Genomic DNA, 57102 nt, shown 5'->3' with positions numbered 1-57102 from the left:
GCGCGCCAACTCGACCCTCAATCGACTGAATCAGAGCTCCACCTCACAGCCTGCGCCCCTCGTGCCGAACATCCCAAGATTGGGCAACCCGTTGCTGGGGCAAATGCTGGGTGCAAACGGCCATACCGCGCCGTTGGACGCTCCCCCCGCACTCACACCGCGCGCTGCGGCGCCTGGCAGCCGAATTCGCGTTGAAGCCGATGTGCGCAACAACGCCGTGCTGATTTACGACCTGCCTGAACGCCTGGCCATGTACCGCGAGCTGATCACCCAACTCGATGTCGCGCGCAAGCTGGTGGAAATCGACGCGATTATTCTCGATATCGAGCGCACGCAATTGCGAGAGTTCGGGGTGAACTGGGGCTTTCAGAACAGTCGGTTCCGCGGCGGCGTCAATATGGCTCCGGGCACTTCGTCGCAGCTGTCGATTGAAAACCGCGAGCGCTTCTACGCGGATATACGCGCGCTGGAAGCCAAAGGGTTGGCAAGCATGGTGTCCAACCCCTCCGTTCTCACGCTGGAAAACCAACCGGCGGTAATTGACTTCAATCGCACCCAATACCTGACACCGGGTCGAGAGAATGCCACCATTTTACCGGTCACTGTGGGCACCAGTTTCCAGGTTGTTCCCCGTGTCATCACCAGCCGTGGCGGTCACCAGATCCACCTGGCGGTGGATATTGAAGACGGTAATTTCGACGAAACCAACCCATCTCCCGGCAATCTGGATGTGCGCCGAGGCAAGGTCAGCACCCAGGCGGTCATGGAGGAAAAACGCTCGCTGGTGGTCGGAGGCTTCCACGTCAACGAAAGCAGCGACCAGCGCAACAAGGTGCCCTTGCTGGGCGATATTCCATTCATAGGCAAGGCGCTGTTTTCGTCGACCGAACGGCAGAACAACCGGCGTGAACGCTTGTTCATCCTCACTCCGCGCGTCATTGGTGATCAAGCAGACCCTTCACGCTACCTGCCCCAGGCGGACCAGGTCGAATTGCAAGCGGCCCTTGCACCTCTGGCCAGGCGCGATGCCCCTCACCCGCCCGTGATAAAGCGCAGCGATATCATCAGCACACTGGCGCATATGGTCAGTGGTGAAATCCCCAAGGGCTTCAAGTCTGCGCCAATGCCACTGGGGCTGAACACCTTGTGCAGCACCCGCGACATCCTGGCACTGAACACCGAACGCAGCCAGTGGTACACCGGCCCGGATTACAACGTGGCGGTGGTAGTGCTGAGCAACCAGTCCAAGCGCTATGCCCGTATTGACGAAAATGAATGCAGCACGCCGCAGACCCTGGCCGTGAGCGTGTGGCCGCGCGCCTGGCTGAAGCCGGGTGAAGAAGCCGAGGTATTTATCGCCATGCGCCCAGTGGTGAAGGATGAACACCTCAGCGTGCCCCGCCCCTCCTTGATCACTCCTGCTCCGAAGGCCACACCATGAAACATCGCCTATTGTGCGTCACCCTGATCGGCACGGCACTGCTCGTCGCCGGCTGCACGCCCACCTGCAGGGGCGACTCCTGCTCACGCCCTCAATCGAGCAAGGACAAGATGGTGATCTGGTGGCCACCTCAGATGCGCGCCGAACCTGGCCCCGCCGGGGAACGGGCGGACTACCAGACCATCTCGCTGGAACGGTGAGTCGCCAAGAAATGCCCGACACTCAGCGCCAGGTATTTCTGGACAACCTGGTGAGCGGCGCTGCCGCTCACCTGGCACTCGCTCCCGGTATCACGGCCTGTGCACTGCACGCCGGCAGGCGCTCGGGGCTGGCTTTGCAGGTGGCGCGTGAAGCGTTGCAGGCCGGGCAATTGCAGCGGATGCTGGAGCGGCGCTTTGAGCAGGCCGTCGTATTTGATGGCTGTTTTATCTACCTCGACGCCCAACACACCTTGGTAATCTGGCACGCACTGTCCGCACCGCGTAGCGCGCTCGACAGGATCCTCAGCCGGATGCTATCGCTGGCCAATCTCGAAGCCCTGGACACAAGCTCCGGTCGCTGATCAGCGCCGCTCCAACTCTGGCAACTCCAAGGTTTCACGTTTGGCTTCATCATCGAGTTCACGCAAGGTGCGGTAGATCAGCGCCACAGCCTGCAAGGTTTCACGGGGAATGCTTGCGCCCAACTCCTTTGTGTAGAGCAACCGGGCCAGCCATACACATTGGATGACCGGCACCTCGGCGGCCTTCGCCTGCGCAATTAATTGGCGGGCCACGGCATCCGTACCTTTGCTCACCAACAACGGCAGCGGCGTCTTGCCGGGGCGGTAATACAAGGCGACTGCAAAGTGGGTCGGGTTGACCACCAACATATCGGCCTCTTCCAGCTTGGGCAGCTTGACCTTCGGTTCTTCCTGGGCCAATTGCTGCGCCAATGCACGACGTTGGCCCTTCACATGGGGGTCGCCTTCCATGTCCTTGTACTCTTTGACAACCTCGACTTGCGTCATGCGCATGCGCTTGGCGAAGAAGTGCTTCTGCAATGTAAAGTCGAGAATTGCCAGTATCAGCAATAGCCCAAGACAGGCATGCAGCAGATAGCGGAACAATGCGATCAGTGCCAGGAGGTAACTTTGCAGATCGCTGTTGGCAAGGTTGATCAACGCCCCAAGAGAAGGCCAGACCACTACATACACGATCACACCCAAAAGCACGGCTTTGACGATGCTCATCAACAGCGTCATTAGCGACTGGGCAGAAAAAAATTGCTTGAATTGACTGATCGGGTTGAGGCGATTGAAATCGAGCTTCAGTGTTTCCGGGGCAAACAGCAGACCGAATTGCATCCAACTGCTGATCAGCTTGGTGGCAATCGCTACGCCGGCCATCAACAGGCCGAATGAGAAAAACACCACCAGGCCTTCAAACAGCACTTCTTCCAGCGCCCGCACAAAGGGCTGATCAAGACGTGAGATCGGCAACATCATCAATTGCTGGAAACGCTGCAAGCTGCTCTCGGCGGTGAATAAGGCAATTTCACTGATGGCGGCCAGCACCAGCAACTTGGCCACATCCTGACTTTGAGCAACTTGGCCTTTTTTACGCTGATCGCGCAATTTCTTGGCTGAAGCCGGGTGCTTTTTTTCCCCCGAATCACTCATGGCATTGAGGCCTTAAATAAAAGGCCCAGCGAGTGTTTCAGATCACCCAACTGGCTCATACGTCCAACGATCAGGTCCTGCAGCAGCGCAAAGTACAACAGCAGAATACCGATACCCGCCAGACACTTCACGGGAGGTGCCAGCGTACTCACCTGTAACTGCTGGCTGTAGACCCCCAGCAGCGCAATGCCGAACTCCAGCAACAGCAGCACCGCAATAAAGGGTGCTGCGTAGAGCATCATATGCATGAAGGTGTCCCCAAGCAGGCCGAGGAATACGCTCATGCCATTCGGTGCAGGGAGTGGAAACCACACGGTGGGTGGCCAGATCAGGTAACTGTCCCAGATCACCTGGGTCAATGCGCCTAAGCCCAACGTCACCATCAATAGAAAAATCGCCAATTGCTTGAACAGATGTCCAATCGGTGTGGCGTCCGGACCCAGTGAAGGATTGAGCTGACCACCCGCCAAGGCCCCGCGCTGGTTATCCAATAGCGCGCCCACCGCTTCGAACATCCAGAACGGCATCGCCAGCAGCACCCCCAGCAACAAACCCAGCGCTACCTCCTTGATTATCAGCGCCGCGAGTATCATCGCCGAGTAGTCCTGGCCCTCCAACATTGCGTGAATGCCCGGCGCCGGCATCAGCGCCATGACCATCACAAGGACGTGCCTGAGCATGCCGCGTATATGCTGGAAACAGAACGCAGCCACCAGGATGCAACAGGGGTAGATACGTGCCATGCCGATGACCAGGCTGGGCAGGTAGTCGAGATAGAGCAACACAGGCGGGACCTCAGTTCAGGGCCGAGCGGCCAATCATGTCGAAGGTCAAATTGATCAGTTGGATCAACTCCACGCCAATCCAGCGTCCCGTCAGGATCAATGTGATCCCTACCGCCACCAGCTTGATGCCAAACGGCAGCGTCTGGTCCTGGATCTGCATCAGTGCTTGCACCAGGGATGTCAGCACCCCCACCACCACAGCCACAATCAACGGTGGCGCCGACAGCACCACCACCAGCAACATGCCCTGCTTGAACAGCACGATCGGTTCCATACGCCACTCATAGATAGGAAAGGAACAAGCTGTCGAGCAACCGCGACCAGCCGGACACCAGCACGAACAACAGCAATTTGAGTGGCAGGGAAATGGTCATTGGCGAGACCATTTGCATGCCCAGTGCCAGCAGCAGGTTGGAGACAATCAGGTCGATCACGATGAAGGGAATGTAGATCAGGAAGCCGATCTCGAACCCTGCCTGCAGTTGCGACAGTACGAACGCCGGAATCAGCAGGATCAGGTCTTCGCGCTGCACCTCCCGCGCCATTTGCTCAGGCCACAGGCGCGTGGTGTTTTCCTGCAGATGCGTCAATACATCTGCATCCACATTGCGCAGCATAAATGCGCGCAACGGTTGGATGGCCTCACTGCCCGTCTGCAGAAACGTTTGCACGTTACTCATGTCCAGGGGTGAGACCTTGACGCTCTCGGCAATCTCATAGCCAACCGGCGCCATGATGAACAGCGTGGCCGCCAGCGCAATACCATTGATGGCCATGCTTGGCGGCACCTGCTGCACACCGATAGCGTTGCGGGTGATCATCAGCACAATGACGATCTTCAAAAACGATGTGCAGATGATCAGCAGCATGGGCATCAACGCCAATGCCCCCAGAAATACCGCCAGGATAAGGGGGTCTATCCCCTGAAGCGTCATGGGCCGAACATCACACGGGACAACTGCAACCCCAGGCGCCCGTCGACTTCCACCAACTGGCCAACGCCAATGGGCCGATCGCCGTAATACAGACCGGCCATACCGGGAGCATAACCAGCAATGCCCAGCACCGAGCCGGGCGCGAGGTTACGCAGTTCGCCCAAGGTCAGGTTCAGTGTTCCGCAGCGTACGTTCAGCGCCATGCTTAACTCATCGAACGGCTCATTGCCGAATACATCCATCACGGGCTCCTCTTCCTCATGTCCCGAGTGGTGGGGGGGTGCAAAATCTTCGTCCACAGACGTGTCCTCGATAGATGTAACAGTCAGACACAACTGCCTGGTGTCGTCGTCAATGCAGCCATGCAGCCGCTGCCTGCCAGCCTGTACATAACCGGTGCCCTGAGCTTGGAAAAAACTCTGCTCAAACACCAACACATCACCGGTGCGCAGGCTGCGTAGTTGTGCAATTGGTAACTTCATGCACCCGAGGGTGACGGCAATGGCCAGTTGAAAAGACGCCGGCATCGGCGCAGCAATGGCACGCCAAGGTCCGGCCTCACACAAGGCCAGAAAGCTTTCACAGTTCAGCCAAACGTAACCGCCGACCCGGGAGCCTCCCAGGGTCACGCTGAGCCGACAGCCAAACTCCGTGGGGCGATCCGTTTCCAGCAAGCGCACATAACCCAGCAACGACCGTATCTCGGGGCTCAGGTGGTACTGATACAACGCCCAGAACCAGGAATCCGGATCGTTGCCAAACTGGGCCAAGGTCATCGGGCACTCACTCATCAGGCTGAGCAACGGCCCTGCTTCATCGAGCGCCAGCACACCACACGCCGTCTCAAAGCACACAGGCTTGCCACCGCCAGCAGGCGCACGCCCCGGCTCAAGCCGCAACTCGCCGGCCTGCCCGGCAACCTGAAACGGCAGGCTTAGCCCGCGCCCCAATCGACGGCGGGCGGCAACCGTATCGCCATTCATCAAGGGAACTGTCAGTGCCGGCATCAGCATGCGCAACCGACGACAGGCAGACGCAGGCTCACCGCAAGGCCCAGCTCTCCTGCGAGGCGACCCTCACACTGCTGGCGTACGCCACTGAGCCAGCGCGCCGTAGCGTCCTGTTCCGCCTCCAACTCGATCGCCCAGCCCCCCTGCTCACGGCGCACGCTGGCGTTGATTCGCCCCAAGCGAGGCAAGTACAAAACCGCCTGCAACGGCCAATGCGAAGCGAGCTGCACACGAGGCGCCAGTTGCTCGGTCAGTGCCACGATCATTGCAATGTCAGACGACGCCTTCTTGCTGGACAAGGAAGCCCCCGCCCCAGAAGCATTACCGTCGTCGGTAAAGAGTTGGGCGAACACTCGCCCGAGTTCCAGAGGCACACCTCCTGTCGCGCGTGGCTCAACATCTTCGCGTGGCTCACGGGGACGTGGGCGCTCCGTGGGTTTATTTGAAACCTGGGTCATGTCGGTTCCTCAGCAAGTAAACGGGAAAATTCCTGAAGTTTTTCTACCTGCCGCAGGCACTCGGTGACCTGCTTCTGGGCGCTGCCAACGCGACTTTCTCTTTCACCCTGCTGGCTGCGTAACGCCTCCAACTGGCCCATGTCCCGTTGGGTGCTAGCAGAGAGGGATCGCTCCTTCGCACCCCACGATTTCAGAGCCTTCAGGCTCAGCACCTGACCCTGATGTTGACTGAACAATTGAGCACTCTTGCGGGCTTCCTCTTGCCGCGTTTGTTCAAGCGCATCCTGAGCCCGCTGGATATGTGCGAGCAGGGCCTGCTGGGCTCGCTTCGCCTCACGCAGGGCGCGCTCGGCCCGGTCAGCCCTATGCCTGCGCAGGCGCCGCAGCATTTCGACTTCACCAAGGTGCACATCAGAAGGGGACATGAGTGGTCAGATCCTTGAGTTGCTCCAGTGTCGTTTGCATGGGTGTCGGCTCACGCAGATCCTGGCGCAGGAAGCCATCGACCGCCTGACGACTGTCCACCGCCAAATCGGTCAAAGGATCGCTGCCTGGTTGGTACTCCCCCAATTTGAGCATCAGTTCGATCTGCTGGTACGCCGACAACAAACGACGCAATGCCGTACCCGCCTGGATATCCATGGGTTGCGCGACGTTGCTCAATATCCGCGAAAGACTTGCCAGTACATCCACCGCCGGGTAATGCCCACGCTCGGCTAATTTGCGCGACAGCACGATATGCCCGTCGAGTAGCGAGCGAACCTCATCAGCGACCGGATCATTCATCGAGTCCTGCTCAATCAGCACGGTATAGATCGCGGTAATCACGCCCTCACGGGTCAACCCGGCGCGCTCCACCAACCGTGGTAACAAGCTGTACACCGACGGCGGCAAACCTCCACGGCCCAAGGGCTCACCGGCAGCCAGGCCGATTTCGCGCTGCGCCCTGGCAAAACGAGTCAACGAATCAATCAGTAGCAATACCCGCTGCCCCTTGCGCCGAAACCCCTCGGCCAACGCCGTGGCCGTGAACGCGGCACGAGCGCGCTCCATGCTGGATCGGTCGGAGGTGGCGCACACCAGCACGGCTTTGGCACGTAGTTGCTCATCCAGTTCATGGTCGAGAAACTCGCGCAGCTCCCGCCCCCGCTCACCGATCAGGCCGAAGACGATGACATCGCACTCCACGTTACGGGCGATTTCGGCCAGCAAAGTGGTCTTGCCGCAGCCCGCACCAGCGAATAGACCGACACGCTGACCTTCGCCAAGCGTTAACAACCCATCAATCGAACGCACGCCGGTAGCCAGCGCCCGGCTGATCCTCGGTCGCTCGGTGGGCAATGGCGCTTCACACAACACCGCGCTGGTATCCGGTAAGTCAGTCTCGACAAACGCACTCACGCCCTGCCCTGTAATCGGCCGTCCGAACCCATCCAACACTTGGCCCAACAGTGCCTCGCTGACGCGCACACGGTGCGATACCCCAAGGCGCTCCACGCTGGCACCTACCCGTACGCCTTCCAAATTTCCCAGGGCACTGAGCACCGCGTCCTGCTGATCGAAACCAATGATTTCGGCGAGCATGGAGTCGCCTGGATTTTTTTCCACTTGGCACAAGTCACCGATGCGCGCGTGGGGCAGCCGACACTGCAGCAGCATGCCGTTGACGCGTTGGATTCGGCCACGCATCGTCACCGGAGCAAAGCTGATCAGTGATTGGGCCTGGCGCTGCTGCCAGGCGTGGAGACGTGCCTGCATATCTTCACTCACCAGCGCACCTCGTAACGCTGCTCGCCATCGAAAACCACCTTGCCGTTATCGATCTGCACCAGTCGCAACCCTTCCACTTCGTCCCCAAGAAACAGTCGAATGCCCTCTTCCAAGAGAACGTGACCGTTCGGCCCTCCGACGATCTGAACAATCCTGAATGGAAGTGCGTTATCACGCACACGCACACGGCTGATCACCGGCACCGAGCTGTCGAACTGCTCACCAAAACGGCTGAGCATGCGCGTCACCAGTTCCACTTCGTCTTGGGAGACATCGCCATTGAGCGCGACCTGGCCATTGATCACTTGCAAGCTGACGCGCTGACCCAACTCCCGCTCGCTGAGCATCTTCAGCAACTGCTGGCGCACCTCGAAGGGCGATGCCAATTCGTGCTTTTGAACCACAGGAGCCTTCAAGGACGCCTGTGCCTCGCGCTCCCCAGTGGAAACCATGCCAACCACAATGATGATGACCGCCAGCACTAACACCAGGCTGATCAAACGCTTTTGCTGCGAGTGGGAGATCGACGATAACTTCAGCTCCCACTCCGGCGCATTTTCGGTCGGTATCAGTGCCGGTTCAGGTGCTGCCACTGGTGCTGCTACCGGGGGCCAGGGCTGCTCGGCCAAGGTGACACACAGGCGCACGCCCCCCATTGAAAACGGTGAGTTCAGCTCCAGGTTCGCGATCTGAGCCAGTAGCTGCCCTTCAGGCCCCTGCAGCAACCCCGCTTCGGCCTGCACCAACCACTCGGCGTCCATAAACCGCAAGCGCGCATGCTGATCGACTACGCCCGGATCGTTTAAAACCAGGTCAGCGTCCGCATGGGAACCAATGCTCCACTGCTCCCCAAACAACGGCAACGCAGCGCCCTGGCGCAGCCCGTCAAGCACACGTAGCTCAAACATCTTCAAAACCTCCACGCTGGCCATGGCCAAGTACTCATGCCACCGCACCACGCATCAGTTCGTCCTGGCCCAGGTCGATGCGCCCCAGCACTTTGACCTTGGAGGTACTCCCTAACTCGGCAAACGACAGCACCGGGACATGGTTGAACTCTTCCAACAGCAAGGTCCGCAAGGGGCTGCGCAGGTCCTGCGCGACCAACATCACGCTCTTGCTCTTGGCCCTCAAACTAAAAGCTTGATTGAGCAGGTTGATCAACGCGGCGCTGTTGTCGTCGTCAAGCGCGAAAAACACCCCTGTCTGAGTCTGTCGCAATGCTTCACGCAGGATGTTTTCAGTGTGTGGTGACAGCAGCCAGGCATGCAGACCGTCGGCCTCGCTGTACTGGTGGAAGATCTGCGCCTTGAGTGCAATTCGCGCATAGTCAGCCAATGCTTCCGGCTCACGCTCATGCTGGCCGTACTCGATCAGCGATTCGACGATCAGTCGCACAGCCCGCAGCGGTACACCTTCGCTGGCGAGGCGTTGCAACACTGCCGAGAACCGTGACAGCGGCATGATTCGCTGCAGTTCCTGCACCAGTTCCGGCTGGTTGTGCTCCAGCCAACTGAGGATCGACTTGCTCTCCTGGATCCCCAGGAACTGAGGCCCACTGAGCATCATGGCCTGCTTCATGCGTTCAAGGATCAGGCTTGTCGCCGTGAAACGCTCCAATTGCGGATCATCAAGCAATGGATCATCCGGCTCCAGCCAGATCCATTCCTGCTCATCACGCTCAGCCAGCCCCCGTACTCCGTGCTCATGCTCACCCTTCAACGCGTTACGATCAACGGCAAGCAGGCTGACAACCGACGCCTTGACCATCGGCACTTCATGCACACAGAAACGCATCTCGTCGATGGCCAGCGAGTCATCGAGTTCGACTTCGAAGGGCGGCAGTGTCAGGCCGATATTGGCAACCAGAGCATTTCGAGACTGGCGGATCCCGTGAATCAGCTCCATCACCTCCGGCGTTCCACGCAAAACTGGCGGAAACTGCAACAGGTAGGGGCGCGACGGGTCGAACCCGCGCAAGTCCTCTTTTCCGTTCTCCTCAGGACGCACGGCTTCGCTGGTTTCGGACGCGGGTTGCGCTTGTCGTTGACGCTGGCGCATCAGGTAATACCCAAGGCTGCCGGTTATGAGCGAAATAAAGACAAATACCCCGGTAGGCATGCCGGGCACTATCGCAAACGCGAGCATCCCCACCGAAGCGATCATCCAGCTCTTGGGCTCGCTGGTCATTTGCCGGGCGATTTCAGCGCCCATGTTGCTGACGCCCTTGCGCCCCTCCGGTGCAACACGGGTGATGATCATGCCGGCAGTCAGGGAGATCAGCAGCGCCGGAATCTGCGCAATCAGGCCATCGCCGATGGTCAGGACCGAATACAACGCCATCGAATCAGCCGCACTCAAACCGTGCTGAAACATGCCCGTAGAGAAGCCGCCCAAGAGGTTGACCACAACGATGATTAACCCCGCGATGGCATCACCCTTGACGAACTTCATGGCCCCATCCATGGCGCCGAACAATTGGCTCTCACGGGACAACTGCTCCCGCTTGTCTCGTGCTTGCGCGCCGTCAATCAGACCGGCACGCAAGTCGCTGTCGATGGACATCTGCTTGCCCGGCATCGCATCCAGACTGAACCGCGCCGCAACCTCGGCAACCCGCTCCGAACCCTTGGTGATCACCAGGAAGTTGACCAGGGTAAGGATCAGGAAAATCACCATCCCCACCGCCAAGTTGCCTCCCACCACGAAATTGCCGAAGGCCTCGACAATGTCGCCGGCGTCTTGCTCCAGCAGGATCAAACGCGTGGTTGCAATCGACAGTGCCAATCGAAACATGGTGGTCAACAACAGGATCGACGGGAAGGACGAAAATGCCAGGGGGCCCGGCAGGTAGAGCGCAAGAACGATCAACAGGCACGATATGCAGATATTGAGGGCAATCAGAATGTCCACCAGCCAGGTGGGCAGCGGCACAATAAAGATAAATACGATGGCCATGACCACCACAGCGCCCAACACCTCGGCGCGCTGTGCCACTTTGAGCAATATACGGTTGACGGCTGACACAGCCGTCACGTCATGGGCCTCGGCTCACCGGCAAACCGTAAGGGGCCACGCACGGCTCGGTCCAACTCACCGATCAGCGTCAAAAGAATCTGCAGGGACTCCTGACGGACCCGCTTGTCGGGCCACAAGGCCAAGGGCAACTGCTGAAACAGCGGGTAGAGCGCATTGAGGGATGCCATTTGTCGGTCAACCGGACCGCCACCCAAATCGTTTCCCAACCGCAGCATTTCATCGACAGAGATACCGCCGCCGGCGTACCCCAGTATGCGTTGCAGCAAGCTCACGGCGTCATGCTCAATACTCAAACGCTGGATCAACGTGTGACAACCGGATAACACCGCGCTCAACTGCCCGCAGCTTTGCAGACCCAGCAGCAAAGTGCGCAACAAAGGTGTGGGCATTGACGACACCAGGGCCGCCAGGTCATCCGCCAAGGCCTTACGCATCGCGTTGAGCACGTCGCGAAACCGCTCGCCACCGTAATCACCCAGCAAAGCCTGCATCATGGTTGCCAAGGACTGGCGCGTGACCACACTGGCGTAGTAAAGCTCGCGCAGTTTCTGGCGCTCATGCGGGTCGGCCACAGCTGCCTGCAACGCCGTAGCAATGTTCAGGCCTGCCTGAATTTCCCCTTTGAACCGGAGTTGCAGCTGGGCAATGGCATCGCGTGCCAATGCAGCCTCGGACGGACGCACTTCGCTGTCTGCCTGGGCCGTCACGTAGTTGAGCACTACGAACGCACGCGCCGGGTCACCTCCCGCGAGGCTGACCAATTCCTCAGTACTGACGCTCTTGCGCAACTGCTCAATGATGCTTCGTGAAATGGAAGCCATGCTCTTCTGGGCCGGATGGCCCAACTGATTATAAAGCTGCACAAGCTGCTCAACCGGGGACACACGCAACCCCATCTTCCGCCCGCTCAGCGCCCGGCTATTGAGCTCCACCTCCTGATTGAAAATATGTCCCATCTCATCAACGCCCTTCGCGGGCACAGGCACTGAGGAGGGGCTGGTAACCGCTTGATCCAAGGGGCGGATTGTTTGCACATCGTTGTTGGATTCAACTTTCATGGGCACGCCAGTACAGGGAGAGAGTGTGTCCCTCTGTGGCAGTGCCTATGCATACGGTTCCATCGAAATCTGATCGCACACACCGTGTGAAAAAATTTGCACGAGCCTTCCGTGCTCCATGCAAAGTACTGCGTGAAATCGTCACGATTCAAAATATTTATATAAATAAATCAATAACTTACGATTTTTTTCTTTTGGCACAGGGAGTGCAAAAGGGTGCTGTCGACTCCCGCTCGACTGCGTCTACCCTAAGGAAAAAAATCATGAATATCCCTATCGGAGCTTTAGCTCAGCTCGTTGGCAGCTCACCTCAATTCATGCTTCACCTGACAGACGACCAGCAAAAAAAACTCAAACGTTTCATTCACAAGCGCGTACTCAATCCGGAAGATGCGGATGATCTTCTGCAACTCACGTACCTGGAAGCCTGGCGCAACCGCGAGCGATTCTGCGGGAATGCTTCGCTTAGCACCTGGATGTGCGGCATCGCACAGAACCTGATCCGCAATCACTTCAGGCGCATGTACGCCAAACCCGTACATTGCGAATTTGATGAGTCGTTGTGGCATGGCCACGAGGAAACCAACAACCTGGATTGGGAATTTGAGATCAACCGCCGCTTGGAGAACACGCTGAGCGCCATCGACCACTTGCCGACGGAAATGCGAAAGACGATGTACGCCTCGCTGGAAACCGACGGCAGTTACCAGGATACGGCCAACGTATTGGACATCCCTATCGGCACCGTTCGCTCCCGTCTGTCGCGTGCACGCGAACAGCTCAAGCGCGCCACCCACAACCCTTTTCAAGCTTAAATCTGGCTGACTAGCCAAACGTTGGGCGACAGGGATATTTGCCCAACCGAATCAGGCCTCTTGCATGCGCGCAAGAAAGAGCGCCAATCTCCCAAACAGCGCAAAGACCGAGCCCAGTGTGTAAACCCACTTGATGTCATGAGCATCCGCCCGGTGTCCCAGCAGCGCCGCCATCCCGGTAAAACCAAACATCCGCCCGAACAATCCCCCGGCAATCATCCGCACGTTGCCCAGCCCCATACCTGTGTAGACGCCGCCTACGGCCAGCCAACACGACCATTTTCGATAAACAATTGAAAGCGTAGAAAAATTCTTAATAAAAATGCTTGACGCATTCCCGTTCTGCGCGAATAATGCGCGCCACTTGGCTACATAGCTCAGTTGGTTAGAGCATAGCATTCATAATGCTGGGGTCCGGGGTTCAAGTCCCTGTGTAGCCACCAAGTACTAAAAACGGCTTACCGAAAGGTAGGCCGTTTTTTTATGCCTGTAGAAAAGTGCTGAGGCATACTCGCAACGGTCTACCTCCACAACGCGGCGCTGAACCCCACAGGACATCCCTTCATGAGCCTTGATGTGTTCGTAATCATCATGCTGGGCGCTGCGCTGCATGCCACGTGGAATGCAGTGGTCAAGGGGGGTGACGACAAGCTGTTGGCCACGTGCATGATCGCGTCCTTCGCTTCACTGATCGCGCTGGCGGTCATTCCGTTCCTGGCAGTGCCTGCGACGCAAAGCTGGCCCTTCATCGGCGCGTCGGTGATATTCCAGGTGCTGTATTTCGTACTGGTCGCCTCGACCTACCGCGTTGCCGACATGAGCCAGACCTACCCGATCATGCGGGGTACCGCGCCGTTGCTGGTGGCGACGGCGAGCTTAGGGCTGCTGTCCGAATCCTTGTCCGCATTTGCCTGGCTCGGCATTGCCGTGATCTGCATCGGTATTTTGAGCATGGCAGCAGCCCCTTCAGCCGGTCAGCGTAAAGGGATACTCCTTGCGCTGCTTAACGCGGCTGTCATCGCGGGCTACACCCTCATCGACGGAATAGGTGTGCGCAAATCCGGCGCCCCAGCGGCCTACACGTTGTGGATATTCCTGTTGACCGGCATCCCACTCGGCGCATGGGCATTGGCCCGCCGTCGACGCGAATTCAGCCTCTATCTGGCGCGTCACTGGCGCCCCGGCGTGATAGGTGGCTTCGGTACCGTCGCGTCCTATGGCCTGGCGCTGTGGGCTATGACCGCGGCCCCCATTGCCACGGTTGCGGCGCTCAGGGAGACCTCGATTCTGTTTGGCGTGGTGATCTCGGCGCTGGTGCTCAAAGAGCAGTTGACCCGCGCCCGCATCGTGGCCGCGTGCATCATTGCCGCCGGGGCGATGGTGTTGCGACTGGGCTGACGCGTCGACAAACAAATCTTCCATCACCCTATCAAATGAGACAGCTTCTCATTAGTATGCCCGCTATCCGCGCAATGCAGCATCAAGGTATCAGGGGCCATGGAGACAGGGACGCCAGGGGATCAGGAAAAACTCAGCGCCGTTTTCATCGGGCAGCGCAGTGCGTTAATCCGTATGCTGTCGCGCGTCGTCGGCTGTTCGAGCCAGGCGGAGGACTTGGCCCAGGAAACCTATCTGAAGGTAGCTAAGGCGCTGTACACCCGCCCGATCGAACACTTGAAGCCGTTTCTTTATCAAACTGCGCAGTATCTGGCCTTTGATCATTTGCGCAGTGTGCGCAGTAAAAGGCGCTACGAGTGCCACTTGGCCGAAAGCCTGGTTGTCGAGGTGCCCACAATGGCACCCGGACCGGAGAGCCAGGCTCAGGGCCAGCAGCAACTGCAGCGGTTTCAACAGGTGCTCGCTACCTTGCCCAAACGCCAGCAACAAATCCTGGTATTGCATCGACTGCACGACCTGTCCCAAGGCGAGATCGCCCAGCGCCTGCAGGTGTCGTTGAGTACGGTGGAAAAAGACCTGCGCCAAGCCCTCACTGCCTGCGTCAAGCAAACGACCTACCATGATTGACCGTCCCGTCATTCCCGAAGCAGTACGTGAGCAGGCGGCCGATTGGTTCGCCCTGCGCGATGAAAGTGCGCGCAACCTCATCACCCGTCAGCGCTTTGAGCAGTGGCGCGCGGCCGATCCCCTGCACGCCAACGCCTATGCCGAAGTGGAGACGCTGTGGGAAAACCGCGCCTTCGAACAAGCCTTGAAAGACCTCGCCGTCGACCTAGAGTTGCCCTCTTCCCCGGTAACCGCCAAGCCTCCCAAGACGCGTTTTGTGGCTGCCGCCGCTACCCTGTTGCTCGCACTGGGCATCGGTTGGATGGCCGACGTGCCGATGCGCCTGCAAGCCGATCACATGACCGACGTCGCGCAGCTGGAACGCTTTGACCTGGAAGATGGCTCTCACATCGTGCTGGGCAGCCACAGCGCAATCAGCACCACCTTCGACGGCGCCCAGCGGCGCATCAAGCTATTGCGTGGCGAGCTCTACGTCGAGGCCGCCCACGACTCTAAACGCCCACTGAGCATCGAGACCAACGAGGCCAGCGTGACCGTGGTCGGCACGCAATTCAGCGTCAGCCAGCGAGACTCGGGGGTCACTGTCGCCGTGCGCGAAGGCCAGGTGCGCTTCGCCAACCGCAAGGGCGAGCAGAGCCTGCTGCAGGCGGGTAACTCGCAACAGCTACGAGATGGTCAACTGCAACCGCTGTCCCTGGAAGGCAGTGAACGGCAGATGGCCTGGATCAACGGGCGACTGTCATTCCAGAACGCGCCATTGGTGCAGGTGCTGAAAGAGATCCAGCGTTACTACCCGGCGCCGATCCTGTTATTCAACGATGCCGCCGCCGGTGAGCGGGTCAGCGGGAATTACCAGTTGGACGATCCCCTGGCGATCGTACAGGCGTTGAGTAAAGTCACGTCCACCCACGCCCAGCGACTGCCCGGTGGCATCCTGGTGATTCGCTGACACAGAGCCCCCGATACCTTCGAAAAGTTTTACGGCTTTCGAAGGTTCAACCCGTCAAGAACTTTGCCTTTGCAAATCATTCCTATTTATAACGGGGCTCACATGCACTTTCCAACACTCAATCCGACCCATGCCCGCAGCATGCTCGCGCTCGCCATCTGCCTGGCGTGCAGCCCGGCGTTTGCGGTGGAGCCAGCAGGCCAGCCAGCCACTCGCGAAGCGGCGGACACCCGCAGCTTCGCGATAGCGCGTCAGTCACTGGTCAATGCCCTGGATCAATTGAGTGTGCAGAGCGGGCTGCAAATTGCCTACGCGGCGGACCTCGCTCAGGGCGTCGAATCGCCCGGCGTCAGCGGCCGCATGACCGCCCTGGAAGCGCTGGCCCAACTGCTCAAAGGCACGCCCCTGAGCTTCGAGCCCAACGGCCCCAACGCGGTGATACTGAACCGCACCGAACAACCCGGCGCGGCCTTGCAACTGGGCACCACCACGGTGATCAGCAACCAACTGGGCACCGTCACCGAAGGCACTGGCTCCTACACCCCGGGGACCATCGCCACGGCTACGCGCCTGGTACTGACGCCCCGGGAAACACCACAGTCCATCAGCGTCGTCACGCGCCAGCACATGGATGACTTCGCCCTCGACAGCGTTGACGACGTGATGCGCCACACGCCCGGTATCACCGTTTCGGCCTACGACACCGACCGCAGCAACTACTATTCGCGCGGTTTCTCGATCAACAATTTCCAGTACGACGGCATCCCCTCGGCCGTGCGCAACGTGGCCTATTCGGCTGGCAACACCCTGAGCGACATGGCGATCTATGACCGTGTCGAAGTACTCAAAGGCGCCTCTGGCCTGCTCAGCGGCGCCGGTTCCCTGGGCGGCACCATCAACCTGGTACGCAAGAAACCCACGTCGGAATTCCTCGGCCATATCACCACCGCGGCGGGCACCTGGGATCACTACCGCACGGAAGTGGACGTCAGCGGCCCACTGACCGAAACCGGTAATGTGCGCGGGCGGGCGGTAGCGGCATATCAGGACAACAAGTCCTGGATCGACCGCTACTCCAACAAAAGCTCAGTGTTCTACGGCATCCTCGAATTCGACCTGTCGCCCGACACCCTGCTCACCGTGGGCGCCGATTATCAGGACAGCAAACCCAAAGGTTCGACCTGGTCCGGCAGTTTCCCGCTGTTCAACTATTCGGGTGCGCTCAACGACGCCAAGCGGTCTTTCAGTAATGCCACCGACTGGAGCAGTTGGCAGCAATACACCCGCACGGTGTTCGCGAACCTGGAGCACGACCTCGGCGACGGCTGGGTCACCAAGCTGCAACTGGACCACAAGCTCAATGGCTACGATGCCCAGATGGGTGCGATCCAGTTCTACCAGCCGGCAGCGGATGGCACTGCCGACATTAACGCCCAGCGCTACAAAGGCGAGACCACCAGTGACTCCGCCGACCTGTACCTCAGCGGTCCGTTCAACTTCCTCGGTCGCGAACATGACCTGGTGGTCGGCGGCTCCATCAGCACCGCCCACTGGAAGGGCAAGGGCTACTGGGACGAAACCTTCCCCACGGCCAACCTGGTCGACTACTTCAACTGGCACGGCAACCTGGCCAAGCCGGACTGGGGCGTGGCCTCACAAGTCATCGACGACACCATTCGCCAGACCGGCATGTACGTCACCACCCGCTGGAACCTCACCGACGATCTGAAACTGTTGCTCGGCGGGCGCGTGGTCGACTACACCCTGACCGGCACCACTGACACCTACCGAGAGACCGGGCGTTTCATTCCCTATGCCGGGGCCATCTATGACCTCACGGACAACCTGTCGGCCTATGTCAGCTACACCGATGTGTTCATGCCCCAGGAAAGCTACAACCTCGACCGTAACCGCAAGCTGATCGACCCGGACGAAGGCGAGAACTACGAAGTGGGCCTCAAGGGCGAATTCCTCGACGGTCGCCTGAACGCCAGCCTGGCGTACTTCGAAGTCAAGGAAAGCAACCGCTCCCTGCCCGACGATGCATACAACAACCAGACCCCAACCCCGCCCAACTTTGCCTTCAAGGGCACCGACGCGACGACCAAGGGCTATGAGCTGGAGCTGTCCGGCGAAATCGCCCCCGGCTGGCAGTTGCAGGGCGGCTACACCCACAAAGTGGTGCGCGACGATGCCGGCAAAAAAATCTCGACTTTCGAGCCCGAGGACCAGGTGAGCATGTTCACCATCTACAAGCTCAAGGGCGATCTGGACAAAGTCAGCGTCGGCGGTGGCCTGCGCTGGCAGAACACGGTGTGGCAGGACATCTACAACGGTCCCAAAGGAACGACGGACGCGTTTTCCCAGGAGTCCTACTGGGTGGTGGACTTGATGACGCGCTACCAATTCACCAAAAACCTGTCGACGACGCTGAACCTGAATAACGTATTCGATAAGTACTACTACACCAACGTGGGTTTCTATAACTCCGCCATCTACGGCGCGCCGCGTCACTTCATGCTGACCACCCGCTGGGACTTCTGATCATCTGAGCCACACGGCCTACCCCAGGGTAGGCCGCTTTTGACGCCCTCCTTTGCCACTGTTAGTGTCCAGCCTCCCCACACACGGAGTGCTCACTGCGACGCACCTGTAAACCGCTGCCCCCAAGGACAACAGATCATTCTCAAAATGAACGGAGTTCAGCACGTGCTTTCGATTTCTCGCCGTCAGTTGTCGGTTATTGCCGCAGCCCTGGCCCTTGCGGCCTGTCACACCCCGGTCAACGAACAGCCGCCGGCACCGGAGCTGGGCTCGGGCTATCGCACCGATCTGATCACTCAACACGCCGAACGCCATATGGCCGCCGCCGCCAACCCGCTGGCCGCCGAAGCCGGGCGCGAGATGTTGCGCAAAGGCGGTTCGGCGATTGATGCAGCGATCGCCATGCAGGCGGTGTTGACCTTGGTGGAGCCGCAATCCTCCGGCATTGGCGGCGGCGCGTTCATCATGCTGTGGGACGGGAAAAAGGTGCACGCCTATGACGGTCGGGAAACGGCGCCGGCAGGCGCGACGGAGCGGTTGTTCCTGAACGCCGACGGCACACCGATGACCTTCACCGACGCGCAGATTGGCGGGCGCTCGGTGGGTACGCCCGGTGTGCTGCGTGCCCTGGAGATGGCCCATAAGAAGACCGGTCAACTGCGATGGGCCGAGCTGTTTGAGCCAGCGATTCGTTTGTCGGAACAGGGCTTCGCCATTTCACCACGCTTGCACAGCCTGATCGCGGCTGACCGATTTATTGCGCAATCGCCGGAGATGGCCGCCTACTTTCTGAATGCCGATGGCACACCCAAAGCCACCGGCACGCTGCTGAAAAACCCGGCGCTGGCCGCCGTGTTCAAGCGCATCGCCAACGAGGGCCCTGACGCGCTGTACCACGGGCCAATTGCCGATGAAATTGCGCGCAAAGTGCAGGGCAATCGCAATGCGGGCAGCCTCTCCCAGGCCGACCTGAAGGGTTACGCCGCCAAGGAGCGCGAACCGCTGTGCACCGACTACAAACGCTGGAAAATCTGTGGCATGCCGCCGCCGTCGTCAGGCGCGGTTGCGGTCGCGCAGATCCTTGGCACATTGCAGGCCCTGGAAGCCCGCGACCCGCGCCTGGCTATCGCACCGATGACACCGATAAAAAGCGCGTTGCCTGCCGGGTTTGAGCCGACGCCCGAGGCCGTGCACCTGATCGCCGAAGCCGGTCGCCTGGCCTTCGCCGACCGCGCGCTGTACCTGGCTGATTCAGACTTTACGCCGGTGCCGACCGCCGGCCTTGTCGCGCCCAACTACCTGGCCCAACGCGCCGCGCTGATCGGTGAGCGCAGCATGGGCATCGCCAAGCCAGGCCAACCTGCGGGCATACAAATGGCCTACGCGCCGGACCGTTCGCCACTGCGCATTTCCACCTCCCAAGTGGTGGCCGTGGACGACATGGGCGGCGCCGTGTCGATGACCACCACGGTGGAAGCCGCGTTTGGCTCCCATGTGATGGTCCAGGGCTTTTTGCTCAACAACCAGATGACCGACTTCTCATTCATCCCCGAAGAAAACGGTCAGCCGGTAGCCAACCGCGTACAACCCGGCAAACGCCCGCGCTCGGCTATGGCGCCGACCCTGGTGTTCGACCGCGAGAGCGGTGAGTTGCTGGCCACGGTCGGTTCGCCGGGCGGCTCCCAAATCATCGAGTACGTGAGCAAATCCCTGGTGGCCATGCTCGACTGGAACCTCGACCCGCAAGCCGCCATCAGCCTGCCCAACTTCGGCAGTCGCAATGGCGCTACCGAGTTGGAGGCCGGTTTGTTCAGCCCAGGGCTGAAGCAGGCGTTGAAGGACAAGGGCCATGCACTGAGCGAGATCGACATGACCAGCGGCATACAGGCCATCGTGCTCAAGCGGGACGCCCAGGGCAAGGTATCGCTGAGCGGTGGCGCCGACCCTCGACGCGAAGGCGAAGCGCTCGGCGACTGACTTTATTGAACGGAGGTGATCCCTTGCATCAGGCTGAAAATCTCGCTGCCATCCCTGGCATCGACCACGGTTTCTGTTCGATAGATGACCCACTGCGCCCGGATGACGTGTTCATCTGCAAGCAAGTGCACAGCGCCTCAGTGATTGAATGGCAGGCGGGCCAGGTACCCAACACGATCGAGGCCGATGGTGTGTTGACGCACCACACTCACCCGATCGCGGTGATCACAGCAGATTGCCTGCCCATTCTGTTCGCATCGAAAACGGGCGAACGGGTCGCCGCAGTACATGGCGGCTGGAAGGGGCTGCAACGCGGGATCATCGCCACCGTCATGCAGCGCTTTGCTGCCGAGGGGATACCAGCCAACCAGTTGCAAGTGGCTATCGGCCCTTCGATCAAGCCGTGCTGTTATGAGGTGAGCGAAGGGTTTATCGCCGAGTTCCAGATTGACCAGAGGCACCTGTGGCAACACGGCCTGGCACCGTGGAGCTTGGAGCAACCGGCACCACTGCGGTCACCGAAAATTAGCCCGCCCCATGCAAGGCAAGCAGGTAGCGCATGGTTTGACTTGAGCGGCTATGGGTTGTTGTTGCTGCAAGCGGCGGGTATCAAGCGAGAGCAGATCGACGTGAGCGAGGTATGCACTTACTGCACCTCGCCGACGTTTGCCAGCTATCGCAGGAGAACCCATCACCCGGCGGAAGCGAAGACGTTGATTTATTCGTGGATTGCTCGTAAACCCTGACGAACCTACGCCCCCTTGTGGCGAGCAGGCTCGCCACAGGTATTTACCCCATCCGTTAGCGGCTGATCTTCAACCCCTTACGCCCCGCATGCCGCTCCAGCGCCAGCTCAATCAACCGGCTCACCAACTCGCTGTAGCTCATTCCCGCCGCCTGCCATAACTTGGGGTACATGCTGATGCGGGTGAAGCCGGGCAGTGAGTTAATTTCGTTGATCAGCACTTCGCCGTCGTCGGTCAAGAACACATCGACCCGCGCCAACCCTGCGCAGCCCAGCACGTCAAACGCTTCAAGGGCCAAGCGGCGAATACGCTCACTGGCTTCATGGCTGATATCAGCCGGCACCACCACCTGGGCCGCCTGGCCGTCGATGTATTTGCTGTCGTAGGAGTAGAAGCCGCTGCTCACCACGATCTCGCCGCAGCCGCTTGCGACGGGGTTTTCGTTACCCAGCACCGCGCATTCTATTTCGCGGCCGCGCACGGCGGATTCCACCAGCACCTTTTGATCAAACCCCAGCGCCAGTTCAACGGCGGTGTGGTACTCGGCCTCGTTGCCAACCTTGCTCACACCCACCGAAGAGCCCTGGTTGGCCGGTTTGACGAACATCGGCAGGCCGAGTTTATTCACCGCAGTTTCAAAGGAAGTGCGCGCGGCGTTGCTGCGGGTCAGGGTAATGAACGGCGTCACGGCAATGCCTGCGTCGCGCAGCAAGCGCTTGCTGATGTCCTTGTCCATGCACACTGCCGAGCCGAGCACGTCGGAGCCGACGAAAGGCAAGTCAGCCATGCGCAGCAGGCCTTGCAGGCAGCCGTCTTCGCCGAGGGTGCCGTGGACGATGGGGAAGATCACGTCGATGTGTGCCAGCAGGCCGTTGCCGGAGGTTTCCACCACCTGCTGGCTGGCTTTGCCGGGCACCACCGCCAGTTCGCGGTTGGATTGGTTAAGAGCGATGAGTGCCGGGTTTTCCTGGTTGATCAGGAAGTTCGAGGTGTCGTTGAGGTGCCAGTGGCCGGCCTTGTCGATGCCGATCAGGACCGGCTCAAAGCGTGCACGGTCAAGCGCATCGACAATATTGCGCGCCGACTGCAACGAGACCTCGTGCTCAGCCGAACGACCACCAAAAATAATCCCCACCCGCACCTTGCTCATGACTCGCCTCACTGTTGAAAGTAAGGCTTCTTACCACGGGCGGTCAGCGATTCGCTACCAGATGTGCGCCGAACAACACGTAGCAACCACCGGCAAAACGATCGAGCCATTTGCGTGAGCGACTGTAGAGGTTGGCCATGCGCGCACTGGAAAACACCAACGCCACGCAGGAATACCAACTGAACGACAAGCTGGCCATGGTGATCACCGCCAGGGTCAGCAGCATCGGCGACGGAGACGGCGGCATGGTGGAGGCGAAGATGGTAGCGACGAACAACGCGGCCTTGGGGTTGGACAGGTTGCCCAACAACCCCAGGCGCCAAGCGGAAAACAGCGAACGTCGCGTGTCATCCGGCAATAGGCTCTGGCCCATCGCCGGTGCCGAGCGCTTGAACAGTTTCAGCCCCAGGTAAATCAGGTAGCAGCCGCCGATGATCTTGAACGCCAGGTACAACATGGGCGCAGCGGTAAACAGCGATTTGATGCCCAGGCCACCCGCCAGCCCCCACATGATCGTGCCGGTGGACACGCCCGCCGAAGCCACCACGCCATGGCGGCGCGAACAACTGGCAGCCAACTGTGCCGTGTTGAAGAAGTTGGGCCCAGGCGTGACCACCGCCACCGTCCACAGCAGGGCCAGCGAGACCAGGGGAGCCACGTAGGCGGGGTTGATAACTTCCATTGGGCAGCTCCATCAGCGCAGGGACGAGCAAGGAGCATAGACCTCGCCAATCGCCTGCACAATCGTACAAGACCCCGGCAGACAAGGGTTGCAGACTGGGTTAACGTATTTCCATATCTTCTTGTGACACGCCACCATGGGCAACCCCACCCACACTCTCGACTGGCTGCACCGCGCCCCGCATGCCAGCGGCCTGGATCGTATCGAGGCGTACTTTGCGGGCTTTGCGTTCGACCCCCATCGCCATGACACCTACGCCATCGGGCGTACCTTGTCTGGCGTGCAGAGTTTTCACTACCGCGGCGACATGATCCACAGCCTGCCCGGCACGACCATGGTGCTTCATCCCGACGAGACCCACGACGGCCAGGCCGGCAGCGACGAAGGCTTCAAGTACCGGATGATCTACGTGGAGCCGTCACTGATTCAGCAGATACTCGGCGGCAAGCCGCTGCCGTTTATCCCCAGTGGTTTATCCACTGACCCAAGGCTGTTCCGCGCCAGCGAAGTGCTGCTGCAGAACCTCGATCATCCGATTGACCCGTTGCAGGAACAGGACGCGATGTTCGACCTGGCCCATGCGCTCAACAATGCGTCGGGGGCGATCGTCAGCCGTAAGACCTTCGATTACGTAGCCGCCGAGCGCGCCCGGGAGTTTATCCACAGCACCCTGGGCCGCAGCATCACCCTGGACGAAATCGCTGATCACGCTGGCCGCGACCGCTGGGCATTGTCGCGGGATTTTCGCGTGCTGTTCGGCACCAGCCCCTACCGCTACCTGACGATGCGCCGGCTGGACCTAGTGCGCAGTCTGCTGGCGCAGGGACAGTCGCTGGTGGACGCCGCGCTGATCGCCGGCTTCACCGACCAGAGCCACATGACCCGGCAGTTTCGCAGCACCTACGGCATGCCGCCGTCCCGGTGGGTGAAGATGCTCGGGCGCTGAGTCAGCGTTTTAAACATGCACTCTAAATGGGGGCTTGCTGTGATGAGTTCGACATGGGATGGCGCTCTTTCAGCGCCAGCACCAACACCGCTCCCACCAGCGCAATCGCCGCACTCCACCACAACGCCAACTCGATCCCACCCGCATTGGCCACCGACACCAACACCGCCAACCCCAACGCGCCACCAATCTGCTGGCTGGTAGACGCCATCCCCGCCGCCACGCCCTGCTCCCCAGGACGGATGCCTAGCCCGGCTGCCACCCACATCGCCGTCCACGTCATGCCCTGGCCAATGCTCAGGATGAAAATCCCCGGCAGCAGCGACCAGAATCCCACCCCGGTGGGCAATGCCCAACACACCAGCGCAATCCCCACCGCGCCGGCCAATTGCCCGCTGACCAAGGTGTTGCGCAGCCCCAGCCGCGCCATCGAGCGTTCCGCTAGCCAGATGCCAAATGTGCACACCAAGGTTGCCGGCAAAAACGCCAAGCCCGCTTGCAACACGCTATAGCCGTAGACCTGCTGGTAATACAGCGCCAGGAAGTAGTACTGCACGCCAAAGCTGCTCATGAACACTGCCGTCAGTACCATGGCCATGCGCAATTCTCGATAAGCCAGCAAGCGCAGCGGCATCAGCGGATCGCGGCCGCGATGTTCAATCCAGGCGAACAGCCCCAGCAATGCCACAGCCAAGGCGATACAACCGAGGGTCGACGGTGCCGCCCAGCCCCACTCGGGGCCTTGCACCAGGGAAAACACCAGCAACGTACCGCCGACGGTCACGGTCAGCGCGCCGCTGATATCGAAATTACGGCCGTGGGCCCGCGCGCCATCGGCAGGAATCCAATAACGCGCCGCCCATGCACAACCTCCAGCCAACGGCACGTTGACCAGAAACACCGCCTCCCAACCCCACACCTGGGTCAGCACACCGCCGAGCAAGGCGCCGAGCGCCAACCCCGCGGCTGACGCTGCGCTCCATACCGCGAACGCACGGTTGCGTGCCGGACCTTCGGCGTAGTGGGTGTTAATCAACGCCAGGGTCGCCGGGAACAACAGCGCACCGCCCACGCCCTGCACTGCTCGCGCCAACACCAGTAACACCGCGCTGCCGCCGACCACTGCCGCCAGCGACGACAGCGCATACAGCGACTGGCCCACGCGATACAGGCGGCGCTTGCCCAACAAGTCAGTGGCACGGCCACCCAGCAACAAGAAACCGCCAAACGCTACGCTGTAGGCACTGACCACCCACTGCAATTGCTGGGCAGAGAAATCCAAGTGAGTGCCGATCTGCGGCAGTGCCACAAATACGATGGTGGCATCAAGGGCGATGATCAACTGAGCGGTGGCCAGTAACGCCAGCATCCAGCCTGAAGGTCGTGAGGGAGACATCACAGCGTCCTGTCCGAAAATGAAGTGCCGCCAGTGTCTTTTATGCGGGCCAAGTGATAAATAGCCCTACCACTCTTTCAGTAATGACTTTAATCATGGATCTGAATGCTGTTCGCCTGCTGGTCCGCGTGGCCGAAGCCCGCAGTTTTACCCGTGCGGCGGGTGATCTGGGGCTCACTCAGTCGGGCCTGTCCCGCGCCATCTCACGCCTGGAAAACGAATTGGGCGTGCGCCTGCTGCAACGTAATACGCGCAGCGTCAGCCTGACCCCCGATGGCCAGATGCTCTACGAGCGCAGCGCGCCGCTGCTGGCGGAACTGGCCGAAACCGAAAAGCTGATGCTCGACCGTCGCTGCAGCCCATCGGGCCTGTTGAAAATCAGTACACCTTCATTGTTCGGCCGCAAGGTGGTGATGCCGGTCATCGGCGAGTTGACCTTGCGTTACCCCGAGTTGCGCATCGAAGCCGTAATGACCGACCGCCTGGTGGATATCGTCGATGAAGGCTTCGACGCGTTGTTGCGCACCGGAGAAATCCAGGACCAACGCCTGATCGCCCGTAACCTGGCACCCCTGCGATGGATCACCGTTGCCGCACCCGCCTATCTGGCGCGCTTTGGTACTCCGCAGACAATTGATGAACTCAAGGACCACCACTGCCTCACCGTGCGCAACTTACGTACCGGCCGTATGGTGGATTGGCAATTCATGATCGACGGCAAAGTGCAGGACGTCAGTGTCGAGGGGCGGCTGATCTTTGATATCGGTGATGCGATGGTCGACGGCGCCGTGGGAGGCTTTGGCATTGCCCAGGTAATGGATTTCGCCGTGCGGGATGACCTGGCCACAGGACGCCTGGTGCCAGTATTGGAGACAGTCGCCGGGCGCAGCCGGGGCATCTCGTTGGTCTACCCGCCATCCCGGCAGTACTCGCCAAAATTGATGGCGTTTGCCGAGGCGCTGGCAAACGCACGCTGGTGAGGCTTAGAGCTGCCGCCCCACAATCGGCTGGCCGATGCTCAGGAAATTGCCGCCGGCTACATGGTGCAAAGTGCGCAACTCATCATGACCTTCAAAGTGCCAGTGGCCGTCACTGAACACCCGCTCGTCGGCATAGGCCGCGACCACTTCGCCGAGGAACAGGTCATAGGTCTGCTGGTTGTGGGGTTCGGGAAGCAGGCAACATTCCAGCCAGGCTACGCAGCCTTCCAGCAAGGGCGCATCGGTGTGTTCACCGCTGAAGGTTTGCAAGCCATACGTGGCGAACTTGTCGCGCTCGGTGCCGGTGGTATTGCCGACGGTCTGAACCAGATCGGCCTGGGCCGCGCAGGGCACCTGCAGCACGAACGTGCCGGCGCCCTCCAACAGCTGACGGGTCCAGGTGGCCTTGTCCAGCACCACAGCGACTTTCGGCGGTTCGAAGTCCAGCGGCATGGCCCAGGCCGCCGCCATGATATTGCGCTGGCCGCTGTGGGCCGCACTGACCAGCACGGTCGGGCCGTGGTTGAGCAAGCGATAGGCCTTGGACAGCGGAACGGGGCGGCAGTGGGCAGGGCTCATGGAGGATCGGCTCTTCTAAACGGAAAAACCTACGATACCTCAAGCATGAGCCCCACGGGTCAGGTCGACAGTTGGTTCGCGAATTGCCCCACAGCGCTGACCACCTTCTGTGCGCCGTCCTGGATCTCCACAATCACCGTGCCCGCTTCCGCCGCCAGGGCCAGACCTTGCTCGGCTTGCAGACGGCCGTCGGTCATCAGGGCTACCGCATCGCGGGCCATGTCCTGGTTCTGACGCACCACACCGACGATTTCCTCGGTGGCTTTGCTGGTACGCGACGCCAACTGGCGGACCTCATCGGCCACTACCGCAAAACCGCGGCCCTGCTCGCCGGCGCGCGCCGCCTCGATGGCCGCGTTGAGCGCCAGCAAGTTGGTCTGCTCGGCGATGCCGCTGATGGTCTTGACGATGGTGCCTATCACCTGGGATTGCGCGTTCAGCGCCTCAATGCCTTCACCGGCCTGTTGCATGTGCGTAGCCAGATCGCGCATCACTTCCACCGCCTGAGTCACCACCGTGGTGCCGCGTTGGGCGCTGTTGTCGGTTTGCAGGGAGGTGGTGTACGCAATGTTCGCGGCGTCGGCCACCGTTTGTTCTCGGTTGACCTGATCGGTGATCACCGTAGCGAACTTGACCACTTTGTACAGGCGTTCATTGGCGTCCATCACCGGGTTGTAGGTAGCTTCCAACCACACCACATGCCCACGGCTGTCCACACGCTTGAAGCGCGCGGCGACGAACTCACCGTTGTTCAGACGATTCCAGAAGTTCTGGTACTCGGCGCTGTTGTACTCCTGCGGCTCACAGAACATACGGTGATGTTTGCCCTGGATCTGCGCCAGGCTGTAACCCATGCCGCCGAGGAACCGATCATTCGCGGTGAGCACATGGCCGCCCAGGTCGAACTCGATCACAGCGGTGGAACGCACAAGTGCAGTAATCAGGTTTTCATGCTCGCGCGATGCTTCGATGGTGCGGGTCAGGTCGCTGGCGTAAATCGAAAAATGCTTGATGCGCCCATCGGAACTGCGCACCGGCTGCACGATCGAGCGCAGCCACACTTCCAGGCCATTGCCACGCATCAACCGCACAGTGCCAGCGAAGTGCTCGCCACGTCGCAGTGCGTTGTTGAAGCGCTGCTGGAACTCATCCCTGCGTACATGAACAGGTACCAAATCTTCGATGGGGCGCCCCACAATATTGCTCGACTGGTAAGCCAGCTCCTGCAGGAAATTGGCATTCGCCCATTCCACCCGACCTTCGGCGTCCAGCGTCAGGCACAACATTTCGCTTTCCAGGCTCTCCTTAACCTGCTGCAAGCTGGACAATTCTTCGCGAAGAGCCGACAGCTCCTGCTTCAAACGGGTGTTGAACATTGGTCACCGATGGTCAAATGGAGAAAGAAAGATCTGACATGCATCGGCCCTGCGGAGCCTTTCTGAAGCGTACTTTAGTGCCATTCCCGACTCTTTTTTTTGACGCCATTAACTGCCGTTATTTCGACACACGCCCATGACTTGATATTCCAAGGTAGTGAGTGTTCCGCTGGAGTCCTCATAGGTCATGCGCGAGGGCACAGGGTTACAGGCGCGGATCGGCGGTGTGACGTTGACCACCTTGGCAATGTCCAGGTCCATGCCATAGCGATACACCTGCACCTGGGGCGCGGGTTTGCCGTTTCTCTCCGCGTAGGCGGCCATGGCTTTTTCATTGCGCTCCATCATTCGGTCAAAGGTGCGGTCACCGCCGCCTTCGGCCAGTGCCCCGAATGACAACGTAGCGATCAATACACCCAAGCCAATGCGATAAAAGTTCATGGTTAATTCCTCGACTGAAAGTTCAGTGCCGAGACTAACCAACCCACCCTGTCACGATGTTCACCAGAACATTACTTATTTGTTAGACGGCGGGGAGTTTCCAGAATTGTAATGTTCAAGCCATCCAATCGTTATCCACGGTTTGCAACTATCAGCCCGGGCCAAATCAATAAAAACGCCCACCTCCATAAGAAGCTGATAACTGCCAATACCGAGGAGCGAAACATGCAGATCCGTTATTACACCCTTCCCCTATCACTGTGCGCCGCTTTACCCCTGGCGGCGGTAGCGGTTGAAGACACGCCCGAAGGGTTTATCGAAGGCAGCAGCCTGAACGTGCTGGCGCGCAATTTTTACTTCAATCGCGATGATCGCAAGGGCCAATCCAGCCCGACCGGCAATGGTTATTCGGAAGCCTGGGCCCAGGGTTTGATCGGTAAATTCGAGTCTGGCTTTACCCAGGGCACCGTGGGGTTTGGCCTGGACGCCTTCGCCATGGTCGGCGTGAAGCTCGACTCGGGCACCGGCCGCAGCGGCGGCAAGGGCTCGTTCGGCGTGATGCCGGTGGACAGCAACAACCATCCCGAAGACAGCTACAGCAAAGTGGGCGGCGCGGCGAAATTGCGCGTATTGGACACGGTGATCAAGGCCGGCGACGTGTTCCCGCTTACGCCGGTGGTGGCCTACGGCGATTCACGGGTGCTGCCGGAAAGCTTCCGTGGCGTGACCGCGCAGAACACCAGCCTGGAAGGCCTGACCTTGCAGGGCGGGCGCCTGAGCGGCATGAGCCAACCGGCTGAAAGCGGCATGAACAAAGGTTTTGCGACGTTTTACGCAGGCCCCGTGGACTCGCCCTGGATCGCCTATGGCGGCGGCGATTACCAGTTCAACAAACACCTCAGCCTAAGCCTCTATAGCAGCCGACTCAAAGACGCGTGGAACCAGTATTACGCGGGCAGCGCGGCCAGTTACCCGCTGAGCGACGACGTCTCGTTGTTCGGCGACGTCAACGTCTATAAGGCTGTGGACGAAGGTAAAAAACTGCTCGGTGAATTCGATAACACCATCTGGAGCGCCCGACTCGGCGTGAAGGTCGGCGCCCACAGCCTGGCCGTGTCCCATCAACGCAACAACGGCGATGACGACTTCGACTACCTGCGCAACTCGGACTCGATCTTCCTCAACAACTCGATCCAGTACAGCGACTTCAACTCGCCCAAGGAACGCTCGTGGATGGTTCGCTATGACCTGGACATGCAGGCCTTCGGCATCCCCGGCCTGTCGTTCATGACCCGCTACGCCAAAGGCACCGGCGCCGATTACAGCAACGCCAACGCGGTGTACATGCGCCGCGATTCAGCCGGCGATCCGCTCACCGATCAACGCCGATGGGAGCGGGATATCGAAGCCAAGTACGTGGTGCAAAGTGGCAACTTGAAAGATCTGTCGCTCAGGCTGCGCCAGGCCACCGTGCGTTCAAGTGCGTTCGAGTCGGACCTGGAAGAAGTTCGCGTGATTATCGAGTATCCGTTGGCCGTGCTCTAGGTGTTCCACTTACATTCAGTTGCCGATGCCGTACATCTGTTCACAAGTTGAAGTCTGTCAGAACTGTAATATCGGCCCCACCTTCTCGTTAAGTTGCACTTTTTATACTGCACATCGAACACACTTCATCTCTGCAGCTTTTGTGTAGCTCCTTTGGAACAGAGATGAATTTTTACGCCCCGTCTGGGGCGTTTTTTTTGTGCGTGTGTTCAGCGACGAATCGTCGCAGCGGCCTGGGCTGCCTTGACCCTAAAGCTACTTCAGGCTTCAGAGTTTTCTACAGATCCCTCAGAGCCTCTATGAGGCCATCTCCTTTCGTTTCCTTGAAGGTAAATCCCCATGCGTATCCTTGTGGTTGAGGACGAGCAGAAAACCGCCGATTACTTGCAGCAAGGCCTGACCGAAAGCGGTTACGTCGTCGACTGCGCCGCCAGCGGCATCGACGGTCTGCACCTGGCCAGGCAAAACACCTATGAACTGGTGATCCTCGACGTCAACCTGCCCAACACCGACGGTTGGGAAGTGCTGGAGCAACTGCGCCGTGAGGGCAATCAGCGCGTGATGATGCTCACAGCGCGCGGGCGCCTGGCCGATAAGATCAAGGGCCTGGACATGGGCGCCGACGATTACTTGGTCAAACCCTTCGAATTTCCCGAGTTGCTCGCCCGCGTGCGCACCCTGCTGCGGCGCAGTGAACATATCCCGCTGCCGGAGGTGCTGCGCGTCTCGGACCTGGAGTTGGACCCACGCCGGCATCGTGCCTATCGCGGCAACCGGCGCATCGACCTGACCACCAAGGAGTTCGCCCTGCTGCATGTGCTGATGCGCCAGACGGGCGAGGTGATGACCCGCACGCAGATTATTTCCCTGGTGTGGGACATGAACTTCGATTGCGACACCAACGTGGTGGAAGTCTCCATCAGCCGCCTGCGCGGCAAGGTCGATGACCAGAGCGAGGTCAAGCTGATCCACACCATTCGCGGCGTGGGTTATGTGCTGGAAGCGCGCCAATGAAGACCAGCAGCCTATCGATGCGCCTGGGCCTGACGGTCAGCCTGATGGGCGCGGGGCTGGTCGTACTGCTCGCCACCCTCGCCTACCTGGCCCTGACCCACGAATTGGAAAACCTCGCGCGCAAAGGCCTGGAAAACAAGATGGAGCAGTTGGAACACAGCCTGCGCCAGGATTTAAAACCCCACGACATCGCCGCCCGCCCTCACTCGTTGCTGGACTTGGTGATGGGCCACGACAACATCTACCTGACCATCACCGGCACCCAGCCTGACGCGCCGGTGCTGCTCAGCGTCGGCGCCAAACCTCAGCAGCCGCTGTTGCTCGACGCCCCCGCCGGCAAAAACCTGGCCTACGTGAATTGGGTGGACGGTCGCGACAATCGCATCCTCACCGCCACCCACGTGATGCCCTTGCGCGGCGGCGAGTATGTGCGGGTATTGCTGTCGCTGGACCGCTCCGACGATGAAGCGTTACTCAGCGCCTACCTGCGCTCCACCGTGATCGCCTTGCCGTTGTTGTTGATCCTGATCGGCATGGGCGCCTGGTGGCTGGTGCAACGCGGCTTGGCGCCATTGAAGCAGTTCAGCCATGTGGCGGCCCAAGTCACCACCCAGGACCTGACCCATCGGTTGTCTGTGGATAACCTGCCCAAGGAACTGGGCGAGTTGGCACAAGGTTTCAACGTGATGCTCAATCGCCTCGATGCCGGGGTGCAGCAGCTGTCGCAATTCTCCGACGACCTGGCCCACGAACTGCGCGCGCCGTTGACCAACCTGATGGGCAAGGCCCAAGTGACCCTGTCCCGCGAGCGCCCTTCGGACGAGTACAAAGCCGGGCTGGAATCCTGCACCGAGGAAATGGAACGCCTGTCGCGCATCGTTTCCGACATGCTGTTTCTCGCCCAAGTCAGCCACCCGGCGGCACGGGCCGGGTTTGGCGCGGTGTCACTGGGGGACGAAGCGCAGCGGGTGATCGAACTGTTCTCCCTGAGTGCCGAGGACAAGCAGGTCACCCTGAGCCTGCGCGGCGACGCGTGGGTGACCGGGGATCGCCTGATGATCCAGCGCGCCATCTCTAACCTGCTGTCCAACGCGATCCGCCACACGCCCAGCGGCGCCAGCGTGTTGCTGCTGGTGGAAACCTACGACCAGAGCGTGGCGCTGTCGGTGGGCAACCCCGGCCGAGGCATAGAAACGCAGCACCTGCCGCACCTGTTCGAACGTTTCTACCGCGCCGACAGCAGTCGCACCCGCGCCGAAGGCGGCACCGGGCTGGGACTGGCCATCGTGCAATCGATCATGCACCTGCACCAAGGGCACGCCGACGTCAGCAGCCAACCAGGGTGCTTTACGCGGTTCAGACTGGTGTTTCCCCTTCCTTGAACACGCCGTTTTTTAGTGATCAGGCTTGTTGTGGTGACCGGGCTTATTGTGGTCACCGCACTTGTTGTGGTGAGCGGGATTATTGTGGTCACCGCACTTGTTGTGCCGATCGAGCTTATTGTGATCACCGCACTTGTTGTGCCGAGCGGGATTATTGTGGTGAGCGGGCTTGCCCCGCGCTGGGCTGCGAAGCAGCCCCAAAAACAGGCGCTGCGGTTTGTCTTAAAAACCCCGGTAGCCGGATTAGGGCCGCTTCGCAGCCCAGCGCGGGGCAAGCCCGCTCACCACAGACACCGCAGAAACCCCGCTTCAACTACTTCAACCATTGCCCTCTTCTTTGCGATGCGCCCACTGGTACAACGCCGGCAACACCAGCAAGGTCAGCAACGTCGAAGAAATAATCCCCCCGATCACCACTGTCGCCAGCGGCCGTTGCACCTCGGCCCCGGTGCCGGTGGCCAGGGCCATGGGGATAAATCCGAGGGACGCCACCAGTGCGGTCATCAACACTGGGCGCAGTCGGGTCAGAGCGCCTTCGTTGATCGCCACCGACAATGAGCGCCCTTCCTCGCGCAGGTTGCGGATAAACGCAATCATCACCAGGCCATTGAGCACCGCCACACCGGACAACGCGATAAAGCCCACCCCTGCCGAGATCGACAGAGGAATATCCCGCAGCCACAAGGCCATGATCCCACCCGTTAACGCGAACGGAATGCCGGTAAACACCAGCAGCCCGTCCTTGAGGTTGTTGAACATCATAAACAGCAAGCCGAACACCAGCAGCAACGCCACCGGCACCACGATGCGCAAGCGCTCGGAGGCTTCCTTGAGCTGTTCGAACTGGCCGCCCCAGGTGGTCCAGTAGCCCGCCGGTACTTTCACCTGATCGGTGATGGCCGCTTCGGCCTCTGCCACAAACGAACCAATATCGCGCCCACGCACGTTGGCGCTGACGATCACCAGGCGCTTGCCGTTCTCGCGGCTGATCTGATTCGGACCGAGCACCAGGTCCAGGCTGGCAACTTGGGACAAGGCAATAAAACCCAGTTGCCCGGAGGCCAGCGCCGGCACCGGGATCAGCAGCCGCGACAGGCCGTCGATATCGGTGCGCAGGGCGTCGGACAAACGCACAACCATGTCAAAACGGCGGTCGCCTTCATACAACGTACCGGCCTGGCGCCCACCGACGGCCACCGCAATAGTGTCCTGCACATCACCGACATTCAGGCCAAAACGCGCAGCCTTGTCGCGGTCGATATTGATGGTCAGCACCGGCAAACCGGAGGTCTGTTCCACCTTCACTTCCGAGGCGCCATCAAGCTTCTGCAAGGTCTCGGCGATTTCCCCGGCGGTCTTGTTCAACACCGCCATGTCATCGCCAAACACCTTGACCGCCACATCACTGCGTACCCCAGAGATCAGCTCGTTGAAGCGCAGTTGGATAGGTTGCGACAGTTCATACGCGCTGCCGGGCACGATCGCACTGGCGCGCTGGATGTCCGCAATCAGCGTTTCGCGGGTTTTGTCCGGATCGGGCCATTGGTCCTTGGGTTTAAGCATCACGTAGCTGTCGGAAATATTCGGCGGCATCGGGTCAGAGGCGATTTCTGCGGTACCGGTGCGCGCAAACACCCGCTCGATTTCCGGCACCTGGGCCATCAATACTTTCTCAAGCTGCTGCTGCATCTGCACCGATTGCGTGAGGCTGGTGCCGGGCACACGCAGGGCCTGTTGGGCGAAATCGCCCTCGCTGAGGCTGGGGATAAATTCACTGCCCATGCGGCTGGCCACCGCGCCCGAACCAACGATGGTCAGCAGCGCCAGACCGAACACCAGCGGACGGCGCGTCATCACCCAATCCAGCACCGGCGCGTAGACCCGGCGTGCGCTGCGCATCACCAGGTTTTCCTCTTCCTTGACCTTGCCGGTGACAAACAGCGCAATCGCCGCCGGTACGAAGGTCACCGACAGAATCATCGCGCCCAGCAGGGCGATCACGACAGTGAAGGCCATGGGGTGGAACATCTTCCCGGCCACACCGGTGAGGGCGAAGATCGGCAGGTAGACGACCATGATGATCAACTGCCCAAAGATCAACGCACGCCGTGCCTCCTTGGCGGCGGAGAACACTTCGTGCAGGCGCTCGCTGCGGGTCAACAGACGACCGTGGCGCTGTTGCGCGTGGGCCAGGCGGCGGATGGCGTTCTCGACGATCACCACCGCGCCGTCCACGATAATGCCGAAGTCCAGCGCGCCGAGGCTCATCAGGTTGGCGCTGACTTTGTTGGTGAACATGCCGGTGAAGGTGAACAGCATCGCCAGGGGAATCACCATCGCGGTGATCAACGCCGCCCGGATATTGCCCAGGAACAGAAACAGCACCGCGACCACCAACAGCGCCCCCTCAAAGAGGTTCTTCTTTACCGTGGCAATGGCTTTTTCGACGAGGTTGGTACGGTCGTAGACCGTCACCGCCACCACGCCTTCGGGCAGCGAGCGGTTGATGTCTTCGAGTTTTTTCGCCACGGCCTGGGACACGCTGCGGCTGTTTTCGCCGATCAACATAAACACCGTGCCCAGCACCACTTCACGGCCGTTTTCCGTGGCGGCGCCAGTGCGCAGTTCACGGCCGATCTCGACCTGGGCCACATTACGCACGCGAATCGGCGTGCCGTCCGCAGACGTGATGACGATATTGGCGATGTCATCAATGGACGCCAATTGCCCCGGTGCGCGGATCAGCAGTTGCTCGCCACTGCGCTCGATATAACCGGCGCCGACGTTGGCGTTGTTGCGCTCCAGCGCGGTGACGAGATCGTTCAAAGTCAGGTTGTAGGCCGCCAAACGCTTGGGATCTGGGGCGATCTGGTATTCCTTGGCAAAGCCGCCGATGGTGTTGATCTCGGCCACGCCGGGCACGTTGCGCAGTTGCGGCTTGATAATCCAGTCCTGGATCACCCGCAGGTCCGTCGGTGTGTAAGGCGTGCCGTCGTCCTTGAGCGCGCCGTCCTTGGCTTCCACGGTCCACAGGAAGATTTCCCCAAGCCCGGTGGAGATCGGTCCCATCGCCGTTTCGATGCCGCTGGGCAATTGCTCGCGCGCGACTTGCAAGCGTTCGTTGACCAATTGACGGGCGAAGAACAGATCGGTGCCGTCCTTGAAAATCACCGTGACCTGGGACAAGCCGGAGCGCGACAGCGAACGCGTTTGCTGCAAACCCGGCAGACCGGCCATCGCAGTTTCGATGGGAAAGGTAATGCGCTGCTCGGTTTCCAATGGCGAGAAACCAGCCGCCGCCGAGTTGATCTGTACCTGCACGTTGGTGATGTCAGGCACCGCGTCTATGGGCAATTTCTGATAGCTGGCGATGCCGACACCGGCCATCAACAGCACCGCCAGCAGCACGATGATGCGCTGCTCAATGGCGAATTGGATAAGGCGCTCAAACATGGGGAATCACTCGCAGGATCAATGGGCGTGCTCGGCCGAGCCTTTGCCCAGTTCGGACTTGAGGATGAAGCTGCCGACCGTGGCCACCTGCTCGCCGGCGTCCAGCCCCTGGCGCACTTCGACGTAGCCGTTTTCACTGACGCCCAGTTCAAGATGGCGAGTGATAAAACCGTCCGGGGTGCGCACGAACACCGAGGGTTTGTCCTCGACGGTCTGGATCGCTTCCTGCGGTACGGTGACCTTAGCCTGGGCGGTGTCCGTGGCCAGTTGCACCGTGACAAACAGCCCAGGGCGCCAGGCATCGTCAGGGTTGGGCACGCTCACGCGCACGGTGGCGGTGCGCGTTTGCTCGCCGAGTAGATTGCCGACGTAGGCCACGGTGCCGCGCACGTGGGTACCCATTTCCGTGGAACTGACGGTCACCGGTTTGCCGATGCGAACCTTGTTCAAGTCCTTGGGAAACACGCCGAAGGTGACCCACACCTGGGACAAGTCCGAGAGGGTAAAGGCGTTACTGGTTTCGCTCACGACCTCGCCAACACCGAGGTGTTTTTCAACCACCACACCGGCGAACGGCGCACGCAGCTCATACCGATTGCCGCCGACCAACACCGCACTGCCGCTGAGGGCAGTCATCTTCTGGCGGGCATTGTTCAGCGCGATTTCGGCCTCTTGCAGGGCCTGGCGCGCCAGCAGGTAATCCTGCTCGGCGGAGATCTTGTCCTGCCATAACTGGCCCTCACGCTGGAAGGTCGTACGCGCCAGTTCCACCCGGCGCTCGCTGGCAGCCAGCTCGCTGCGCTGGTCAGAAATCTGTTGGCTGGCGATCACCGCCAGCAACTCGCCCGCCTTCACTGATTGACCGAGATTGACCTTCACCGACTCCACAACTCCGGCAGCACGCGGGACGATGTGCGAGGTGCGGTCTTCGTCAAACCGCACTTCTCCCGGTAGCGTCAGCAAAGTACTGATCGGCCTGGGTTGGGCCTGGGCAAGTTGAATGCCGGCAGCCTCGATTTGCTGCGCGGTGAGTTCGAGTGCGCCTTCTTCTTCCTCGGCATTTGCCAGGCTCGACAGCATCAGGCCCAAGGCGACGGCAAGCGCCACGCCGTGTTTTCTATTCATAGGGGACTCCAGAAAAAATCAGAACCGGGCGAGGTCGCCGTAAATCCGCTCGATGCGCAGCCAGGCGTCGGTGGCCTGGGAGGTGGCCGTCAGGTATTGGGTGCGTGCCGCAATCAGGGTGCGCTGGGCGTCGAGCACGTCGAGGAAGTTGAACTTGCCCATCTCGAAGCCACGGGTGGCGGCGTCTACCGCGCTTTGGGCGGCGGGCAGGATCTGTTGGTTGAACGCGCGCACCTCGTTATTGGCGGCTTGCCACAGGTCGAGGGCCTGGCGGGTTTCGGTGCGCAGGCGAAGTTCGGCGGCATTGCGCAGGTCGCGGGCCTGATCAGCGCGGCGGGTGGCGGCAAGCACGTTGCCCTGGTTGCGGTTGAACAGCGGGATCGGCATCGACACCCCCACCAGGTTCACGCGCTCGCGCACGCTGGCGTCGTATTGGCTGCCGATGGACACATCGAGGTCGGGAATCCGCTGGGCTTTCTCCAGGCCCACATTGGCCTCGTTCTGCAGGATCTGCAGTTCGGCCAGGCGCAGCTCGGTGGTTTGCTCAAGGCGCACCAGCAATTGCGCAGCGGGCGGCAACGCGGGTGTGGATTGACTTGGCGGGGCGACGGACGCGAAGTCGGCGCTGGCGCTGCCCGTGCTGGCGGCCAGGCGACGATAGGCGTCGGTAAGGCCGATCTGTGCGCGGTTGAATTCCAGGCGGATTTCCGACAACTGCACTTGTGCGCGCGTGGCTTCCACCGGAGACGACTTGCCTGCGGTGACGCGACCATTGGCGACCACCAGACCACGCTCGGCCAAGGCCAGGGAGCGTTGCGCCAGATCGAGCCGCTCCTGGGCGCGAAGGGCCGCGTAATAGCTGTCGATCACGTCAGTGCGCAGGCTGTTGCGGCGCTGTTCCAGGGTCAGCGCGGCGGCGTCCTGAGTACGGGAAGCGACATCGATGCGTGCACCGCGCTTGCCGCCCAGTTCCAGAGTCTGGCTGAGCTTGATGGTGGTGGTGCGTGAGTCGCGGCGAGTGTCTTCGGCGTCCCAGGAAGCGACCGGATTGGGGATCAGCCCAGCCTGTTGGCGACCGCCCGCAGCGATATCAATTTCCCACTGCGCAGCGGCCAGGTCCGGGTTGTTGGCGAAGGCGTTTTGCAGGGCGCTATCGAGGGTCAGGGGTTGCGCCAGGGCCGCGTTTGCAGCCAACCACAACACTGTCGCCCCCATCAGTTTTTTAACGGAAATTGCCATAACGAGAGTTCCACGGCCATGAAGTCCAAGCGCTGGCAATGTAGCGCTCGCGACTTATCAGGTCGGTGGAGCAAAGATTACAAAATCGACAGCAAGGGCTCTGGGGCGGGCTTTTTCGTTGACGCTGCAAACGACCGTTTCAGTGACCAGGTTGATCAGTGCTCGGGCACGTTCCTAGCTGATCTTCACGCAGCTAACGTGTGACGCTTGCCAAACAGCGCCACACTCGCCACCCCCACTGCCCCCATCACCACGCAATACCCCACGCAAATCCATGGGCTGGTAAGCATTAACGCGATCAGCATCAGCGGTGTGGTGCTCGCCCACAGCGCATAGGCAATGTTGTAGGTAAAGGAAATCCCCGACACCCGCACCTGCGCCGGAAACAGCCCGACCATCACCGACGGCACCGCGCCCACCACGCCGCAGCTCAAGCCCGCCAAGGCGTACGCCGCACCCAGCCACACGCCGCCATTGATCAGGCTGGCGTACAACACCGCGATGCCCATTGGCAGCAACAGGCTGTAAACCAGCACCGCGCGCCAGGCGCCGATGCGGTCCACCAGCAGGCCGGCGAGGACGCAGCCGATGTTCAGGAACACGATGCCCAAGGCGCTCAGGGCGAAGGTGTGGCTGGGGCTCATACCGAAGGTTTTTTGCATCATGGTCGGGGTGATGACGACAAGGACCACCACCGCAGAGGTGAGCACACAAGTGAGGATCATCGCCGGCAACAATACGGCGCGGTGGTCGCGCAGTACGGTGCGCAGGGGCAGTTCGGCAGCGGCTTGGCGGCGGGCCTGCATTTCGAGGAACACCGGGGTTTCGCTGAGCCAGCGGCGCAGCCATACGCCGATCACGCCGAACACACCGCCGAGCAGGAACGGGAAACGCCAGGCGTAATCGAGGATTTCGGCCGGGGTGAAGACTTGCGCCAGCAGCGTGGCCGTCAAGGCACCGAGCAGGTAACCGAAGGTCAGGCCAGCTTGCAGGAAGCCCAACGCATACCCACGGTGATTGCGCGGTGCGTGCTCGGCGACGAAGGTCCAGGCACTGGGCACTTCACCGCCCACCGCCGCGCCTTGCAGCACGCGCAGCGCCAGCAGGATCAGCGGGGCGAAATAACCGATTTGCGCGTAGGTCGGCATAATCCCGATCAGCAGGCACGGCAGCGCCATCATCAGGATGCTTAGGCTGAACACGCGCTTACGCCCCAAGTGGTCAGCAAAATGCGCCATCAGGATCCCGCCCAACGGGCGCGCCAGGTAGCCGGTGACGAAGATGCCGAAGCTTTGCAGCAGGCGCAGCCACTCGGGCATTTCCGGGGGGAAAAACAGTTGGCTGAGGGTCAGCGCAAAAAACACGAAAATAATGAAATCGTAGATTTCCAAGGCACCGCCCAAGGCGGCCAGGCCCAGGGTTTTGTAGTCGGAGCGGGAAAAACGCTGCGCCTGTGAGGAAAAGGTGGCAGTCATGTAGAGGCTCGGCAGACAAACAAAATGGCGTGCAGGTTATGAGGTGAGCCGAAGGATGGCAATCGCCGCAGATATATTTGTTTTCCTCATGGATCGATGAAGATAACTGCATTCCCATATCAATGGCCGTGGAGGAACATGCGCGAAAACTGCCGCCCTCATAATAAATACAAGAGGTATGACCCGTGGCCGATGCTATCGAAGAAAGCCGCTATGCCCGATTTGCCCTGCGCTGCTCCAACTTCGCCGAACGCTGGTTCCCTGACTCCTGGGTATTTGCAGCCCTCGCGGTGATCATCGTCGCTGTGGCGACCCTGGGCATGGGCGCTGCGCCCACCGAGGCCGCCAAGGCGTTTGGCGATGGGTTCTGGAGCCTGATCCCGTTCACCATGCAGATGGCCTTCGTAGTGATCGGCGGTTACGTGGTCGCTAGTTCGCCGCCGGCAGTGAAACTGATTGACCGCCTGGCGCGCATCCCCAAGAACGGCCGTTCGGCCGTGGCCTGGGTGGCGTTGATTTCCATGGTCGCGTCGTTGCTCAACTGGGGCCTGTCCCTCGTGTTCGGCGGCTTGCTGGTACGGGCACTGGCGCGGCGTACGGATCTGCGCATGGATTACCGCGCCGCGGGTGCTGCGGCCTATCTGGGCCTGGGCGCGGTGTGGGCACTGGGCTTGTCGTCGTCGGCCGCTCAATTGCAGGCCAACCCGGCCAGCTTGCCGCCGTCGATTCTGTCGATCACCGGGATGATCCCGTTTACCGAAACCATCTTCCTGTGGCAATCCGGCGTGCTGTTATTGGCGCTGATCGTGGTGTCGCTGATCATCGCCTATGCCACCGCGCCCGGCCCGAACAGTGCCCGTGACGCCAAGGCCTGCGGCGTCGACCCAGCCTTCAACCTGCCCAAGCCGCAAGCACCGACCCGGCCTGGCGAATGGCTGGAACACAGCCCGCTGCTGACCATCTTGCTGGCACTGCTGGCGGCCGGTTGGCTGTTCCATGAGTTTTCGACCAAACCGGCGATCAGCGCCATCTCGGGACTCAACACCTACAACTTCCTGTTCATCATGGCCGGCGCCCTGCTGCACTGGCGCCCGCGAAGCTTCCTGGATGCCGTGGCGCGCGCAGTGCCGACCACCACTGGGGTGCTGATTCAATTTCCGCTGTACGGCTCGATTGCGGCCCTGATGACGGTGGTTAAAGGCGGCGACGGCCAGACCCTGGCGCACCATATCTCGACCTTCTTCACCTCCATCGCGTCCCACGACACCTATGCGCTGCTGATGGGCGTGTACTCGGCGGTGCTGGGCTTCTTTATCCCGTCGGGTGGCGGCAAGTGGATCATCGAAGCACCGTACGTGATGCAGGTGGCCAATGACCTGCAATACCACCTGGGCTGGGCGGTGCAGATCTACAACGCAGCCGAAGCGCTGCCGAATTTGATCAACCCGTTCTATATGTTGCCGCTGCTGGGTGTGTTGGGGCTGAAGGCACGGGATCTGATCGGTTTTTCGTTTGTGCAGTTGCTGGTGCACACACCGCTGGTGTTGTTTTTGCTGTGGGCATTGGGGACAACGTTGAAGTATTTGCCGCCAGTGATGCCGTAGGTCACGACGTTTCTGATGAAACGCATAGGGGTTGTCCCACGCCATGCGGCGACAACCCCTGACTCCTCCTGCCCGCGCCCTTGATTAACCTGACCCGGATAAATCCTCACACTAGACCAAGGAATATCCGATGCCCCCTCTATCCAAGACCCTGGAAACGCTGCTCAACGAAATTTACCAAGACGACAACGTATCGTTCGTCGAGTACAAGACCCTGCGCGACGAGGCCGACCGGCGCATGGACGCTGTTATCAGGGAGTTCGGGCTGCACAACAACGTGACGGCCTTCCAGAAAGCCATCGATGTGGCCATGCAGTTGCTGCAGACCAGCGTCATCGACGCCAAGAAAGACAAACTGACCGACACGGGCGAGGCCATCGTAAAAGATGCGATAACAGCCCAAGTAGAGTACTTGCGTGCCGGCAGCCAGTTGGCGCTGCGGCTGCTTTAAGCGCCTGTCTTCGTTCCGTCATATTGCGTTGCTACCGTCCTGCGAAATATCTTGCAACAACTCGCCAGCAAGGACTCCCGCAATGAGTGACGAGCACGAAGACCGCCCTTCCCCTGATTCCATCCCCCAACCATCTGTAGACAGCAGCCGCCGGCGTTTCCTGGGTGGTGCGGCGGTGTTGGGGGTGGGTGCGACCTTGAGTGCCTGCGGCAACACCAGCGAAGCGCCCGGAAAACCGGTAGCGCGACCGCTCACACCTCAAGAGCTGGACAAGGCCTTGCACGACCAAGTGAAAACCGTGGTAGTGATCTATGCCGAGAACCGCAGTTTCAACAATCTGTTTGCGGATTTCCCAGGTGTCGAGAAACCGCTCTCCGCGCTTTCCGCGACCGATACTCAGCAACGCGACCGCGACGGCAGCCTGTTGACCACCCTGCCACCGGCCTGGGGCGGAGTGCTGCAAGTCGGCCCGCAAACCGTGGACGGGGTGACCTACCCCAGCGAAGTGCAATTCCAGGAAAACCTGCCCAACGCCCCTTTCGACCTCAAGGGCCCGAGTGGCGAGGACCTGCCCTTGAGCCTAGTCACCCGCGACTTGTGGCATGTGTTTTACCAGAACCAGATGCAGATTAACGGCGGCAAGAACGATGGCTTCGTTGCCTGGGCGGACTCCGGCGGGCTGGTGATGGGCCGTTACGCCCAAAGCCGCTATTCCCTGCGCCTGTGGGACGTGGCCAAGGAGTTTGTGCTCTGCGATAACTTCTTCCAGGGCGCATTCGGCGGTTCATTCCTTAACCATCAATACCTGATCAGCGCTACGGCGCCGGTGTATCCGAACGCAGCAGCGTCGGTGGCCAAGGCGCAGATCGCCACGCTGCAAAGCGATGACCCCACCGACACGCGCCTCAAACCGCTGGAAAAATCTCCAGCAAGCGCCATGACCGGTCCACCGCAATTCGGCCCCAGCGCGCTGACGCCGGACGGTTACGCAGTCAATACCTTGGCCCCGCCCTACTGGCCGACCTGGATTCGCGACCCGCAGAATCCGGACTATTCCAAGCCCGACCTGCCCAACGTGCTGGTGCCACAGACCCACGAGCACATCGGCGACAAGCTGTCGAAAAAAAACGTCGACTGGGCTTGGTACGCCGGAGCCTGGCAAGCGACGCTGGATCAGTTCAAGGATTCGGGAGGTATTCCGAAAATCCCGAACTTCCAATACCACCACCAGCCGTTCAACTACTTCAAAAAACAGGGCCCCGAGAACCGTGCCGAGCGCGACAAGCGCCTGCGCGATGGGGGATTGGGCGATGAGTCCAGCACCAACAAGTTTTTCGCCGATGCCCAGGCCGGCAAGCTGCCGGCGGTGACGTTCTATAAACCCCAGGGCAACCTGAACATGCACGCTGGTTACGCCGACGTGGCCTCGGGCGATCGCCATATTGCCCGCGCCTTGAAGGTCCTGCAGGAAAGTCCACAGTGGAAAAACATGGTGGTGGTCGTCACCGTCGATGAAAACGGCGGCTGGTGGGACCACGTCGCACCACCTAAGGGTGATCGCTGGGGCCCTGGCACGCGGGTTCCGGCGCTGGTGGTATCGCCGTTCGCACGTAAAGGCACGGTGGACCACACGGTATACGACACCGCATCAATCCTGCGATTGATCACCCGAGTCTTCCAACTGGAGACGCTGGACGGTCTCAAACAGCGCGATGATGCAATGATCGCCCGTGGTCAGAAGCCCATGGGCGATTTGAGCAACGCGTTGCAGTTCAACGTGTAGGACGCTTATCCAATAGCGACACGCCCGGCGATTTAGCACGCGGTTTTCCTGGTCAGCCGCTACTGTGAGGAGGTGGGCTTTCATCCCGCGCAGACGGGCTTTCGCTGACAAGGAACCAACTATGCTTACATCGACCAGGCTGTATTTGACCCTGGCCGCACTGATGGCCAGTGCGGTCGTTCAAGCCGATATCGAAGTACCGCTGGGCAGCACGCAGCGTGTCACCCAGTTGTTCGCTTACCCCAACAACTGCAACGTCATCTGCTTTCGGCCTTGGACGCTGGAGCAGACCGTCGAGCACTACCTGAACCAGAGCGTGCAGCGCGACGGCTACAGCCGGGCCAAGGTCAGTGTCAAAGTCCATGATGGCCTGGTGGCCGCGACCTTCAGCGGCGTACCTGACAGTTATGGCCAGCCCCTGACGGCACTGCTCAATACCGCCGACCTCGCCTACCAAGGCGCCAGCAAGCTCAACAGCGACGGTAAATGGGCATTTAACTGGTACCTGTTCCTGCCGTTGGGCATGGCGTTGGAAAACCGCAAAAGCATCGAGTTGATGCACTTCCCGCCGGACTACTCACTCACTCAGGCACAGGATTACCTGGAATCGAAAACCACGGATCGCTGGGCCGACTTGCTCACCGACAACGGGGTGCCGGCCGCCGAAACCCCGGCCTACCAGACCATGATCGACATCGCCCCCATCGCCGCACCGTCCACGGCGGGCAAAGAGCTGGAGGGCGTCTACAGCTACTTCACCGATTATCAGACCCGTATGGTCAAGGAACTGAGCCTCCAGCCCGACGGCTCGTTGCCGATGGTGGCGTTCGGGGCACCGGTGCGTAGTTGGATCAAGCAGCAATACGGACAAACCGTGAATGTGCTCGGGCTGGCGCAGATAAGCCCGGCCGAGGGCAAAAGCGTTTCAGTACTGGGTTCCAACCATCCCAGCTACATCTGGTATGCAGCCGACCCCGAGTCTTATGACGGCGATGAGCAAAAGGCCGACGAGGCGGGCTTGAAGGTGATGGGCCAGGATCTTAGCGCCGCCTGCTGGCAGGCCGGGATGGGCCAGAAACCGGCGAGCGATCCGAATGTGCTGCTTAAGGCCTGCATGAATACCTGGCAGGTCACGCGCAAAGAACAGACCTGTGAATTGTTCTACACCTCGGTGCGCAAACTGAGCCAGGAGCAAGCCAATGCCAAGTGTGCAACGCCAGCAATAAAAACTCAGTTGAAACAATTGAGGAACGCCGCCCCAGCTCCCTTCAATGCGGAACCTGCGTTGTAAATCCCACAAAAAAAGATCCGATTTCTACTGTCAGATTTGACAGTAGAAATCGGATCCAACTTAAGCGAATGTTTAGCCGCGCCCATCCGCTGCAAGACTGGTAGTCAGACACCACCCGCAGGTCGATGCAGCCTAACCAAGGAGAGTTATGAAAACTCAGGCCATGGACAAGGCTAGAACTGCTGTGACTGAATGCTTATATCCGTTCAAGACGCTGCGAATTGAGCAAGGCTACCCCTCGTCCGAGCATTTCAAAGTCGTAAGCACCGCAAATGACATGGAAGGCGGGGTCAAGGCGCGCACAGCCTTTGACAGCCGCATACGCATTGCTCATGTCTCCGGCTATGCCGTGGGCGAGAGACGCCCGCATACGCTGCAGCTATCACCGCGCATCCACTTGTACGATTGCTGGTTCTGCGGCCTGTTGCGGCACTCCTGCAATCCGAATGTATTCTTCGACACCACGTACCTGGAACTCTGGACCGTGCAACCTATCGCCGCCGGCGCCTGGCTAACCCTGGACTACGCCAGCACTGAGGACGTGCTGTTCCGGCAGTTCGCTTGCCAATGCGGCGAACTGAACTGCCGGGGCTGGATCACTGGCAGCCAGGAGCCATTGAACGCCGAAGGCCAAGCGTTCATGGCGCAGTGGCGAATGCGCAAACGACCTTAGGCTTCGCCCAACGGCCGCAAGCGATATTGCGGCGGTAGTTGCTCGAAGCCACTGATGGTGGTGTTCAAACTCTTCCAGCGGCCATCCTTGATGCCGTAGATGCAACCATGGATCGACAGGCTTTGCCCCCGGTGCCAGGCGTTTTGCACAATGCTGGTGTGGCCTACGTTGGCCACCTGCTGAATCACGTTCAGCTCGCACATGCGATCGACGCGTTCCTCTTCGGTCGGCAATTGGGCCAGCACATCGCGGTTTTCGTAATACAAGTCGCGAATGGTGCGCAGCCAACCGTCGATCAGGCCGAACTGGCGATCCTGCATCGAAGCACGCACACCGCCACAGCCGTAGTGGCCGGTAACAAGGATGTGTTTGACCTTGAGCACGTCGACTGCGTACTGGATCACCGACAGGCAGTTGAGGTCGGTGTGCAACACCACGTTGGCCACGTTGCGGTGCACGAACAGATCACCCGGCAGCATGCCGACGATCTCGTTGGCCGGTACGCGGGCGTCGGAGCAGCCGATCCACAGGTATTCCGGGGTTTGCTGGCGGGCGAGCTTGGCGAAGAATTCGGGATCTTCCTGTTTGATCGCGTCCGCCCAGCGTTCATTGTTATCAAGCAGGTCTTGTAGTTCGTTCATCAGGGAAAGCCTCAGGAATGATGCGCAGTTTTGTGACTGACGACCTTTCGTCTAGGTCACGCGATGCGCAAATTAGCTTGAATCTTTGGCGAGCCGTGCCTGTCCACACACTATAAGCCCCACAGTATGAGGATTGGCCATGACTGAATCACGACGTCCCTACGGCGCTACACAGCCCGAACCGATTGACGACAACGAAGATCGCATGGGCTCGATGCGCGAGCTGGATTTTGACGAGGAGGCGCCGACGGCGGAAATCGGCGATGAAATCCCGCCCCGCGAACGCGAACACCTGATGCGCGACGAACGGGTACGTGAAGCCGGTCTGACTGGCGCTTCGACGGATGACCACGAGCCGACCGATGACGATATGAGCCCGGAAACCCTGATCCATGAAGATGGCGCACGGGATGCCCGGGAGGCGGGTGAAGACAACCCGGCAGATTTTGACCTGAGCATTGTGGATGAAGATGAAATTGGCGGCGGCAATGGCCTGGATGAAGCGGAGCTGGCTGATCTGGACCCGGTAGACGGAAACCGCTGACACTGCGCAAATCCAAATGTGGGAGGGGCGGTAAGACGATTCGACTTGTCCCCTCCCACATTGGATCGCGTGTTTAATCGACCAAGGTGCAGGCCATGACGACCGCATCTTCGCGCCCGCCGACAGCCGGGTAGTAGTCCCGGCGACGCCCAATTTCGTTGAAGCCATAACGCTCATACAGGCGGAAAGCGCCGGTATTGCTGTCGCGCACTTCCAGGAAGCATTCGCGCGCCTTGGCAGCATAAGCGCGGGACATCAGGTGCTCCAGCAACGCCAAACCCAGGCCACGGCCCTGGTTTTCCGGCTTGACAGTGATGTTCAGCAAATGCGCCTCATCAAGGATGATCTGCACTACGCCGTGGCCCACTTGCTGCTCGCCTTCGAACATCAGCCAGATTTGGTACTTGCCCAGCCCATCGAGAAAGATCCCGCGAGTCCAGGGGTGGCTGAACGCCGCGTATTCGATTTTCAGCACGGCATCGAGGTCAGCCTCGGTCATCGGGCGGAAGGATAAAGCCTCACTCATCGGTTGTTTTCCAGCGCGCCATCAGCCGGCGCATGGCTTGCCAGACATCAGCCTTACGCTGTGGCTCTTCCATTAATAATTCCAGGCCCGGCAGGGCCCATACAGAACCCAGGCCCTCGACCTGCAGTTCGCGGTACCAGGACTCGGCATTCGCCTCGCCGGCAAACCGCACGGCGGGGAGGCCGATCAGCCACAGGCAGACACAGGGTTCGTCTTCCAGGCGCGCCGAGACAAAGCCTTGCACAAAGTCCCGCGCCGCTTCAGGGCCTTGGTCCATAGTGCCGCGTACCAACAGCGGCCAGCGTACCGGGTCCCCGACGATTTGCGGGCTGTCAGGCAGACCCGCAGCGCGCAGCATGTCTTTGAGCAGCATGTAGGCGGGGTCGCGCGTCTGGAAGCGTTCACCGGTGGGCAACTCCACCAACAACAGACAGCGCCCGGCCCGCAGCAATTGCAGGGCAAAGCGCGGCGGCGGCACTACCGGGGCCTTGACCACCGGGGCTTCTGCTTCGGCGACCACGGGCTTGGCCACCGGCGACGGACGTGGCACTTCGACCTTGGTGCGTTCGACCGCCGGGCGCGCCTGCGGCTCTGGCTTGACGACTGCCACCGGTGCAGCGGCCTCCTCGCCAGAGGTCTCGAACGCGTCATAAGGCTCAAGCGCCTGCAGCAACTCGGGCCGCGACGGCGCGGCAAACGGCAGTTCGGTGCGGGGCAGCCAGTTGACCACCTGCATGGCGGTCAAGTAAGCGCGACGTCGGGACTCGATAAGCACAGCTCGGCCACTTGTGGATAAGTAAAGAGCGGGGATTCTACCGCTGTTCGGTAACAATCGCCCACTGCGCACTGACCGGCTGTGGATAAATCCCACGCCTGATGCAGTACAATCGCGACTTTTAATCGCCAACCAGCCGGCCATTCCCATGATCGAACCCAAGCGCGTCCTGCGCGCCCTCGCCGAACACTGGGCCTTACTTGAGCCACTGTGCGAACACTTCGACCAAGGCACCCTGAGCCTGAGCGAGCTGCGCGCACAACTGGCCGCCCAACAACTGGACAGCACGCCCCAGGACATCACTAGCCTGCTGGACGTGTGGATTCGCCTGGATATCCTGGTGCCTGTCGCCAAGAGCCCGAACCGTTTCGAGCTCAACGCGCAGATCCACGACTTCCTGGCGTATCTTCGCAAGGAGCACCGGCTTGGCCTGTGCCTGGAAATCGAAGCTTACCTGCGCCATCTTGAGCGCCTGGCCGGTTATATCCAGGACGCCTTCGACATCCGCGATGGTCACGACCTGGCCCGCCAACTGCGCCTGCTGGATATGCGCGTGCGGGATGTGCTGAAAAAACTCGCCAACGACGAACAAGCCCTCGCGGCCGTGGCCGACCGTGCCAAGACCAGCGACCGACAGATCCCGTTGCGCCAGCGTTACGCCGAAGTCCTGGCGACCTGGGACGAATATGTCGAACCGATGATCCAGTTGGTGAATGCCGACGGCGCCTTCGAGCAGGGCGTGCGCAAGGTCGAGAATGTGCTGCTGCGCATGCTCACCGAGCAGCAGCGCCTTGGCCACCTGGTGGACGACGACATGCTGCTGCGCACCCACGCGCGCATCCTCGAAATGCAGACCAGTGCCCAACTGACCTTGCGTCATGCGCGGGAGCTGCTGTTGCCACTACGAGAGGAAGCACGCCGGCACAACGCCGTGACCCGTGGCGCCGCGCTGGCATTATCGGCCATCCGCCGTAAAGGCCTGGACGCTGTGCCGCAGGCGGCGATGCCCATGTTCACCCGGCCGCAAAGCACCTTCCTGGGCAGTGCCAGCCAGGTCGAGGCCTATGTGTACGCCCTGGCGAATTTCGAGCCGAAACCGGCGCGATTCCCCAAGGCGCACAAATCCCACAAGGGCGAAGCCCAACGCGCGCCGCGTACGGTCAAGGAAATGCTGGAGCGTTGCGAAGATGCTCTGCCGATGCCGGACCTGATGAACTGGCTGCTGGAGCAGGAACCGGACGGCGCCACCGACGAATTGCTGTACTGGTTCTCGCGGCTCTCGCGGGAAAAACGCTTCAAGCGCGAACGCCTGGAACGCCGCGATTACCACACACACGAGCACCAGGTCAGCCTGCGCTCCTTCGCCCTGCTCCCGGCCAGCACCGACTCCGCCGAGAATTCTGCGAGCACCCCTTATGCATCTTGATCTATCCGAACTGTCCCAGCTGGCGCCGATCTTTCGCGAGCTGTTCAAGGGTTACCACGTCAGCCGCCGCGACCCGGAGCTGTACGCGCAACTGTCAAACTTCCAGGACCAGTACCGCACGCTGTTCCGGGCGCTGGGTTTTGAGCTGGTCTGCGATACACGAGGCTTCTACTACTTCGTGCCGGACTCCGCGATCGCCAGCGCGCAAGTCAACAAGACAGCGCAGCGCCTGGCGCTGTTCACCTTCATCATCGTCGAGCACTTGGCCGATCAGGGCCGCGATCCGATCGCCGTGCTCGACGGCGGCAGCCTTGGACGGGATGAGCTGCCGTCGCTGCTGGAAAAATACCGCGACCTGTTTATCCAGGCCGAAGTGCAGACCCAGGAAGAACTCGAAGAAAAAATCATGCGCCGCATGACGCAGTTGGGTTTTGCCAGCGAAGACAACGGCATCTATCGCTTCCTGCCGCCGATGCACCGTTTCCTCGACGTGTGCCTGTCGGTGCAACAAGACCGTGACCTCGCCGCCAGCGTGCACAGCGTATTGCCATTGCCAGCGCCAGTGATCATCGACGAAGACAGCGATGAAAAACTGCTGAAAACCGATGATCCGCTGGACCTAAGCGACTTCGCAGAAGAAAGCGAAGAAGACGCACTGGCCCGTGCCATTGCCGAAGAACAGGAGACCGACGCATGAGCAAGGAACGCTACGGCATCCGCCGCTTCGCCCTATTGAACACCGCCGGTTACAGCCTCGGTTTGTTCCCCCTGGAAGAGCCGCTATCGGTGTATGGCGCGAACAACCTGGGTAAATCCGCATCGATCAACGCATTGCAGTTCCCGATCCTAGCGCGCATGTCGGACATGAGTTTCGGCAAGTACACGTTGGAGCAATCGCGCCGTTTCTACTTTGCAACCGACACCAGCTACATCCTGGTGGAAGTGTCCCTGCCCCACGGTCCGCACGTGATCGGTGTGGTAGGACGCGGCCCGGGTGGCGGTTTCGGTCACCAGTTCTTCGCTTATGCGGGCAAGCTGGACCTGGCTCACTACCAAAAGAACGACACGTGCCTGCGTCAGAAAGAACTGTTTACCAACCTTGAGCGCGAGGGTCTGAAAGCCTACGAACTCAAGCCGGATGAACTGCGCCGTTTGCTGGTGGGCGGCCACACGTCGATCCCCCTGGACCTGACGCTGATCCCGCTGCGTTCCACCAGCGAACAGAGTCTGAAGACCTTCCGCGCGCTGTTTATCAACTTGCTGCATATGCGCGAAATCACGGCGGCCAAGCTCAAGCAATTGTTCCTCGATGCCTTCGAACACAGCCTGCGTTCCGGCAGTGTGGACTACATCGCCGCGTGCGAAGAAGCCTTCCGCGATGTGCGACGTATGGAACAGGATTACAACTCCCTGGTCGCAGCGGGCCCGTTGGTCGAGGCACTGGCCAATGGCGTTCGGCAGCGCGACACATTGCGCGGCAAACTGCATCGCCTGTCGCCCTTGCTCGATTCGTTGCTGGGCACCTGGTCGGACTACGCCAGTGCACGTAAGGAAGAGCTGACGATCCAGGCCGAACACTATCGCAACGAGCAGGACGCACTGCAGAACGACCAGCGTGGCGGCACCCAAGAGCTGATGCGCCTGGAGCGTGAGATCAGCGGCATCCAGCGTTGGTTGGGCGAGCTGTCGGTGCTCAAGCATCGCTTTGCCCTGGTGGATGACGTGAAGGTCCTGGAGCAACAACTGCTGGCGGCCAAGGATGCTCACGATGAACTGGCGGGCGCTTTGGCGCAGTCACGCCAGTTCAGCGCCGAGGATTTGGACGAGCGTCTGCGGGATCTGGAAAAGCGTTTGAAGTCGGTCAAGCAGCAGCTTGATCACGCAGACAACAACAGCTACGCCAAGCTGCGGGAAGAATTCTCACAGCAGGATGTCGAGCGTCTGATGCGTCTGTTCAACAGTTCGTTGTTCAGCCTCCCGTTGGGTGAACACGGCATCACGCTGGATGAGGACGGCCAGTGGGTCAAATCCCTGGAGCAGATCCTCGATGGCTTCAAGGGCGAGCGTTTCGAAGTGCCGGGGCTGTCCATCGACATCTCGCACATCGAACCACCGGCGTTGCAGGCCCTGGCAGATCGCGCCGCATTGCGCGACCAGAAAGAGCGCCTGGAAAAAGAACTCAAGCAGCTCAAGACGCAGCAGGCTGTAACTTCCGACCGCGCGGCGAGCAAGACCCAAACCGAGGCGCTGTACCAGCAAGTGCTGGACGCGCAAAAGGCCTTGGAAGATTTCCGCCGTGCGCAAACCCTGAGCGCCGAAGAAGGCGAGAAGCTGGAAAACCTGGCGCAGATGGAAGCCGCTCAGGACGAATTGAAGCGGTCCAGTGATGCATTTACCGAGCGCGTTCAGCAACTGTCGGCCAAGCTCCAACTGGTCGGTCGGCAGATCGGTGATATGGAAGCCAAACAGCGTACGCTTGATGACGCCTTACGCCGTCGTCAGTTGCTGCCGGCGGACTTGCCGTTCGGTACGCCGTTCATGGATCCGGTCGACGACTCCATGGACAACCTGTTGCCATTGCTCAACGACTATCAGGACAGCTGGCAAGGTCTGCTGCGCGCTGATGGCCAAATCGAGGCGCTGTATGCGCAGGTGCGTCTCAAGGGCGTCGCCAAGTTCGACAGCGAGGATGATGTCGAGCGTCGCCTGCAACTGTTGATCAATGCCTATGCGCACCGCACCGATGAGGCGCTGACCCTCGGCAAGGCCCGCCGTGCGGCGGTCACTGATATCGCGCGGACCTTGCGTAACATCCGTAGCGACTACGACAGCCTTGAGCACCAACTGGCGCTGTTCAACCGCGAGATCAACAAGCGCCAGGTGTCCAACCTGCAAAGCTTCCGTATCGTGCTGGCGCCGAATAAGGAAGCCCTCAAGCATATCGACCAGATCATCCACAGCGCGGGTCAGTACGAGGAAGGTGAAACCTTGTCGGTCTTCGACCTCAGCCAGAGCGCCGAGCAAGACAACAAGAACGAAGAGGCCAAGGAATACCTCGCACGCCTGGTGGCGGCTAACCATAACCAACTGGGCCTCAAGGATCTGTTCGAGCTGGCTTTCGAGATCACCAAGGTGCATGGGCAGCCGGTGATTCACACCGACATCGACGGTGCAGCATCCAACGGCACCACCATGACCATCAAGGCGCTGACCAACATGTATTTGTTGCTGCACTTGATGGACCGCGACCAGGCCGGGCGTGTGCGCTTGCCGTATTACCTTGATGAAGCAGCGGACATCGATGAAAAGAACCAGGCCGCATTGCTGGAAACCAGCTTGCAGCTGGGCTTCGTGCCGATCCTGGCCAGTGTGAAGCCGCAGGTGTCTGCCCAGGTGGCAATCGACCTGGAAGGCGGCAGCGGGCCGAACGGGATCTACATCGATGAGGCGGACTGGAAGTACATTCGTCGCCATGATGCAGTGAAGGCGACGGTGAATGCGCAGGCGGATGAGCCGGAGTTGGATGAGGTCTGACGTGTTGCGCTGAAATGCAAAAAGGCCGCGATCTTATGGATCGCGGCCTTTTTTTAGGACAGGTTTTTGCAGTGCTTTTGAGGGCGCTATCGGACCTACTTGCCGAGCGGAATTTTAGGCGCCCAGGTCAGCCATTCATCCTCAACCTTGTCGAACAGCGGAAAGGTTTGCTGCGGCCGTGCAGCGTTGCCCATGCGCTCGCCGTCAGGCGTGGCGAAGGCGATACCGCCGGAAACCAGCGTCTCAAGGGATTCGGTGCGCACGGTGGCGCCTTTGAAGAGGCCGAAGTCGAGACCGAAGCCACTGGTATTCCAGAAACGACTGCCACCGCGCACCAGCGATGCGTACTTGGGCTCGATCAGGATATGGATCAGCACACGGTCAGCGGTTTGGCCCAATTCGTAGCCAGTGACTTTGCCCACGGTAACTTCGCGGTAGGTAACGGGGACACCTTCCTTCAACGAGCCACGACGTGCGGCGCTGAGCGTGAGGCTCAAACCGTCTTCTCGTCGGACAGCTTCAGGCGGCTGGTCCAAGGCGACAAAGCTCTTTTGCGGACCGGAGCTTTTTACCGCTGGTTGCACTTCGATGTATTGGCCAGTGACCAGGGTTTCCAGGTTGGAGGTTTTCATCAGGCCCAGTTCCGGCTTGACCACCCAGAACTGGCTACCCGCACGCGCGATGCGGTCTGCCACCTGAGTGATGCGGGCGCTGAGGAGCACCGACTGCATATCGGCACTCAGGTCGACACTCTCGATCTTGCCGACATCAAGGCCTTTGAAACGTACGGCAGTGCCTGGGCGCAGGCCGTCGGCGCGGTCGACCTTGATGGTCACCAGCGTGCCATGCTGATTGGCGGCTTCACGGTCAGCGAACAAACGGAAACGCGGAATACGTTTTTTCAGCGGCACGTTTGGCTGGGGGGTTTCGAAGGCGATGCCACCGGCCATCAGGCTGGCCAGAGATTCACTCTTGACCTGGATGCCGCCGGTGAGGCCGCCGGTCAGGGTGACGCCGCTGGCATTCCAAAAGCGCGTGGAGCCATTGACCAGGTTTTCGTATTCCTTCTCGATGTGAACGCCAATCACCAGTTGCTTGTTCTTGCGCGAGAACTGGTAGCTCTGCACCGAACCGACCTTGACCTGCTTGTAGAGGATCGGGCTGCCAACATCCAGGGAGCCGAGGTTATCGGTGAACAGCACCATGTGCAGGCCCGGTGAACGCAGGTCCAGTGGCGGCGCTTTGGCGCGGGCAACGTATTCGCGCTGCGGGGCGCTGCCCTTATCGCCAGGGCGGATGGCGATGTAGTTACCTTTTACCAACGCTTCCAGACCGGTGATGCCTGCCAGGGAGATGGACGGTTTCACAACCCAGAATTGGGTGTCCTGCACCAGGTAATCTTCGGCCAACGGATCGAGAGTCAACTCGGCATTGGCGCTGGAGAGGTCCGGGTCGATCTTCAGGGTTTTCAGACTACCCACCTGGATGCCTTTGTACATCACCGGCGTACGCCCAGCCTGCAGGCCTTCGAAGTCGGTGAGCTTGACCTTCACCCTGATGCCAGCAGCGGCGGCGTCGAAGTCTTCATACAGACGGAAAGGCAGGCTTGGGTCGGTCGGGGGGCTGTCTTTGCGGTTCTCCGGCGTGGCGAAGGCGATACCACCCGCGACGATGCTGGAAAGAGACTCGCTGCGCACTTTCACACCGGAAAGGTTAGCGTCGATGCTGATGCCGCTGGCGTTCCAGAAACGCGTGTGTTTGCGCACCAGGTTGGCGTAAGTCGGCTCGATGTAGACCTTGATTTCAACGGTACTTTGATCTTCGGACAACAGGTAGCTTTTGACCTGGCCGACTTGGATTTGCTTGTAGAAGACTGGGCTGCCACGGTTCAGCGAGCCGAGACGATCAGCCTTGATGGTCAAGTGCAGACCGGGCTTGGCGTCGGATAACGGGGGCTCTTCAGAGAGCGCTTTGAATTTACGCGTGGGCTCACCATCGCCAGGGCTGGCGGCGATGTAGTTACCCGAGACCAGGGTTTCCAAGCCGGTGATGCCGGCGAGGCTGACGCTGGGTTTGACCAGCCAGAAGCGCGTGTTGGTCTTGAGGTATTGATCGACGTCCTTGTTCATCTCGATGGTGGCGATCACCCCGCGATTGTTGCCCTCGTCATCCAAAGCCAAGGCTTTGACCTTGCCCACGGGCATGCCCTTGTAGACCACTTCAGTCTTGTTGACCTGAATGCCTTCGCCACTTTCGAAGCGCACTTGGATCTCGATGCCTTGTTGGGAATAGGCACGCCATCCCAGCCAGCCGCCGATGATCAGAGCAATCAGGGGCAACACCCAAATAGCCGACCAGTTGGAGGCTGGGCGGGTTTTAGCTTTAGGCAATTCACTCATGGTCGTCGTCCGACTCCGTGTTATCCCAAATCAGTCGGGGATCAAAAGTTACAGCGGCAAGCATCGTCAAGATCACCACACTGGCGAACGCCGCTGCGCCGAGGTTGGCCTCGACGCTGGCAAGCCGTCCAAAGTTTACGACCGCCACCAGGATGGCGATCACGAAGATATCCAACATGGACCAGCGCCCAATGAATTCGATAAAGCGGTACATCACAATGCGTTGTTGTGCAGAGAGCGGCTGGTGACGCTGCACCGAGAACAGTAGCAGGCCAATGCCAACTAGCTTGAATGTCGGCACCAGAATACTGGCGATAAATACCACGGCGGCGATGGGAAACATACCGTGCTGCACCAGTTGGATCACGCCAGCCATAATGGTGCTGGGGTCTCCCTGGCCCAATGAGTTGATGGTCATGATTGGCAGCAGGTTGGCGGGGATATATAGAATTGCGGCAGTGATCAGCAATGCCCAGGTGCGGGTAAGGCTGTTGGGACGGCGGGCATGGATCAGCGCACCGCAACGCGTGCAAATTTGCTCATCGGTATCTGCTTGCTGCTTGTTTAACTCGTGGCATTCGGTACAGATCAGAATGCCCGCATCAATCGCCCGCATGATCATCTTCCCCTGACAGTGCTTGCCAGATCTGATGCGGCGACATCACCACCTCAAGCAGAACCTGAACCATTAATAGACTGACGAAGCAGACCAAACCCAGGCCAATCGTGATGGAGGCCATGTCGGCAAGTTTTACGATAGCTACCAGTACGCCCATCAGGTAGACCTCCAACATTCCCCAATCTTTCATGTGGTGGTAGATGCGGTACAGCAGCAGGCCGTAACTACGCCCGATTTTCCAACGAATACTGAGCAGCACCGCCAATTGGCAAAGCAACTTGAGCAAGGGAATGCCCATGCTGCATAGAAACACTACAGCTGCGACGCCCTGCATGCCGGTATCGAACAAGCCAACTACGCCACTCCAGACGGTGTCCTCTGAGGACTGCCCGAGTAGATTGAGCTTCATGATGGGAAGAAAGTTCGCGGGGATGTACAGCAACAGCGCCGCGAGAACCAGCGCGAGGCTACGTTCGACGACATTGTGGCGATGAGCGTACAGCTCGTAGCCGCAGCGCGGACATTGCGCTTTTTCGCCGAGGGCGAGCACGGGTTTGCGCATCAGCAAGTCACACTCATGGCATGCCACTAGATCGTCCAGTGGTAAATCCGACACCTCAAGGGCATCAACCGGATCGGGCATAGTAGGGCTCTGGCTCTAAAAAAGGTTAGGTGCCTATTCTAGTGGTCTGGTTCAGAAATAACTGTGCAAATTTGTCGTGGACCTCTTCGCACTTTCCGCCCGCCCAAAACAAAACCCCATCTGCTTTCGCAAATGGGGTTTCGGAATTTAATCTTGACGATGACCTACTCTCACATGGGGAAACCCCACACTACCATC

At 60.1% G+C, this 57102-nt stretch carries 51 protein-coding genes, 1 tRNA gene and 2 pseudogenes (1 of these 54 only partly in view); 25 read left to right on the top strand and 29 right to left on the bottom strand.

The features are described from left to right. The 3 genes in view from sctC to ACEN2T_RS07025 are tightly spaced (at most 11 nt apart) and all read left to right on the top strand, a layout consistent with a single transcriptional unit that may run on beyond the window. Window positions 1-1441: the 3' portion of a type III secretion system outer membrane ring subunit SctC gene (sctC, locus tag ACEN2T_RS07035; protein WP_442116500.1), read on the top strand. Its footprint begins 683 nt before the window's first position; only the last 1441 of its 2124 coding nucleotides appear in the window; the start codon falls outside the window, past its left edge; its stop codon occupies window positions 1439-1441. Further along, complete coding sequence (gene hrpT / locus ACEN2T_RS07030; RefSeq protein WP_032886100.1) at window positions 1438-1641, top strand: HrpT family type III secretion system protein; 204 nt, start codon at window positions 1438-1440, stop codon at window positions 1639-1641. Before sctC ends, hrpT begins: the two co-directional genes overlap by 4 nt. A gap of 11 nt (window positions 1642-1652) precedes the next feature. After that, the gene (locus ACEN2T_RS07025; protein ID WP_442116499.1) at window positions 1653-2003 is read left to right on the top strand and encodes a transcriptional regulator; all 351 of its coding nucleotides are present in this window, start codon (window positions 1653-1655) and stop codon (window positions 2001-2003) included. Here the strand turns inward: ACEN2T_RS07025 and sctU are convergent, their stop codons facing one another. The 11 genes from sctU to ACEN2T_RS06970 are packed head-to-tail and all read right to left on the bottom strand — an operon-like array spanning window position 2004 to window position 12156. Continuing rightward, window positions 2004-3101: a type III secretion system export apparatus subunit SctU gene (gene sctU, locus ACEN2T_RS07020; protein ID WP_442116498.1), complete on the bottom strand. Its 1098-nt coding sequence runs from the start codon at window positions 3099-3101 to the stop codon at window positions 2004-2006. It abuts the gene before it with no gap. Next, a complete protein-coding gene (gene sctT / locus ACEN2T_RS07015; protein WP_095183765.1) occupies window positions 3098-3886 on the bottom strand; it encodes a type III secretion system export apparatus subunit SctT in 789 nt (262 codons plus the stop codon). Before sctT ends, sctU begins: the two co-directional genes overlap by 4 nt. Before the next feature lie 10 nt (window positions 3887-3896). Beyond that, a complete protein-coding gene (gene sctS, locus ACEN2T_RS07010; protein WP_032886096.1) occupies window positions 3897-4160 on the bottom strand; it encodes a type III secretion system export apparatus subunit SctS in 264 nt (87 codons plus the stop codon). Window positions 4161-4167: 7 nt separating this feature from the next. After that, window positions 4168-4821: a type III secretion system export apparatus subunit SctR gene (gene sctR, locus ACEN2T_RS07005; protein ID WP_032886095.1), complete on the bottom strand. Its 654-nt coding sequence runs from the start codon at window positions 4819-4821 to the stop codon at window positions 4168-4170. Beyond that, entirely contained in the window at window positions 4818-5834 is a 1017-nt protein-coding gene (locus ACEN2T_RS07000) for a FliM/FliN family flagellar motor switch protein (RefSeq protein WP_179179547.1), read from the bottom strand. Before ACEN2T_RS07000 ends, sctR begins: the two co-directional genes overlap by 4 nt. After that, entirely contained in the window at window positions 5828-6289 is a 462-nt protein-coding gene (locus ACEN2T_RS06995; protein ID WP_032886092.1) for a type III secretion system HrpP C-terminal domain-containing protein, read from the bottom strand. Before ACEN2T_RS06995 ends, ACEN2T_RS07000 begins: the two co-directional genes overlap by 7 nt. Continuing rightward, window positions 6286-6714: a type III secretion system stalk subunit SctO gene (sctO, locus tag ACEN2T_RS06990; RefSeq protein ID WP_442116497.1), complete on the bottom strand. Its 429-nt coding sequence runs from the start codon at window positions 6712-6714 to the stop codon at window positions 6286-6288. Before sctO ends, ACEN2T_RS06995 begins: the two co-directional genes overlap by 4 nt. Beyond that, window positions 6701-8059 carry a FliI/YscN family ATPase gene (locus ACEN2T_RS06985; protein WP_032886089.1) on the bottom strand — a complete coding sequence of 453 codons (1359 nt, stop codon included), beginning with the start codon at window positions 8057-8059 and terminating at the stop codon, window positions 6701-6703. The genes sctO and ACEN2T_RS06985 overlap by 14 nt, the downstream gene beginning before the upstream one ends. Beyond that, entirely contained in the window at window positions 8056-8967 is a 912-nt protein-coding gene (locus ACEN2T_RS06980; protein ID WP_032886478.1) for an FHA domain-containing protein, read from the bottom strand. Before ACEN2T_RS06980 ends, ACEN2T_RS06985 begins: the two co-directional genes overlap by 4 nt. A gap of 34 nt (window positions 8968-9001) precedes the next feature. Beyond that, window positions 9002-11095, bottom strand: coding sequence for a type III secretion system export apparatus subunit SctV (sctV, locus tag ACEN2T_RS06975; protein ID WP_032886088.1), 2094 nt, complete (start codon window positions 11093-11095; stop codon window positions 9002-9004). After that, window positions 11092-12156: a TyeA family type III secretion system gatekeeper subunit gene (locus tag ACEN2T_RS06970; RefSeq protein ID WP_442116496.1), complete on the bottom strand. Its 1065-nt coding sequence runs from the start codon at window positions 12154-12156 to the stop codon at window positions 11092-11094. The genes sctV and ACEN2T_RS06970 overlap by 4 nt, the downstream gene beginning before the upstream one ends. A gap of 263 nt (window positions 12157-12419) precedes the next feature. Between ACEN2T_RS06970 and ACEN2T_RS06965 the strand changes: the two genes are divergently transcribed. After that, window positions 12420-12971 (top strand): RNA polymerase sigma factor, encoded by a 552-nt coding sequence (locus ACEN2T_RS06965; RefSeq protein WP_442116495.1) that lies wholly within the window; start codon window positions 12420-12422, stop codon window positions 12969-12971. A 51-nt stretch (window positions 12972-13022) separates the two neighbouring features. Here ACEN2T_RS06965 and ACEN2T_RS06960 read toward each other — a convergent pair whose 3' ends face one another. Then, entirely contained in the window at window positions 13023-13370 is a 348-nt protein-coding gene (locus ACEN2T_RS06960; protein WP_442116494.1) for a hypothetical protein, read from the bottom strand. On the opposite strand from ACEN2T_RS06960, the gene ACEN2T_RS06955 reads away from it, so the two are divergent. The 7 genes from ACEN2T_RS06955 (at window position 13338) to ACEN2T_RS06925 (ending at window position 21212) form a co-directional block, all read left to right on the top strand. Then, a tRNA-Met gene (locus ACEN2T_RS06955) sits at window positions 13338-13414 on the top strand. The genes ACEN2T_RS06960 and ACEN2T_RS06955 overlap by 33 nt on opposite strands. A gap of 121 nt (window positions 13415-13535) precedes the next feature. Then, the gene (locus ACEN2T_RS06950; protein ID WP_442116493.1) at window positions 13536-14369 is read left to right on the top strand and encodes an EamA family transporter; all 834 of its coding nucleotides are present in this window, start codon (window positions 13536-13538) and stop codon (window positions 14367-14369) included. Between the two features lie 99 nt (window positions 14370-14468). Further along, window positions 14469-14996 (top strand): RNA polymerase sigma factor, encoded by a 528-nt coding sequence (locus ACEN2T_RS06945; RefSeq protein WP_099601919.1) that lies wholly within the window; start codon window positions 14469-14471, stop codon window positions 14994-14996. Continuing rightward, window positions 14989-15945: a FecR family protein gene (locus ACEN2T_RS06940; protein ID WP_442116492.1), complete on the top strand. Its 957-nt coding sequence runs from the start codon at window positions 14989-14991 to the stop codon at window positions 15943-15945. The genes ACEN2T_RS06945 and ACEN2T_RS06940 overlap by 8 nt, the downstream gene beginning before the upstream one ends. A gap of 102 nt (window positions 15946-16047) precedes the next feature. After that, on the top strand, window positions 16048-18489 hold the full coding sequence (locus ACEN2T_RS06935) for a TonB-dependent siderophore receptor (protein WP_442116491.1): 2442 nt from the start codon (window positions 16048-16050) through the stop codon (window positions 18487-18489). A gap of 147 nt (window positions 18490-18636) precedes the next feature. Further along, window positions 18637-20466: a gamma-glutamyltransferase gene (gene ggt / locus ACEN2T_RS06930; protein WP_442116490.1), complete on the top strand. Its 1830-nt coding sequence runs from the start codon at window positions 18637-18639 to the stop codon at window positions 20464-20466. 23 nt (window positions 20467-20489) lie between these two features. After that, window positions 20490-21212, top strand: a complete 723-nt coding sequence (locus ACEN2T_RS06925; RefSeq protein WP_442116489.1) for a polyphenol oxidase family protein — start codon at window positions 20490-20492, stop codon at window positions 21210-21212. Window positions 21213-21267: 55 nt separating this feature from the next. On the opposite strand, the gene ddlA is transcribed toward ACEN2T_RS06925, so the two are convergent. After that, on the bottom strand, window positions 21268-22362 hold the full coding sequence (gene ddlA / locus ACEN2T_RS06920) for a D-alanine--D-alanine ligase (RefSeq protein ID WP_095183755.1): 1095 nt from the start codon (window positions 22360-22362) through the stop codon (window positions 21268-21270). A gap of 43 nt (window positions 22363-22405) precedes the next feature. Then, on the bottom strand, window positions 22406-23044 hold the full coding sequence (locus ACEN2T_RS06915; RefSeq protein ID WP_095183754.1) for a LysE family transporter: 639 nt from the start codon (window positions 23042-23044) through the stop codon (window positions 22406-22408). 136 nt (window positions 23045-23180) lie between these two features. On the opposite strand from ACEN2T_RS06915, the gene ACEN2T_RS06910 reads away from it, so the two are divergent. After that, window positions 23181-23990: an AraC family transcriptional regulator gene (locus tag ACEN2T_RS06910; RefSeq protein ID WP_442116488.1), complete on the top strand. Its 810-nt coding sequence runs from the start codon at window positions 23181-23183 to the stop codon at window positions 23988-23990. Between the two features lie 22 nt (window positions 23991-24012). Here ACEN2T_RS06910 and ACEN2T_RS06905 read toward each other — a convergent pair whose 3' ends face one another. Beyond that, entirely contained in the window at window positions 24013-25359 is a 1347-nt protein-coding gene (locus ACEN2T_RS06905; protein ID WP_442116564.1) for an MFS transporter, read from the bottom strand. Between the two features lie 122 nt (window positions 25360-25481). Between ACEN2T_RS06905 and ACEN2T_RS06900 the strand changes: the two genes are divergently transcribed. Next, complete coding sequence (locus ACEN2T_RS06900; protein ID WP_032886062.1) at window positions 25482-26366, top strand: LysR family transcriptional regulator; 885 nt, start codon at window positions 25482-25484, stop codon at window positions 26364-26366. A 3-nt stretch (window positions 26367-26369) separates the two neighbouring features. Here ACEN2T_RS06900 and ACEN2T_RS06895 read toward each other — a convergent pair whose 3' ends face one another. The 4 genes and pseudogenes from ACEN2T_RS06895 to ACEN2T_RS06880 all read right to left on the bottom strand — a co-directional run bounded on the left by ACEN2T_RS06895 (window position 26370) and on the right by ACEN2T_RS06880 (window position 28762). Continuing rightward, window positions 26370-26945: a flavin reductase family protein gene (locus tag ACEN2T_RS06895; protein ID WP_442116487.1), complete on the bottom strand. Its 576-nt coding sequence runs from the start codon at window positions 26943-26945 to the stop codon at window positions 26370-26372. Between the two features lie 59 nt (window positions 26946-27004). Continuing rightward, window positions 27005-27436: pseudogene (locus ACEN2T_RS06890) on the bottom strand (methyl-accepting chemotaxis protein); the annotation flags it as partial. A 111-nt stretch (window positions 27437-27547) separates the two neighbouring features. Next, window positions 27548-28231: pseudogene (locus tag ACEN2T_RS06885) on the bottom strand (PAS domain-containing protein); the annotation flags it as partial. Between the two features lie 198 nt (window positions 28232-28429). Then, complete coding sequence (locus ACEN2T_RS06880) at window positions 28430-28762, bottom strand: DUF2790 domain-containing protein (RefSeq protein WP_099601911.1); 333 nt, start codon at window positions 28760-28762, stop codon at window positions 28430-28432. Between the two features lie 225 nt (window positions 28763-28987). Between ACEN2T_RS06880 and ACEN2T_RS06875 the strand changes: the two genes are divergently transcribed. From ACEN2T_RS06875 to ACEN2T_RS06865, 3 genes are all read left to right on the top strand, one after another. Continuing rightward, complete coding sequence (locus ACEN2T_RS06875; protein WP_339482543.1) at window positions 28988-30307, top strand: OprD family porin; 1320 nt, start codon at window positions 28988-28990, stop codon at window positions 30305-30307. 339 nt (window positions 30308-30646) lie between these two features. Beyond that, the gene (locus ACEN2T_RS06870; protein WP_032886055.1) at window positions 30647-31321 is read left to right on the top strand and encodes a heavy metal response regulator transcription factor; all 675 of its coding nucleotides are present in this window, start codon (window positions 30647-30649) and stop codon (window positions 31319-31321) included. Next, window positions 31318-32703: a heavy metal sensor histidine kinase gene (locus tag ACEN2T_RS06865; protein ID WP_099601909.1), complete on the top strand. Its 1386-nt coding sequence runs from the start codon at window positions 31318-31320 to the stop codon at window positions 32701-32703. Before ACEN2T_RS06870 ends, ACEN2T_RS06865 begins: the two co-directional genes overlap by 4 nt. Window positions 32704-33021: 318 nt before the next feature. On the opposite strand, the gene ACEN2T_RS06860 is transcribed toward ACEN2T_RS06865, so the two are convergent. From ACEN2T_RS06860 to ACEN2T_RS06845, 4 genes are all read right to left on the bottom strand, one after another. Next, on the bottom strand, window positions 33022-36156 hold the full coding sequence (locus ACEN2T_RS06860; protein ID WP_032886050.1) for a CusA/CzcA family heavy metal efflux RND transporter: 3135 nt from the start codon (window positions 36154-36156) through the stop codon (window positions 33022-33024). Between the two features lie 18 nt (window positions 36157-36174). After that, window positions 36175-37281, bottom strand: a complete 1107-nt coding sequence (locus ACEN2T_RS06855) for an efflux RND transporter periplasmic adaptor subunit (RefSeq protein WP_442116486.1) — start codon at window positions 37279-37281, stop codon at window positions 36175-36177. 18 nt (window positions 37282-37299) lie between these two features. After that, a complete protein-coding gene (locus tag ACEN2T_RS06850) occupies window positions 37300-38520 on the bottom strand; it encodes a TolC family protein (protein ID WP_442116485.1) in 1221 nt (406 codons plus the stop codon). 185 nt (window positions 38521-38705) lie between these two features. Further along, entirely contained in the window at window positions 38706-39995 is a 1290-nt protein-coding gene (locus ACEN2T_RS06845) for an MFS transporter (RefSeq protein WP_442116484.1), read from the bottom strand. Window positions 39996-40180: 185 nt separating this feature from the next. Between ACEN2T_RS06845 and ACEN2T_RS06840 the strand changes: the two genes are divergently transcribed. From ACEN2T_RS06840 to ACEN2T_RS06820, 5 genes are all read left to right on the top strand, one after another. Then, window positions 40181-41599: a short-chain fatty acid transporter gene (locus ACEN2T_RS06840; protein ID WP_032886043.1), complete on the top strand. Its 1419-nt coding sequence runs from the start codon at window positions 40181-40183 to the stop codon at window positions 41597-41599. 130 nt (window positions 41600-41729) lie between these two features. Further along, complete coding sequence (locus tag ACEN2T_RS06835; protein ID WP_339484612.1) at window positions 41730-42050, top strand: hypothetical protein; 321 nt, start codon at window positions 41730-41732, stop codon at window positions 42048-42050. A gap of 82 nt (window positions 42051-42132) precedes the next feature. Then, a complete protein-coding gene (gene acpA, locus ACEN2T_RS06830) occupies window positions 42133-43833 on the top strand; it encodes an acid phosphatase (RefSeq protein ID WP_122680426.1) in 1701 nt (566 codons plus the stop codon). Between the two features lie 121 nt (window positions 43834-43954). Continuing rightward, on the top strand, window positions 43955-45124 hold the full coding sequence (locus ACEN2T_RS06825; RefSeq protein WP_442116483.1) for a hypothetical protein: 1170 nt from the start codon (window positions 43955-43957) through the stop codon (window positions 45122-45124). Window positions 45125-45272: 148 nt separating this feature from the next. Continuing rightward, on the top strand, window positions 45273-45797 hold the full coding sequence (locus tag ACEN2T_RS06820; RefSeq protein ID WP_095183741.1) for an SET domain-containing protein-lysine N-methyltransferase: 525 nt from the start codon (window positions 45273-45275) through the stop codon (window positions 45795-45797). Here the strand turns inward: ACEN2T_RS06820 and can are convergent. After that, entirely contained in the window at window positions 45794-46438 is a 645-nt protein-coding gene (gene can / locus ACEN2T_RS06815) for a carbonate dehydratase (RefSeq protein ID WP_003188288.1), read from the bottom strand. The genes ACEN2T_RS06820 and can overlap by 4 nt on opposite strands. A 139-nt stretch (window positions 46439-46577) precedes the next feature. Here can and ACEN2T_RS06810 point away from each other — a divergent pair, with 139 nt between their 5' ends. After that, window positions 46578-46982 (top strand): serine kinase/phosphatase, encoded by a 405-nt coding sequence (locus tag ACEN2T_RS06810; RefSeq protein WP_442116482.1) that lies wholly within the window; start codon window positions 46578-46580, stop codon window positions 46980-46982. 73 nt (window positions 46983-47055) lie between these two features. On the opposite strand, the gene rimI is transcribed toward ACEN2T_RS06810, so the two are convergent. Together rimI and ACEN2T_RS06800 are read right to left on the bottom strand one after the other, a co-directional pair. Next, window positions 47056-47508, bottom strand: a complete 453-nt coding sequence (gene rimI, locus ACEN2T_RS06805; protein WP_032886035.1) for a ribosomal protein S18-alanine N-acetyltransferase — start codon at window positions 47506-47508, stop codon at window positions 47056-47058. Next, window positions 47501-48244 carry an energy transducer TonB gene (locus ACEN2T_RS06800; protein WP_442116563.1) on the bottom strand — a complete coding sequence of 248 codons (744 nt, stop codon included), beginning with the start codon at window positions 48242-48244 and terminating at the stop codon, window positions 47501-47503. The genes rimI and ACEN2T_RS06800 overlap by 8 nt, the downstream gene beginning before the upstream one ends. A gap of 187 nt (window positions 48245-48431) precedes the next feature. Between ACEN2T_RS06800 and mksB the strand changes: the two genes are divergently transcribed. The 3 genes from mksB to mksF are packed head-to-tail and all read left to right on the top strand — an operon-like array spanning window position 48432 to window position 53243. Then, entirely contained in the window at window positions 48432-49709 is a 1278-nt protein-coding gene (gene mksB, locus ACEN2T_RS06795; RefSeq protein WP_032886033.1) for an Mks condensin complex protein MksB, read from the top strand. After that, window positions 49699-50406, top strand: a complete 708-nt coding sequence (gene mksE, locus ACEN2T_RS06790) for an Mks condensin complex protein MksE (RefSeq protein ID WP_032886032.1) — start codon at window positions 49699-49701, stop codon at window positions 50404-50406. The genes mksB and mksE overlap by 11 nt, the downstream gene beginning before the upstream one ends. Next, window positions 50403-53243, top strand: a complete 2841-nt coding sequence (gene mksF, locus ACEN2T_RS06785; protein WP_032886031.1) for an Mks condensin complex protein MksF — start codon at window positions 50403-50405, stop codon at window positions 53241-53243. The genes mksE and mksF overlap by 4 nt, the downstream gene beginning before the upstream one ends. Window positions 53244-53338: 95 nt before the next feature. Here the strand turns inward: mksF and ACEN2T_RS06780 are convergent, their stop codons facing one another. From ACEN2T_RS06780 to ACEN2T_RS06770, 3 genes are read right to left on the bottom strand one after another with little or no spacing between them, the layout of a single operon-like run. Beyond that, window positions 53339-55642 carry a PqiB family protein gene (locus tag ACEN2T_RS06780; RefSeq protein ID WP_095183739.1) on the bottom strand — a complete coding sequence of 768 codons (2304 nt, stop codon included), beginning with the start codon at window positions 55640-55642 and terminating at the stop codon, window positions 53339-53341. Continuing rightward, entirely contained in the window at window positions 55635-56258 is a 624-nt protein-coding gene (locus tag ACEN2T_RS06775; RefSeq protein ID WP_032886029.1) for a paraquat-inducible protein A, read from the bottom strand. Before ACEN2T_RS06775 ends, ACEN2T_RS06780 begins: the two co-directional genes overlap by 8 nt. Next, a complete protein-coding gene (locus tag ACEN2T_RS06770; protein ID WP_032886028.1) occupies window positions 56245-56904 on the bottom strand; it encodes a paraquat-inducible protein A in 660 nt (219 codons plus the stop codon). Before ACEN2T_RS06770 ends, ACEN2T_RS06775 begins: the two co-directional genes overlap by 14 nt. Window positions 56905-57102: the final 198 nt, after the last annotated feature.

Source organism: Pseudomonas sp. W22_MBD1_FP4 (assembly GCF_052113765.1).
Classification (GTDB): Bacteria; Pseudomonadota; Gammaproteobacteria; order Pseudomonadales; family Pseudomonadaceae; genus Aquipseudomonas; species Aquipseudomonas sivasensis.
The sequence above is the reverse complement of the archived record's forward strand: the minus strand, read 5'-3'. Positions and strand labels throughout refer to the sequence as shown.

What these genes read in the sequence shown, in the direction of transcription:
- hrpT (WP_032886100.1), top strand. Translation starts at nt 1,438, where the DNA reads ATGAAACATCGCCTATTGTGCGTCACCCTGATCGGCACGGCACTGCTC.
- ACEN2T_RS07025 (WP_442116499.1), top strand. Translation starts at nt 1,653, where the DNA reads ATGCCCGACACTCAGCGCCAGGTATTTCTGGACAACCTGGTGAGCGGC.
- sctU (WP_442116498.1), bottom strand. Translation starts at nt 3,101, where the DNA reads ATGAGTGATTCGGGGGAAAAAAAGCACCCGGCTTCAGCCAAGAAATTG.
- sctS (WP_032886096.1), bottom strand. Translation starts at nt 4,160, where the DNA reads ATGGAACCGATCGTGCTGTTCAAGCAGGGCATGTTGCTGGTGGTGGTG.
- sctR (WP_032886095.1), bottom strand. Translation starts at nt 4,821, where the DNA reads ATGACGCTTCAGGGGATAGACCCCCTTATCCTGGCGGTATTTCTGGGG.
- ACEN2T_RS07000 (WP_179179547.1), bottom strand. Translation starts at nt 5,834, where the DNA reads ATGCTGATGCCGGCACTGACAGTTCCCTTGATGAATGGCGATACGGTT.
- ACEN2T_RS06995 (WP_032886092.1), bottom strand. Translation starts at nt 6,289, where the DNA reads ATGACCCAGGTTTCAAATAAACCCACGGAGCGCCCACGTCCCCGTGAG.
- sctO (WP_442116497.1), bottom strand. Translation starts at nt 6,714, where the DNA reads ATGTCCCCTTCTGATGTGCACCTTGGTGAAGTCGAAATGCTGCGGCGC.
- ACEN2T_RS06980 (WP_032886478.1), bottom strand. Translation starts at nt 8,967, where the DNA reads ATGTTTGAGCTACGTGTGCTTGACGGGCTGCGCCAGGGCGCTGCGTTG.
- ACEN2T_RS06970 (WP_442116496.1), bottom strand. Translation starts at nt 12,156, where the DNA reads ATGAAAGTTGAATCCAACAACGATGTGCAAACAATCCGCCCCTTGGAT.
- ACEN2T_RS06965 (WP_442116495.1), top strand. Translation starts at nt 12,420, where the DNA reads ATGAATATCCCTATCGGAGCTTTAGCTCAGCTCGTTGGCAGCTCACCT.
- ACEN2T_RS06960 (WP_442116494.1), bottom strand. Translation starts at nt 13,370, where the DNA reads ATGCTATGCTCTAACCAACTGAGCTATGTAGCCAAGTGGCGCGCATTA.
- ACEN2T_RS06950 (WP_442116493.1), top strand. Translation starts at nt 13,536, where the DNA reads ATGAGCCTTGATGTGTTCGTAATCATCATGCTGGGCGCTGCGCTGCAT.
- ACEN2T_RS06945 (WP_099601919.1), top strand. Translation starts at nt 14,469, where the DNA reads ATGGAGACAGGGACGCCAGGGGATCAGGAAAAACTCAGCGCCGTTTTC.
- ACEN2T_RS06940 (WP_442116492.1), top strand. Translation starts at nt 14,989, where the DNA reads ATGATTGACCGTCCCGTCATTCCCGAAGCAGTACGTGAGCAGGCGGCC.
- ACEN2T_RS06935 (WP_442116491.1), top strand. Translation starts at nt 16,048, where the DNA reads ATGCACTTTCCAACACTCAATCCGACCCATGCCCGCAGCATGCTCGCG.
- ggt (WP_442116490.1), top strand. Translation starts at nt 18,637, where the DNA reads ATGAACGGAGTTCAGCACGTGCTTTCGATTTCTCGCCGTCAGTTGTCG.
- ddlA (WP_095183755.1), bottom strand. Translation starts at nt 22,362, where the DNA reads ATGAGCAAGGTGCGGGTGGGGATTATTTTTGGTGGTCGTTCGGCTGAG.
- ACEN2T_RS06915 (WP_095183754.1), bottom strand. Translation starts at nt 23,044, where the DNA reads ATGGAAGTTATCAACCCCGCCTACGTGGCTCCCCTGGTCTCGCTGGCC.
- ACEN2T_RS06910 (WP_442116488.1), top strand. Translation starts at nt 23,181, where the DNA reads ATGGGCAACCCCACCCACACTCTCGACTGGCTGCACCGCGCCCCGCAT.
- ACEN2T_RS06905 (WP_442116564.1), bottom strand. Translation starts at nt 25,359, where the DNA reads ATGCTGGCGTTACTGGCCACCGCTCAGTTGATCATCGCCCTTGATGCC.
- ACEN2T_RS06900 (WP_032886062.1), top strand. Translation starts at nt 25,482, where the DNA reads ATGGATCTGAATGCTGTTCGCCTGCTGGTCCGCGTGGCCGAAGCCCGC.
- ACEN2T_RS06895 (WP_442116487.1), bottom strand. Translation starts at nt 26,945, where the DNA reads ATGAGCCCTGCCCACTGCCGCCCCGTTCCGCTGTCCAAGGCCTATCGC.
- ACEN2T_RS06880 (WP_099601911.1), bottom strand. Translation starts at nt 28,762, where the DNA reads ATGAACTTTTATCGCATTGGCTTGGGTGTATTGATCGCTACGTTGTCA.
- ACEN2T_RS06875 (WP_339482543.1), top strand. Translation starts at nt 28,988, where the DNA reads ATGCAGATCCGTTATTACACCCTTCCCCTATCACTGTGCGCCGCTTTA.
- ACEN2T_RS06870 (WP_032886055.1), top strand. Translation starts at nt 30,647, where the DNA reads ATGCGTATCCTTGTGGTTGAGGACGAGCAGAAAACCGCCGATTACTTG.
- ACEN2T_RS06865 (WP_099601909.1), top strand. Translation starts at nt 31,318, where the DNA reads ATGAAGACCAGCAGCCTATCGATGCGCCTGGGCCTGACGGTCAGCCTG.
- ACEN2T_RS06860 (WP_032886050.1), bottom strand. Translation starts at nt 36,156, where the DNA reads ATGTTTGAGCGCCTTATCCAATTCGCCATTGAGCAGCGCATCATCGTG.
- ACEN2T_RS06855 (WP_442116486.1), bottom strand. Translation starts at nt 37,281, where the DNA reads ATGAATAGAAAACACGGCGTGGCGCTTGCCGTCGCCTTGGGCCTGATG.
- ACEN2T_RS06850 (WP_442116485.1), bottom strand. Translation starts at nt 38,520, where the DNA reads ATGGCAATTTCCGTTAAAAAACTGATGGGGGCGACAGTGTTGTGGTTG.
- ACEN2T_RS06845 (WP_442116484.1), bottom strand. Translation starts at nt 39,995, where the DNA reads ATGACTGCCACCTTTTCCTCACAGGCGCAGCGTTTTTCCCGCTCCGAC.
- ACEN2T_RS06835 (WP_339484612.1), top strand. Translation starts at nt 41,730, where the DNA reads ATGCCCCCTCTATCCAAGACCCTGGAAACGCTGCTCAACGAAATTTAC.
- acpA (WP_122680426.1), top strand. Translation starts at nt 42,133, where the DNA reads ATGAGTGACGAGCACGAAGACCGCCCTTCCCCTGATTCCATCCCCCAA.
- ACEN2T_RS06825 (WP_442116483.1), top strand. Translation starts at nt 43,955, where the DNA reads ATGCTTACATCGACCAGGCTGTATTTGACCCTGGCCGCACTGATGGCC.
- ACEN2T_RS06820 (WP_095183741.1), top strand. Translation starts at nt 45,273, where the DNA reads ATGAAAACTCAGGCCATGGACAAGGCTAGAACTGCTGTGACTGAATGC.
- can (WP_003188288.1), bottom strand. Translation starts at nt 46,438, where the DNA reads ATGAACGAACTACAAGACCTGCTTGATAACAATGAACGCTGGGCGGAC.
- ACEN2T_RS06810 (WP_442116482.1), top strand. Translation starts at nt 46,578, where the DNA reads ATGACTGAATCACGACGTCCCTACGGCGCTACACAGCCCGAACCGATT.
- rimI (WP_032886035.1), bottom strand. Translation starts at nt 47,508, where the DNA reads ATGAGTGAGGCTTTATCCTTCCGCCCGATGACCGAGGCTGACCTCGAT.
- ACEN2T_RS06800 (WP_442116563.1), bottom strand. Translation starts at nt 48,244, where the DNA reads ATGCAGGTGGTCAACTGGCTGCCCCGCACCGAACTGCCGTTTGCCGCG.
- mksB (WP_032886033.1), top strand. Translation starts at nt 48,432, where the DNA reads ATGATCGAACCCAAGCGCGTCCTGCGCGCCCTCGCCGAACACTGGGCC.
- mksE (WP_032886032.1), top strand. Translation starts at nt 49,699, where the DNA reads ATGCATCTTGATCTATCCGAACTGTCCCAGCTGGCGCCGATCTTTCGC.
- mksF (WP_032886031.1), top strand. Translation starts at nt 50,403, where the DNA reads ATGAGCAAGGAACGCTACGGCATCCGCCGCTTCGCCCTATTGAACACC.
- ACEN2T_RS06780 (WP_095183739.1), bottom strand. Translation starts at nt 55,642, where the DNA reads ATGAGTGAATTGCCTAAAGCTAAAACCCGCCCAGCCTCCAACTGGTCG.
- ACEN2T_RS06775 (WP_032886029.1), bottom strand. Translation starts at nt 56,258, where the DNA reads ATGCGGGCGATTGATGCGGGCATTCTGATCTGTACCGAATGCCACGAG.
- ACEN2T_RS06770 (WP_032886028.1), bottom strand. Translation starts at nt 56,904, where the DNA reads ATGCCCGATCCGGTTGATGCCCTTGAGGTGTCGGATTTACCACTGGAC.